This is a genomic window from Thalassobacillus sp. C254, from assembly GCF_001310615.1.
On the sequence record NZ_BAXQ01000013.1, the window covers coordinates 1 to 57,023 of the forward strand.

Genomic DNA, 57,023 nt, shown 5'->3' on the forward strand with positions numbered 1-57,023 from the left:
AATTGCTAGCATTGAGAAGAAAACCACTGAAGATATCTCGATAATACTAATTCCTGACAAAGAAGTATAATCTCTCCTATCTTTGATTCTAATTTTACAGAGAAATGTAAGCGCTAACATTTTATATTTAAATAAGGAGTTAAACATTTATTTCTTTTACCACGAACAGTCTGAGTGAAAGAGGCTACACTTATGGAGTTGAGTTGGGCTGCCGGGATGTAATGCTAATAAACAATAAGGGGTGTTGGTATGAATAAGGTCACTTCTTCTGTAAAACGTTCAAAGCGATTCCAAGTTCTTGAGGATAGGCCGATTAATAAGGATGGATTTGTTCACGAGTGGCCTGAACAAGGGTTTGTAGCCATGTCTAGTCCTAATGATCCTAAGCCTTCTATTACCATAGAACATGGTAGAGTCGTAGAGTTAGATGGCAAGAGCAGAGAAGACTTTGATATGCTTGATCAATTTATTGCGGACTATACGATAGATGCCTTGGCGGCCGAGGAAGTCATGGAAATGGATAGCTTACAAATTGCAAGAAAATTAGTAGATATTAATGTTTCAAGAACTGAGGTTTTAAAAATAACCAAAGGAATGACTCCTTCTAAAGTGGTGGAGGTTCTCAACCATCTGAATGTCGTTGAGTTAATGATGGCTCTTCAAAAATTAAGAGCAAGAAAAATGCCATCTAACCAATGTCATGTCACGAATGTCCGCGATAACCCTGTTCTTATGGCGGCAGATGCAGCAGAAGCTGGAATTCTTGGTTTTGACGAACAAGAAACAACCGTAGGAATCGTTCGTTACGCTCCTTTTAATGCGCTTGCCCTTTTGGTGGGTTCACAAACGGCGAGGAACGGGATCCTGACCCAAGATGCACTTGAAGAAGCAACGGAATTGCGGCTTGCGATGCTTGGATTAACAACGTATGCAGAAACGATTTCGATTTATGGAACTGAGTCTGTGTTTATGGATGGTGATGACACCCCGTGGTCTAAATCATTTTTGGCCTCAGCTTACGCTTCCCGTGGTTCAAAAATGCGTTTTACTTCAGGGACTGGATCAGAAGTGCAAATGGCAGGTTCTGAAGGGAAGTCGATGCTTTACCTGGAGGTTCGCTGCATTATGATGGCGAAAGGAGCGGGGGTACAAGGGCTGCAAAATGGATCCATCAGTTGCATCGGAATACCGGCCTCGGTTCCAAGCGGTATTCGTGCCGTTCTGGCTGAAAATTTAGCTACCACCATGTTTGATCTTGAAGTAGCTTCAGGAAATGACCAAACCTTTTCCCATTCAGAAATTAGACGTAGCGCAAAAATGCTATGTCAGATGCTGCCAGGGACGGATTTTATTTTTTCTGGATATAGTGCAGTTCCCAATAGTGATGATATGTTTGCCGGCTCTAACATGGATTCTTCTGACATTGATGATTACTTAGTCATCCAGCGAGATATGATGGTTGACGGCGGGATAAAACCGGTAAAGGAAAATGAAGTTATTGAAGTCCGTTATAAAGCGGCGAAGGCCATGCAAGCCATTTTTGAGGAGCTGGGATTCCCTGAAATCACGGAAGAAGAAATTGAAGCCGCCACTTATGCTAATGGCAGCAGTGATATGCCAAAAAGAAATGTAGTGGATGATCTAAAAGCAGCCGAGAGGATCTTAAAAGAAGGAATTACAGGCTTTGAAGTAGCTTTAATTCTGGCAAGGCGCGGGTATGAAGTAACGGCTGAACGGATCTTTAACATGTTGAAACAACGGGTGGCAGGGGATTATTTGCACACCTCAGCCATTATTAATAAAGATAACCTTGTCATTAGTGCAGTTAATAATGAAAACGACTACACCGGGCCAGGGACAGGATACCGGCTGAATGAAGAGCGTTGGCAGGAGATCAAAAACATCAGACAAGCCATTAACCCAAGTGATTACTAAAAAGAAGAAAGGAGGAAATGACATGCCCATAGGATCCATCTCCATTGAAATGTCTCTAACTGATCTAGAGCAGTCACAAAAGGGATCAAATCCGAAGGAAGTGGTTATCTGTATTTCCCCGGCCTTTGGCAAAGAAATGAAGAAGACGATTATAAAAGAAGAACACGCCAAGGTATTACGGGAAATCATTTCAGGCATTGAAGAAAGTGGGGGTACCCCTCGGGTGATTCGCAGCTACCATACCGCTGATTTGGCATTCATGGGGCACCAGGCTGCTAAGCAGAGCGGATCAGGGATAGGTGTAGGATTACAATCACGCGGGACAACAGTAATCCATCAGCGGGATTTAGACCCGCTAAGTAACCTTGAGTTATTTCCACAATCACCTTTAATTACACTGGAAACTTACCGTGCAATTGGGAGGAATGCGGCCTTTTACGCCCTGGGTGAAAGTGTGGATCCCGTACCGGTAGTCAACGATCAAATGGCCAGGCCAAGGTATCAGGCCATTGCAGCTATTTTGTATTTGAAAGAAGCCCAGTATGTTGTTAAAAATAAAAAATCCGTAGACGTTGAATACAAATTTGCTATGAAGGAGGAGGGGTAACATGAGGACCTTAACGAGAGAAGACTATCCTTTAGGGGACAAAAGAACGGAATTGATAAAAACTCCTACAGGAAAAACTCTTAATGAATTAACCCTGCAAGAAGCGTTACAGGGAAATATATCCAGTGAAGACTTTCGCATCAGTCCAGAGACCTTATTACATCAAGCCGAAATTGCTGAAAGCTTGAATAGAGACCAATTAGGAAGAAATTTTCGAAGAGCGGCTGAACTCATTAACATTTCAGATCAAAGAATACTTGAAATTTATAACGCCCTCAGGCCGAATCGTTCCACAAAAGATGAACTGCTTACCATAGCAGAGGAGTTGAAAACGGAGTATGAAGCTATTGAAAACTCCAAATTAATCGTGGAAGCAGCTGAAGTGTATGAAAGAAGAGGACTGTTGCGCCAAGATGAGGATTAAATATGGAGAAGTATATTTTTGCTGGTATTGATATTGGAAACTCGTCAACAGAAGTAGCGATTGCTGAATGTAAGGGAAATGACATCACATTTTTATCTCAACATCTTGTTCCCACGACAGGGGTAAAAGGAACAGTGGAAAACATAAAGGGCATAACCAGGTGCTTAAAGCAAGCAGCAGGAAAAGCAGGAATAGAGCTGTCAGATATTGATACAATCCGCATAAATGATGCTGTACCTGTTATTGGAGACCTTGCAATGGATTTAATAAGTGAAACAGTGATTACGGAATCATCGATGATAGGGCATAATCCGGACACTCCAGGCGGCGCAGGGCTTGGAGTAGGTACGACGATTCTTATTGATCAGTTTGTTCAACTCTCGAGTGATGAGACAGAGGTTGATTATATTGTGGTGATTCCTAACACGTTTGATTATGAATGGGTTGCTTATGCCATCAATCAAATGGTCTCAAAGGGATATTCCGTAACGGGAGCCATTGTGCAAAAGGATGACGGCGTGCTTATTCATAATCGTTTGCATCACAAGATCCCTATTGTAGATGAAGTTCGTATGGTTGAAAAAATTCCACTAGGAAAACTAGCCGCCGTGGAAGTGGCACTGCCTGGTTACGTCATTAGAATGCTTAGCAACCCGTATGGTTTATCCACTCTTTTTGAATTAGAACCTGAAGAAACAAAACAAATAGCCCCTGTGGCTAAATCTTTAGTTGGGAATCGTTCGGCTGTGGTGATCCGAACGCCGCAAGGAGAAATTGTTGAACGTAAAATTGAAGCGGGAAAGATGACTCTTATTGGTGAAACATCAAAAGCACAAGTTTCAGTAAACGACGGATCAACTACAATAATGGAAGCTTACAAAAAAATAGGAAAGTTACTTGATGTCACTGGAGAAAAAGGGACTAACGTTGGTGGGATGTTAAACGGACTTAAACAAGATTTAGCTGATTTAACCTCCCAGGACCTCAATGACATTTATATAAGTGATCTATTTGCCGTGGATTCAGTGATACCTTTCTCTATAAGTGGAGCTATGGCTGGCGAATTAGCAATGGAAAGCGGTGTTGCTTTAGCATCCATGGTTAAGACTGAAAAAGTGTCTATCCATAAAGTATCAGAAGAACTAGAAGAAAAAGTTGGAATCCCCGTAGAGGTCGGAGGGTTGAAGCAGTCATGGCTATTAAAGGAGCGCTCACTACTCCCGGTACTGAAAAACCAATTGTCATATTAGATATGGGTGGGGTTCTACAGATGCAGCTTCTATAGACGAAAAAGGTGACATTTCTACAACACACTTGGCTGGAGCAGGTGACATGGTCACCCTCCTCATTAACTCTGAACTTGCTCTTCAGGATCGAGAACTTGCTGAAAAAGTTAAAAAACATCCATTAGGGAAGGTCATTAGTTTATTTCAAATGCAGCTTGAAGATGGAACAATTCTTTTTTCAGAAACTCCCTATCCTTCTTATACGTTTGGAAAGTTGGTCATTCGAGAAGAAGGTGGACTAACTCCAATACCTATTAAAGAATCAATTGAAAAGGTTCGTACCATTCGCCGGGATGCTAAACGAAAAGTTTTTGTAAATAACGCTTTGCGCGCTTTAGAGCAAGTGGTACCTACCAAGAACATTAGACATATCTCCTTTGTTGTTATGTTAGGGGGATCTGCGCTTGACTTTGAAATTCCGCAAATGATTAGTGAAGAGTTGTCTAAATACGGTATTGTCGCAGGGTTTGCAAATGTAAGAGGAACAGAGGGGCCAAGAAACGCGGTTGCTACAGGCCTTATCCTTTCTACGAAAACGGAGAGGGGAAAGGTATATGGATAATGTAAAGGTATACCTTCCGATCTTTTATGATGATAACTTACCTTCCGTCAATCTAAAGGAGCTATGTGCAGGTATCGAAGAAGAGGGAGTACCATATGTAGTCAAACCAATTAAGAATGAAAATAATGTGATATCTCCTTCTCCTTTGGAAGTCAAAATAATAGTAAAGGAAGATAAAATGGACGTTTTCCATGAGAAGCTTCAAAAAGGACCATATCTTACCAAAAGTAAAGGAAATGAGAGATTACTAGGGAAAAATGCAGCAAGACTAGTGAAAGGAGTATCGCTGAGTATAGAGTAACAAAATATCTGTAATGGAGGAGTAGATATGACAAAGGTAACGTTAGCTACAGTGAAAGAGATGTTAGATGCTGCTGAAAATAAAGCAAAAGAGATAGGTGTACCCATGGTCATCACGATTGTTGATGATGGTGGAAACCTATTGGCAAGTCACAGAATGGACGATGCGTTATTAGCAAGCATAGATATATCTTTAAATAAAGCATGGACATCAGTAGCATTAAAAATGCCTACTAACCAGCTAACAAGCTTAGGAAAGCCAGGGGGAGAACTCTTTGGTATTCACACCACGAATGATTCTAGAATTGTTTTATTCGGTGGCGGCATTCCGCTCACAATAGAAGGAACGATTGTAGGAGCAGCAGGAGTTAGTGGTGGATCCGTAGAAAATGACATTGAAGTAGCAGAAGCCGCAGTGGAAGCATTTAAGGTTATACACTCACAGTAAGATCAGTGAATTCTAAGATAAGTACAATAGTCCTTCTTTTATCTAGTAAAAGAAGGACTATTCATTTTTTCGGAATTGTAATAATATTTAATCAATAATTCCTTTCACTAACTTCAAAAATGATTACCCTTTACTTTGAAATTCTAGGGGGGAGACAATGAACTTACTTATTGTTGATGATGAAACGTTAGAGAGAGAAGTGTTGAGGGATATTGTGAAAAAAAGCAACCTCAATATAGGAATTTGTTTAGAAGCTGCAAACGGCCTTACAGCATTAGAAATAACTAAAAAAAATAAAATAGATCTTATTCTTATGGATATTAAAATGCCCATACTCGACGGCCTGTCTGCTGCCAAAATGGTAAAACAAATAGATCCTAATATCAAAATCATTTTTTTGACAGCCTATAATGAATTTGATTTTGCACTGCAGACGATCAAGATTGGAGCAGAAGATTTTTTGTTAAAGCCCGTGCGCCCAAAGGAGGTAGTAGAATCACTGCAAAAAGTGGTAACCAGTGCAGGAAATAATGGCCTGCTAGAAGAACAAAGAAGTTCCGTGATAGAAAAAATTAATAGCTATATTAAATCTAATATCGATGAGAAGCTAACCTTGGAACAGTTAGCAAGAGTTGTTCACCTGCACCCTCAATATATTAGCCGGTTGTTTAAACAAGAAATGGGGATGACATTCACTGATTTTATTACAAAGAAAAGGATAGAAAAATCAAAAGAATTGTTGGTGAAGAGCAAAAAAAATATTACAGAAATCAGTGAACTATGTGGGTTTTCTGATCCTAATTACTTTTCTCGAGTGTTTCGTAAGATGGAAGGTGAACCACCGATGCAATATAGGAAGAATGAAACTTTGTTAAGAAAAGAAAAATTAAATAAACACTATTTTAACAGAATTATGTGATGAAGCACTGGGAAGGCAGTGTTTCATATTATATTGCTAGTTTTTAAAGAAGCAGGGTAAAGGAGGGTGCAGCCTTATCAAAAATCTATGGGAACTTGTTGATACGGAAAAGTTACAGGACATACAAGACCAATTTGCTGAGGCAACAGAAGTAGCTGTCATTATATGTGACGCTGGTGGTAACCCAATTACGAAGCCCAGCAACTTCACAAACTTCTGTAACTATATCCGTTCATGTGAGGAAGGTTTAAAACGATGTATCCTTTCGGATGAAAGAGTGGGCAAGATGGCTGCTGAAAGAAACCAACCGGTTATTCACCGCTGTCACACAGGTTTGATTGATTTTGCGGCACCTATTGTACTGCGAGAAAAATACTTAGGTTCAGTCCTTTGTGGCCAACTTTTAATTGATAAAGAGGAAGTAGAGGATATCCCGGATATGAGTATGGAAACGGGAGAATTAGACTTAGAACAAGAAACCATGCACTCGTTATACAGACAATTGGAGCATAAGAGTCATAGCCGTGTAAAAGCAATTGCTCAACTACTTTTTTTAACTGCAAATTATATTGTAGAAATAGGAGATGCCTATTTAATCAAAAAAGAATTAGCAGTAAAAAATGAAAAACTCTTTACGGAGTTGCAGCTCCGTGCGAATTTAGAAAAAACCTTAAAGGAAACACAACTGAAAGTACTCCAATCCCAAGTAAACCCTCATTTCTTATTTAATACGTTAAATACAATTTCTAGGATTGCTTATTTAGAAGGCTCAAATCAAACTCAGGATGTTACATACTTACTCAGTAAAATACTAAGGTATAGTTTGCGTAATATAGACCAATTAGTACCATTAAAAGAAGAGGTTGAACACGTTCGAAACTATATTCGTATTCAGCAAACTCGATTTCCAGGGAAACTCCATCTGGAAATACAGGAATACGATCATTTAGAAAATTACCATATTCCTATCTTCACATTACAGCCCCTTGTTGAAAATGCTGTTGTTCATGGTTTCGAACCGGTTGGCCTTCCTATGAAAATTTCAGTTACATTTATTAGTAAAGATGACAAGTTCATTATTAATATTATGGATGATGGAAAGGGCGTTACAAAGGAAGAGCATAATATATCAAATGTACCCCTCCCTACAGGAAAAGGACATACAACCGGCTTAGGTATTCAAAATGTTGATAAAAGGTTAAAATATTATTTTGGGGATACTTGGGGGATTCACCTACAAAGAAGAGGAGAAAAAAAGGGCACGATGGTTCACATTCAGCTGCCAAACCACTTACTTGCGGGAATGTAGAAGTGAAGAAAGAATGTGGGTAGCAGGGTAGAGTACGATTTCAAACCTACTCAGCTGCCATTTTCAATCCTTTTTAAGGGAGGCATTGAAAAATTGCAGGGGGACCTTGAGAGAAAAAAAGAAACGAGATGCAGTTACTATAAGGATCTACCATTCTAGTAACCTTTCTCGTTCTCTCTTTTTCGTTCCTATACATAATCTGTCCTTCTTCACTTGTTATGTGGGGTGATAGCTGCTGATAGTGGTGGGGACATACAAGCTGTGCCTGTGGTGTCTTTAATTCTTGAAAGGAGTCAGATAAATGCTAGATCTGACTCTGCTTTTTCTTCCTTTCAATTATTTTGGCAAAAAAGATACTAGCTTCATACAAAAGAAAAAGTGGAACGCAAACAAGTAAAGGGGTGATAAAATCAGGAGGTGTCACTAGCACTGCTAAAACAATTAATACAAAATAAGCATATTTACGGTATGTATGAAGCTGCTGGGAATTGATTATGCCCAGCTGTGCACCAAACATAACTGCGGCAGGTAATTCAAACAAAAAAGCAACAGGGATGACTGTTCGGAACATAAAGCCAAAGTAACGCTCTACCGTAAAAAGGGTTTGAAACTGATCAACGGCAAGCCTAGTAAAAAGTTCATGACTAAAGGAAAAATGATAAAAAAACCAAAAGCTAATCCGGTAATAAACAAGAAAAAGAATAGGGGAATATAGGAAAGGGTAGAGCGCTTCTCTTCTTTGGTTAATCCCGGAGCGACAAAGGACCATACTTGATGTGCGGCAAGAGGGACTGTTGGAATGAAAGCAATGATAGCTGAAAGGCCATATAGACCCAAACTATATCTCCAGGACCTAATATCGCCAATTGATCTTCCAAATCTCTTATTAAAAATGAGTAAACATCACCGACAAACATAAAAGAGAGGGCAAAGAAGACGATAAAGGCCCCGCCTAAAAGAATTAAACGCCTCCTTAATTCCTCTAAATGAGTTAGGATAGGACTTACTTCTGTGTTCTTATATTCTATCGATTCCATATAAACACCTCTTTATTCTCCTGCCTTATGTAGAGAAACAGGGCCACTGGCATGACCCTGTTTGTGTAGTGTCAGCTTACATGATGCTGTTTCTCATTTTGGGAAGGGACTTCCCGTAATTCAGTAGAAGACTCTCTTTTCACCGGTTCTTCTTCCACTAGCTCTCTGGCTGAATGTTTAAATTCTGATAAGGTGCGTCCAAAGGCTCGTCCGATTTCCGGAAGCTTGGATGGTCCAAATATGATCAAGGCAATCACGAGTATGATAATAAGCCCGGGGACTCCTATGCTTTGTAGCATACATTACCTCCTACATAACTTGTTTTTTTGGTTCCTCATCGTTTTGCACATAGTCTTCCTCAGCATAGTCTTTTGGTTTGGAAGGGGAAGGGGTATCTTCTACAAATTCTTTTGCTGAGTGTTTAAATTCAGAAAGCGTCCGTCCAAAGGCTCGTCCGATTTCCGGAAGCTTGGATGGTCCAAAAATTACGAGAGCAATCACAAGCATGATAATAAGCCCGGGAACACCGATATTTTGTAACATTGTCTACCTCCTCGTCTTAATCTTCTGGGTAAGCTGCCACTGCTTCTATTTCAATTAACCAGTCTGAATTCACTAAACCAGCAACGCCTACCGTAGATCGAGCAGGTTTAACAGGGTTACTGTCGTTATCAAAAAATTCGCCGTATGCTTCAAACCAACCAGTGTAGTCCATTTCGCCGTCTAATGCTTCATCAGGAGTGATATATACTCGTAAATAGGTAACGTCCGCTAAGGAAAGGCCTTCTTCTTCAAGGTCTTCTTCAAATTGCTCTAAAATACCAATGGCTTGTTGTTTGGTATCCCCGTATCTTTCATAAACTGTCTCCCCATCAGGATCTAGTTCTGGTGGCACAGATCCGCTGGAATACCAAAGGGTGGTATCAGCTGGAATCGTGACGGCAGATGAAATGGTCGAAGACTCTGATCCATAAAAGGTGACCTCGTCCGGTACGACAGTCGTTTCTTCAACTGTCTCTGCTTCCGTGTCAGGAGCAGGCTCCCCACCGTCAGAGGAAAAGGCATGAAGACTTCCGAATCCAAGAGATAATGCGAGTAATCCTGCTATACCAAGTTTCATAGGTTTTTTCATCAGAGTGTTCCTCCTTTGTTTTATCCTAATAGGGCGGTTTGTTTAATGAGCGATGTCGCCGAGGAGACAGGCTCATGATTAATCACGCGTTTATGAATTTGATCGACCACACTTTCCATAGATTCAAAAGCACCAGCCATCCAACCGGTATAATAACTTAAATGTTCACCGGCTAAATACACGCGGCCATCGGGTTTGTTTAATACACGGTAATGAGTATTGCGATCAGATGGTGAATAATTGGCCCATCCGCCTAAGTTATATTTCATTTTTTGCCAGGCTATAGAGAAAGAACTTTCAAACTCTTTATTGTATTGTGGGTGGATTTTAGCTCCTTGTTCTAGAGCTCGCTTTTCTCTCATTCGAAGAGAGAAATTTCCGTATTTGTCAGCATCATTACCAAAGTTATAGTAACCTACAACAATTCCTTTTTTCGATTGATAATCTGAAGAGGGATACCAAATCTGATTTATATCCATGTTGGTGTTTGTGATCCCGCCATAGATTAAATCATCTTCCTCCCAAAATCTTCGCTTAAATTGAAACCCTATTTTACCTGCCGAGGCATAACCAATAGATTCGATAGCCGTAGACATGTCTGCTGAAAAGTCAGCAGGTATATTTTTCAATACTGGTAGAGGAATTGTACAGATACAAAAGTCTCCTTGAATTTCATTCGTGCTTCCTCCTTTAGTGTAAACAATACGGCAACTCTCTTCCGATTGACGGATCTCCTGGACCTCTGCTCCAAACGTAATCATGTGACCAACTTTCTTCTCAAATGCTTTTGGGATTTGATCCATACCCCCAACTGGCTGAAACATCATCATTTGTTGGTTAATGTTATATTCACTGCTGAAGTTTGCGACACCAGCCTCTAATAGCGCACTAAGGTCAAAAGGATCATCGTATGTTCCGTCTTGAACACCAGGGAGTACCCTATATCCTCTAGCGGAGGATCCTTGGTACCTGAGGTTTCCATCAAGACTTCCTTCTTGTTGCAAATAAGTAAGTAACCTTTCCTTGTCTTCTGTTGTCAGGGGTCGATCCAACGCACTTTGATCAAGTGACTTAGCGAGCAATTCAGAGGTATATCCTCTCATATCCGTCCGTGCTTCTCTTCGTCTAATTCTTTGTCCGGACATGGGGCCCACATCTTCGTTATACAAATAGGTCGACTCATTTACGTTTGCAAAAGTCTCCAATTTTACTCCAAGCTCGCGACAGTAGTTCATGGTGGTCGTGTGGTGTTGGGGAATTCGAGCCGGACCAGCATTGAAATAGAGGCCATCTTCAAATTGAGCGGTTTGAATGTCTTTATCAATTTCAGCGTGTTGATCACCACCCCTAACTGTCCAGCTTCTCCCGCCACTGCGATCTCTAGCTTCCAGAACGTGACATTCATACCCTGATTTCGTCAATTCATAGGCGGCAGACATTCCCGCGAGTCCGGCTCCCAAAATAATGACCTTTTTCCCATTCTTCTCAATGTTGATAAATCACCTTCATCAGGAAAACTACCATCACCACTCGCTTTGGCAGAAGGGGAAGCAAGTAAACCAAGGCTTTCCATAGCTCCAAAAACGGCCACTGCGCTCCTACTTTCCCTAATCCATTGAGAAATTGCCTTCGTGTTACGTCCGTTTTCAATCCTTGTCGACTCAATCCACTTCCTCCTTTCGACTCACTTTACTAAATGATGTAAGAATGAAATCTCCTTACAATGGTAATGCTACCAGTTTTATTTTCTTATGTAATAATTTTGGAACATAATATGACGCAAAATTTTAATTATTCTGATTTTTTTACAAAGTTTTTTTCTCGGTCGAAAGTAGAGAGGTTGTGTGTTGGTAGAAATACTTGGAACTAAACTTGAATGTCTTAATATTCCTTTAGAGCGAAAACAAAGTAAACAAGTAAACAGCCGTTCATATACTGCACTATAGGAGATGAATAGAGAAATTTAGTAGATATGACTTGATATAAATTGTATGGAACCGAAACTTTATTTTTCAATCCTGCCGAACGATTCAGAACGACAAGTAAAAAAAGAGACTGAAAAACTCAGCCTCTTTTAGGTATGCAACAGATAAAGAACTTTTCATATTGCCATTGAATATAGTCCAGGCAGCAGCGGAGGATTCACCAGGCTTTAAGATACATGGTCAAATTGTTGAATCATGGATCTTAAAACTGATGAATGCCTTCTAAGTGTAGTCTTATGCTTTCTGTTAGCTCATTGTATTTCTCTTTTCCTACCTTAGATATCTCATAGTTTCTTTTCGACCTCGTGTCCTCATTTAGCCACCTGCTTGTAATCCAGCCTTCACTATCCATTTCTCGAATAACCTGGTAAAAGTACCCGTGACTGTTAATCCAGGCATACCATCGTCTCATTTCCCGATAGAGTTCTCCGGCATGGCGTTCTTTTTTTCTAGCAATTGATGGAGAATATACCAGCGTATGAATGATTTTACATTAAGTATTTTACTTAAATACCGTTTTTCTTCCTCACTTAACGTCCAGGGGACATCATGAAATTCTTTGGAGGTCACATTTAAGATCATCTGTTTGACGGCTTTTTCAATGCTCGTTAGAAGAGGAATGTACCTTTCTCTGAAGTCGTCGAGAACCATTCTTCCTGTATGACATAGTGAAAATATTTTTTTTCTTCCTTCCTGATGGTGACTAATCCACCCTTGCTCATCCATTTCTTTAATCGTTTTATAAACATATGTTCTTGAGCGGTTAGGACTAAGGTCGTCTTCCTTTATCCCTTCAGAAATAGAGCGGTGAATCTCAGCAAGATGGGCAGGAGACCCCTGGACCTGCTTTAAAACTAAAAATTGAATGATTTTCTTTTTGAGTGACATCGATTTTTTTTAAGGAGAATGCTTTGTCTTTCATTGCCTCACAACCTCTCGCAAGCATTATATTAATTTTACCACAAGTAGTCTAAAAGAATAAAAAGCATTTAATGTACCTTTAGAAAGTATTATGCTATTATGTATATGAGTATAAAGGAAGAGGACATTCCTTTTTTAAGTGTGACTGAAGGTGAAGGAAAGAAAGTACATAAAACGATCTCATACTAATCAAAAAAAGAGTAACCGTATGCTTAAGTATGAACTAAGCTGCGCGCTCTAGATCTTGAATTACTAGGTAATCATGAAGTGCGGATCTTACTCACCAAAATCTTTACCGGTATGGAGGAGGGGGGACCTTCGTGAAAAGCTTAAATGCTGCTACGAGCTTTTATTGTAATGAGTGCTTTAAGAGATTTACAAAAGGAGAGAAAGTATATTTCTTTTGGGCAGAAAAAAATACTTTTGTAACGATTGCTCGGTAACAAAAAGTACCTCTACGTTAGAAACCATGTGTATATGGGGTAATAGCGGACTCTGGGTTAGGCGTAGAACTTCTTTTGATAGAGAACGGGCATAGAAAATACACGCGTGAAAAGTACGATTATCCTAAGAAGAAGGTGATGACATTGCATTCCTTTAGGTTACTCAGGCACATGAAAAACCTTTAAGGAGGGAAAGAGAATGGCTGCCACAACACGTGGGAAAGTGTTGAGGGAACTTCCTAAACAAGGACGAGATACTTGTCCGATTTGTGAGAGAACAGGAATAAAATTACTCTACCCGAGAACTTTACACAATCATGTGACTTTTAACGTGTGTAAAATCTGTCGCCCAAAGAAACGTATGAAAGAGAAGAAACAATAGAATACGAACGAATGATAACTAGTGAGTAAGTGAAAAGTAGGGAGATAAATGGATCGTAACGATTGGTATGAATGGCAAAAAAAAGTAATTATTGAGGAGTATCTTGACAAACTTGATCAAAGGTCACTAGAAGATGCAAAGTACTTTCTTTCAGGAAAAACTGATTCCAGAGAAAATGAAAAAGGAAAGTGAAACTAATTAAAAGGGAGTTGGAGGCGCGTAAGGTGAGTCTTCAAAACATTACTGATCGGTTCCTAAGTGAAGTATATTTATTGGCCCGGGAATTGAATGTGGAGGACGATTTTTTACTTCTTCTTCAAAATGAAATGATTAGAAGGCAACTGGATGACTCATCTGGAGAAAAAACTATGGATCAACAGTAACTGGCAGGATAACGTTAAATGAAAGGGAGTACCGGGGTCAGTAGTTTTCGGTATTTCCTTTATAAGAGTAGGTAATGGGGGAGGAGTTGGGGAATTTCCCTTGAACTCTTTCCCTTGTTACTTGTGGAAACGAACAGTGGCTCTACAAACATCCGGGGTAGTGGCCTTTTTTAGGAAGGAGTACATCAATAGAGGAGTGACCCTCAATGAAACATGGAGAGAGAGGCAATTGGAGAGCCCGTTTTTTTAATTAGTTAGCTTACATAGAAGAAAACCATTTATACACATGTTAGCTAGTTATAAAAAGATTTTTGCTAAACAAACGAGGTGTTTGCTTTGATGAGTACAAGGGAGGAAGTCAAAGAGTACGATTTCTTGACTTCAACCCAAAATATTGTGCAACAAGCATTGTCAGCATTAGGTTACAAAGACGAGACATACGATCTCCTAAAAGAGCCTATTCGGGTGCTGACTGTGCGGTTTCCTGTGAGAATGGATTATGGAAAAATTAAAATATTTACTGGGTACCGGGCTCAGCATAACGATGCAATCGGTCTAACTAAGGGTGGTATTCGCATTCACCCTGATATCTCCGCAGAAGATGTGAAAGCATTGTCAATATGGATGACTTTGAAATGGGGAATTGCGGGCGTCCCTTATGGAGGAGGAAAGGGAGGCATTGTGTGCGACCCGAGGCACATGTCTTCCGGTGAAATGGAGAGATTATGCAGAGGTATGTACGGGCCATTAGTCAAATGACAGGCCCTTCCAAGGATATCCTCGCTTCAGATGGCTGCACCAATTCTCAGATCATGGCATGGATCATGGATGAATACAGTCATTTACGAGAATTTGAGGCTCCTCATTTCATAACCGGAAAGCCGCTGGTCCTTGGCGGATCTCAGAGCAGGGAAAGCGCAGCGGCTTTGAGTACAGTCATTTGTGTAGAAGAAGCAGCCAAGAAAATAGAGCGAAAGATAAAAGACGCAAGGGTGATCGTACAGGGCTTCGGTCATACAGGAAGCTTTCTGGCCAAGATGCTAAAAGATCGAGGAGCAACCATCGTTGGTATTTCAGATGCTATCGGCGGCCTCTATGATAAAGATGGATTGGACATTGAATCTTTACTGGAGAAAAGAGATTCCTTTGGAACAGTTACAAATCTTTTTAGAAATACGATTACGAATAAGGACCTGCTAGAGAGTGATTGTGATGTTTTGGTGCCTGCATCGGTTTCCAACCAAGTTACAAAAGATAATGCCCATCAAGTGAAAGCGAGTCTCGTGGTGGAAGCTGCCAACAATCCGATAACAATGGAGGCTGTTAAAATATTACATGATCGTGGTGTATTAGTCGTCCCTGAAGTCCTGGCAAGTTCGGGAGAAAGCGCTGTCTCTTACTTTGAATCGGTACGAAATAATCTAGGCTATTACTGGACAGAAGAGGAAGCAGCAGAAAAAATCAGGGATAAAGTTGTGACTGGTTTTCAAAGTGTCATACAAACCTCTACCCGTTATAAAGTAGATACACGATTGGCGGCTTGTATAGTGGGAGTAAGAAAAACAGCAGAAGCCTCCATATTCAGAGGCTGGTTTTAAATGGTCCAAAATATGTAAAGTAAGGAGGTGTTGGGGTGGGGAGAGCAAGAAGACGCCAATCGACACTCGAAAAGATTCATAAGTTATGGTCCAGTGAGGATGAAATCGATCGAACTTACGCTGACTTGCTGGCTATAGCAATTGATACACGGATTTCGATGGGCTTAACGCAATCTCAACTTGCGAAGGAAACTGGTATTGCAGTAAGCATGATCTCAAAAATAGAAAACGGGGGAAGCATTCCGTCCGTAAAAATATTTTTAAAGTATCTAAACGGGTTGAACTTACATTGGTCGTTTGCGTACAAAAAAAGTGATAAATAAGCTACAAAGAGGGGAGAATCTCTCTTTTTATAATCTCTTTAAATCATCGTACCAGTATCAACACGAATCTTAATTATTATGCTACATAGTAAGTGTGGGTCTCTTCACTCAAAAAAAGGAAGCGCTCTTACTAAAACCAAGGAGAATTTCATAATATAGAATTTAAGGAAGATCACATAAAATGAACCCAAACCTTCTGAATTCATTCCCTAAATAGGGTGAACAATTTACAGCTGATTAGAGATGCCCAGAAAGATATGAGGATAAGCTGGCGTTGAATTAAGGAAACACTCTTATCTATAGTTTTACTAGACTCTATGAACAGAGAGGAACGATACTCTCTGTTTTTTTGTATTCCTTTTACTCAAAGTGTCACAAAACTTTAAAACCTTCTAAAAATTATTTACAATAAGTTTTATGGGAGAATTTCTTACAAACACCTTGAAATAGTAAAGGATAGGGGTATGAAAAATGCGCTTTGAGAGAGAATCTAGTAAACTCAGTCTCCTTTATGAAATGTTTATTACATATATTTCTAAGATGAAAGGCGAACAAGGAAACGTAACTCGTATCAACCTTTCAGATAATATTATATCAGCCATAGGTGGGTTGATTACGATAAGCATAGTGAGTGTGATTGCTGTGGCGTTAGGGTATCCCATGGTCCTTGGGCCCATTGGGGCAAGCTGTTTGTTAGTGTTTGCAGCTCATCATGGTCCGTTTTCACAACCACGGCACATCTTAGGAGGACACTTCGTCTCAACGCTTGCAGCTTTAGCCATTTGGGATGTATTAGGAAAGAGTCATTTGACAATTGGCCTAACACTTGCGGTTGTCCTCATCCTAATGATCCTTTTGAATGTTATGCACCCACCGGCTGCTGCAAGTGCTATTGTAGCCATTAACTCTCAGTCAGGTTGGGTTTTCCTTCTCACTGTCATTATAAGTTCCCTGGTGGTTATAGCTATTTCGGTTCTTTATAATAACCTATTTAAGGACAGGCACTATCCAAAACAGTGGCTATGAAAGAAACGGAATTTGGAATAGCACCAATAATTGTTTAGAAAACACAGAAACCCTTTCTGTTAGGCAAGGTTTGAACATGCTTTCACCATGTCGGTGAATTGGTTTCACCTTTAACCAAGACGGTAAACCAGGCGCTTCATGGCTTTAAAATGGGAAAAAGAACAACAGGTGGATGGAGGAGGTTATGTACTGAGAACATGACCTCTTAAGACTAAATTTTAAAAGAAATGTTTAACTCACCAATCAGTGCCAGAGAAGTTCTTTTGGTAGATAGTAGCCTCTGACCTAATGGGGGAGGTTATAAAATATTAAAACAGATTGTTATCGCTAAGTGACCAACTTACTAGGAGTTGGTCTATTTTTTCTATAGAAATATATATTAATTGATTGGTAATTAGTAAAGATTGTTTTCCAAAATATCATGTTTCTATTTACTTTACATACAGAACTAGTGAATGGGAGTTGAGTAAATTGAAGGGTAACAGCGATGTATCTTTCCATGCCTTTATAAGGGGTATTATTTTCATTGGCTTTGCTCTCTTGCAACTAGGAATGATTATTTCAGGAAGTATACGTCTCTATATTGCCCCAACTATGCTGCCATTCGTTTATGTGGCTACCGTGGTACTATTCTTACTTGGGATTTTACAGGTTCTACGGAGTACTCAAAAAGATATGGAGGGGTTCTTTTGTGATTGCGGTGAAGACCACAGCATGAATGGGAGTCCTCTGACTAAAATTGTGATTTATAGCATTATTTATTAGTCCCATAATATTTGGGTTTTCATTACCTGATCAAGTTCTAGATAGTTCTGTTGCAGCTAATCGCGGTATACAATATGGTTCTGGGATTTTTACAAGTCCTACAGCTAATCCAGAACGAATCGTGACAGAAAAAAGTATAGGAGAAGTTGCAGAAACTGAGCAAGAAGGTTCTGACGGAGATAAGTATGATGAGTATTATAAAGACCTAGCACAAGCTTATAGTGATATAGATAGAATAATAATCAATGAAGAGAATTTTCTTGAAATGCTTTCTGTGATAGACCTCTATATTGACAACTTTATTGGGAAAGAAGTAGAAGTAACTGGATTTGTGTATACCGAACCAGAAATGAAAGATAATCAACTGGTGGTTGCACGTTTTTCTATGACCTGTTGTATCGCAGACGCCACTGTATATGGAATATTAATAGAGTCTGAAGAACCTGTAGACGTGGAAGAAGATACGTGGGTTACGGTCCATGGAAAAATTAATAAAGGAAGTTATAATGGTTTCGTGATGCCGACCGTTAGTACAACAAATATAGAGCAAGTCAGTGAGCCCGATATGCCCTATGTCTTCCCATCTTTTAAATGAAAATAAGAAATACAAAAAATGGATATTAAAATTTCTATTACCAGTAGTTAGGTTAGAAAAATTTCCTCAGGCAGAGAAGTGGAACCAGACAATAAATCCAATAAACTCTAAAAGATGGAGCGGGGGCCAGTAGCTAGAAGAGATGCTCTTTTTTCAAAGTATTGGTCTAACGTATTTCTGAGCAAAGTTATCAAAGTACAGAAAAGTTATTAGACTATGGATATGAGGCATTCTGATCAAGAAACATACTCAAAGGAAAAGAATAGAAGAAGCAAGGTGAAATTTCAAAATGAGTGAAAAGGCTGCGGGGGAACCCTCAACCTTTTTTTGTCCATGATATCTTCTCAAACTTATTCTTTTCTACGAATCTTAAAGACTTTTTCACCTAGGTAGAGGGCAACATTTCGGGAAGTGTTAACAAAGTTTATATTAAATGATATTATTGAGGATCAAAATGAAGCAGATACCCGTTATTATTTTGAGTGGATTTTTAGGAGCTGGGAAAACAACTTTATTAAAGAATATTTTAAGCGATTTCAAATGCGGTATACTTAGAAAACGGTAAACGGGAGAAATTTAACATTGAGAGTGTTCATTCGTATTCCTATCAATTTGAAGGTCTGGTAAATAGAGAAAGATTTGAAGAATTCTTAGCTACTTTAAAAAGTACTGTTTTACGTGCCAAAGGATTTATCCCATTCGAGGATGGTACGCATCTTTTTCAATACACTCCAACAAACTTTACCTTTAATAAGCTTGATTGGTCAGTTTCTTCATCGAAAATTGTTTTGATAGGGACCTCTATTGACAAAGAAAAAATAGGACAATCCATAAAAGAGTGTGAGGTTATAAAGGTTAACAATTAGCAAGGAGGGCAACCTAGTCAAATTTTCATCTACACCCAAAACGGCACTTGACGAAAACGATTATATGCATTAACATCTGTAAATAATAATCATTACGATTTGTTTCGATATAGTGATGTACTAGGGAAAATGTAGTCCAGACAAACAAGGGAATAGTATACGGTCAATTGTTATTTGGGCAGCAATACACTTTTTTCGATTACCTGATAAAGAAGAGCATAGATGTTTTTTGATAGAAAAGTTTAGACATTTCCCCTAAGTCAAAGAAAAATAAACCAGATGTACAGGAGCAGGTTAATTGACTATGAATGCAAATTCAACTGAAATTTTTATATTAAGTGGTTTCCTAGGGAGCGGTAAAAGTACTCTACTTCGTCGGTTTCTTCATAAGGAACATGAGAATGGAAGACAAATAGCTGTTTTAATGAATGAATTAGGAGAAAAAAGCATAGATTCATCTGTCGTGCCTGCCAGTACCCCGTTAAAGGAAATGCTAAATGGATGTATTTGCTGCACCATAAACGGCCAACTTAGTCAGCAACTGAACAGCTTGTTAACCGAGTACAAATTAGATGCTATCTATATTGAGGCAACGGGGGCGGCTCACCCTATAGAAATTATTGATGCCTGTACCCACCCATTGTTAGCAGGCAAAGTAGAGATAAAATCAGTCTTGACCCTGGTTGATGTAAAACAGTGGAAAGAGGGAAGGGGAGTATAAAGATAAAAAAACTAATGAAAGAACAAGTAAGGTATGCTGATATGGTTCTCATAAACAAGATAGATAAAGTGGAACCTGAAGAGTGGGCATCTGTTAGGCAAGACATACAAGATTTAAATCCAAAAGCTGCGATTGTTCCTTCTTATTATTCAAACGTTGATGTTTCACTAATGTTTTCAAAAGAAAAACATACCGAGAAGAAAAAGGTTTCAAACACGTTAAACAGGGATTCCCACATAGAAAACCTTCACCTACATTCTGTGACCTTGTCCTTGCCTCACCCGATTCGTCGTGAGTGTTTAAGTGACTGTGTAAATTCCATGGAGGGCTGTCTTTTTCGTCTCAAAGGATTTGTGAAATTAATGGAGAGTCCAGAAATTTTTCTTCTAAATTATTCGTATGGAGAATTGCTCTTTGAGCCGTATGTTGACGAAAGAGAAGTGAAACCCGTTCTTGTATTCATTGGAGAAAATCTTAACCCACAGCAAATCAAGGAAAAAATTAACGGTTCTTATGTGTGAGCAACTGGATTGTGAGTCCCCTTAAACATTCTTGCTTTCTCGAGTGTCATAGAGTTGAATACCAGGAACCGCAGTGCCGGGGGCTGGAGCTGATAAAGGAAATACAAGCAAGTTAAATTTAAGGGTAGTAAAGCCTTACAAAAAGAGATATTTTATTTGATTTCCTAATACTTATTTGTTCGTTGATAAGTATATTTTGGTCAGAGGTGTTTTCTCTTTTAAATCGTAATGACAACAATTTTCATTTGTGTTTGATTCTTCTTTTTACAAAAATAACCTAAAGCGGTTGGGAAAGAAAACAAAAAACACCAGGGGGTGGCCTTATCACAACCTGAAATATAAATCGTAATCTGCGATTAAAGATGAACTCATTTGCCCCTGATGCCTGGGAAGTAGGATCAATAGAGGAGGATTCTATGCTTGATCAATTATATCGTCAATTAGTCATGGATCATGCCAAACATCGGAGAAACCATAGAGAGTTAAAAGAAGAAGGAACAAGTTATCTATCCTATAAAAACCCTACGTGTGGAGATGTTATGACACTATATTGGAAAATGTCACCCGACCATATCATTGAGGAGGTCTCCTTTATTGGTGAAGGATGTTCTATAAGCATGGCTTCTTGTTCCATGATGACCGAATTAATAAAAGGGAAAAAACTCGAAGAAGTAAAAAAACAAAAGGAAGGAATGGAAGAGCTTATAAAAAAAGGACGAGACCTGAACGGGTAGATCTAGGTGATGCCTTAGCATTAGAAGGTGTGCATAAATTAAAGGCCCGGCATAATTGTGCATTAATGGGCTGGCAAGCACTAGGCATGGTAATACAAGAATACGAAAAGAAGAATGAAAAATACGAAAAGAAAAAATGAAAAGGTTATCTGAAAAGAACTAATTGTTTTGGAATTCTGTAAGCAGTGATGTGTTAGAAATAATAAATGTAAAACAGAGTCAGAGGGGGCTGAATTATGCTTACCTTTCAACATTTACAAAAGAAAAGCTTTAACTCAAGACGTTCATTTGATCTAGGTATGTCTCTATTTAACACAGAGAATTTAGAGACTGAGATAGATTCAGAACGACAAAGGCTTATTAAAATAGAACAAAGCAACAATGAACTCATTGAGTTAGCGTTACTAATTAGAAATGAAGCTCTGATAAAGGGGCACGATGATTTTGTTAAACAAATAGATAAAGATTTAAGTGAGTTATATTTTTTTCAGGAAGAGTTTAAAAAAGAAAGAAAAAGGCTGGAAAACTGAACATCAAAGAATCTTACTATTGAGAGGGTCAACAACTCGAAGGGAGTAAAGGAACGTGAGTACATGGGATCTTTCTCGTACGCGACATCATTTATTAGTCTGTAACGGGGGCAGTTGTAAGAAGATGGGGGAGAAGAACTTACGTTGGCGTTGCGAGACGAAATTAAACGAAGAGGATTAAATAATCAGATTCACACCACAAGAACCCGCTGTAATGGACGGTGCCAGGATGCCTGTGTGGTGACAGTGTATCCCGAAGGTACATGGTATAAGAACCTTACGAGTTACGATGCCAAACCTTTTATTCAATCTTTGAAAAATAATCAGCGATATAGTAATAAGACAAGTCTTGTCTATGAAAAAGATGGTTTTCGTCGAGTAAATGAATCCGTCGAAGTAGGATATCAAAAACCATAACCCTAGTTTTACAAGTGAAAGGAACCTCTCTTGGTTGGATAGACTACAGCAATAAAATGAAATAGCTACCTACCATTATTCTTGAATGAGCAGGAATAAAAGAACATAGAGCGCCCTGTATCACAACAAATTGTTCAAATTTTAGTAAATACTTTGTGGAAATAAAGTGGAGAGGTCAGTCGTAGTTCACCGATAAGCAAGTGGATTTGAAAACTACATTTACAAGAGGATATTCCTTTACCCAACGACTATAACGACCATTCCCCGTTCAAGACTTGAAACTGTAAGCGTTGTGAATGTGGGGCATACGGAAAATAAAACAGGGCAGGAAAAAGTGCCCTGTTTTATACTATCTATGGCCTAATATTTCAGCTTCTAAGCTATTGAAATCAACTCCATTATTCTTGCAGCAATCCATTAACTTTCCATCAATTGCAACGGCTGGAACCGATTGAACACCGTATTCTTTGGCTTTATCTTCACCTTCGTTGGCTTCCCCCCTCTTGTTTAAGTTATACACAACGACTTCAGATTCGGGACTATATTGTGCAAGATTTTTAACATGGTTTACTGTAGCGTCACAAATAAAACAGTCTGACGTAAACACTTCAACTCTTTTTTTGGCCATTTTCATTCACTCCTTTACACATGCTAATAATTGAACAGTCATCTTTCGAAAGCCCCAAGACCGGGGTATTTTTCTGCTAAATTCTCAAGTAATACTATTATTTGGGCTATATTTCATATCTCTTCGATTTCTTTGATTTTGCTTACTGTAAAATCAAGTACTTCCTATGAAAGAAGATCTGCCTCATTTGAAGCATGTAATAGAATATTTATTTTATACCTAGTATCCATTAGTAAAAATATTATTTTCTCTCTTAGAAAAAGTGAATCCATAATTAATGTAATTTTTTTAGCCAACCTTGGATGCTTACAATATACATTTCCCTCTTAAAGTCAATCAAAACGGTAGTATTTTCGCATATTTCTCTGTTCTTAGGGTAGTAAACATTAGAGGCTTCTCATAAAAGTCTCCATAAAAAGGTTGAAAAAACGATTATAATTTATATCTACCGCTATCCGCTGTAAGGGTAACTCTTCTTCAAGTGGTTCCCCTAGTGCGTAAGCTGGACGAAAATCTGCAATACTTGCTCCTCTAGCTGGTCCTGTGCTTGTTTCGATAAATACTTCCCGCTCTATGAATGAAAACATTTCTGGATTCGTTAAGTACATAAGGGGCAACACATCGTGAATTAAAGCCCCATTTATACCAGGGATAAATTCCTGGTAAACTTGACTATAAAACCTAAACATTAATGTGAGGGGTTCTTTTATATTCTCAACCGGTGTGTGTGTAACAATGTTATTAATCATTTCCGGTGTGACAAGGGTCTTTCCTGTGGCGTCGAGAGGGAATATGTACGTATTCAAGTTTTCAAACAAAAATTTAGTTGAGACCGGATCGGCATAAAAATTTGCTTCCGCAGCAGGCGTTACATTTCCTGGAACCTGAAATGCTCCTCCCATTACGTAATAAGCAACCGCTTTTTCCATTTCCTGTTTACCAAGCATATAGGAAATCATTAACCCTGTATTTCGCCCCATATCAACCACATGAACATCTTCAAATGAGTCAAACACTTCATAAAGATTAGTAAAATTTGTGAGCTGGAAGCCCAGTCCTTCAGGTTCATAATCTCCGAGTCCGTGTACGCCGTGTATTTCAGGGTAAAACTTCACATACACATCAGATGCCGGTTGGTTTGGACCGCCATAAATTGGGATGTCAACTCTCATAATATTCAAGATCGTTTTGATGTTTCTAGTGGTAATCTCTACTTCGACGTTTCCGTATCCTGATACAATACCTACCACATTAATTCCAGGATGTAAAATGGCATACATAAGGGCAATCGCATCATCCACACCGGGGTCAGAAAATATGAGGACGTTTTTCACATATCTCCCTCATTTCTTTTATAAAGTGAAGTCTAGCCTAGATGCTTACAATTGGAAGTAATGATTTACTGTTCTTAGATTATATTCCAGGGTGTAATTAACATTTCCATTTTCTTAAAAGAAGAAATTAAGTGAAAGGAGTGTAGGAGCAGCACACATTCGAGTGCGTTTATAAGGCCTGTTGTATAGGGCCTATCAAATATCAATTTGGAAGGTCATATTTAGTAGGAAATGTGGTAATCCGACCGCTAACCGGTTAGGAAACAGCATGTATAGCTAAGGGATTATGGAATAGTAGGTACCTAGTGGGTTTACTTATGCATTGAAACATAAAAGAACCAGTTCCTCGTTTTAATAGAGTCACTGGTTCTTTTAGTGTAAGAAGGAAAGAATATTCTCTCCTAACCAAACAAAGCTTCCTGCCACAAAAAAAATTGTCCCTTGCAGGAAGAACAACAGGCCCCATAATGGTGCCGGGATGAATGTATACCTGGCCAGAGAACTGGCATCCCCAGCATAACGGGAGGATTTGATACTTATTACAAAGATATGCCACGAGCTTATCAGTGCCTGGGTTAACAGGACCAGCCCGATTCCAGTCACGATATATTCCAGGATCGTTGTATATCCTTGCTGCCATATAAAATAGGTCAACACCAGTGGATAGAACCCATAGCCAGCCGTAGAGGTTTCTTACCCAAAAGAGTAGATTAAATAAGAGAAGGAGGAGCAGGGATATTCCTATTTCAAGGTGCCATTCTTGTCTTACTGCCCATATATAGAGGACGGATACGCTGGAGGCAAAAGGATAACCTGCCAAAGCAGTGATGACTCTGCCTCCCCAGTGGTGGTGATAAGTAATGAGTCCTTCTGTGCTGTGGAATAAAGAGATGGTTCCTACCTTCCCCCCAGTCAGCTTTGCTGCCAGAGCATGGCCGTTTCATGAATAAGCGTGTGAAACAAGGAAAAGTAGGAACCGATAATAGGGAGATAAGTAAGAAAACTTATCAAAAGAATTAACAATACGAATTGGATAATTTCTGTCATGGTATGACCTCGTTTGATGTGTAATACCAAGAAGTATAACGGATTTGTTCATAAGTAGAAAGCATGGCAAGCATATGTTGATTGAATGTGAAAGGCCAGGAATGGTAACAAAACACGGGGGAGAGGGGATGACATAGGTGGCAGCTGTGGAAAACGGTGACAAGAACATATGAGTATATACTGTTGGTCCTGGTGCTATTGATACGCCGATGCTTCGAGGGGCGTTAGAACAGTTGGGCTTCTCAACGGAAGAGTATGAGCCAAAGCTCAGTTTGTTAAACCTTTTTGGCCAGGCGGAAGAAATAGCTCAGGCAAGTCTGTGGCTCGTTTCCGATCTATCTTCATATGGAACAGGCACTACCATCCATGCAGATGCTGGTTATACAAGCCGGTAATTTATGCACCGAACAGGAAAGAGGGGAGATTCTTTAAAAGTTAGGGGACTTCCTGCATGAAAATACCTATACCTTCTCGAACAGGCTACATACGTTAATATAGTGGTTTTGCTTTTGATGGAGCGAATGCTGTCATGTATCTGGTAAACCATGAATCTGTTATTTTTCATAGAAAGGAAGGATAGAATGTCTGAAGAAAGAAATATGGAACAATTTGAGACTCAGGTTGAGAAGAGCGAGCAGCCATCAGCTGAGGAAGAGGTACAGCCGGTTAGGAGAAGCCCGTGGGACGATTTAATGTTTGGAAGGCCAGCTGCCCATGAACCTGAAGAGGAAAAGTCTCCCGAGGCAAAAGAAGAAGAGAAAGAGGTTGACGACAGACTGGGTTTTCCTGGTTTTAATTTTATAAGAAGGTAATAAGTTTGGATGAGAGCATATCAGCATGCTCTCTTTTTTGTGAAGTGTACACATACATGGTATATGAGGGAAAAACTCTTTTTACTTATACGTCTAATGAGGGGGAGTTAGAGCATACGTTTAGTTAGTAAGGATTTTTTTAGGAGGGATAAAGAAATGAAATACCCTTATGAAGAGTCACACCAACCTGAGGAAAACGGCCAGGAGTATTATGAAGAGAGAATGCAGGAGGATTACACTCTTGATGAAAGGCACCAGCATTACATGCACGATATGTGCAGGCAGTATCACCTCCATTTTGTTCAGCTGCAAACGACAGACGGGCAAATGTATGACGGGATCATAGAGGATTACGATAATGAAGGGGTCACCATGCTTATGCCTTACGGGGATGATGACTACTCACATCACCATCAGGATGGGTACCGTCAATTCGGCTTTGGGTTTGGCGGAGGATTTGGCTATCCATATGGGTACGGGGCTCCATATGGGTACGGGTTTCCAAGAAGATTCAGGCGTTTTAGAAGACATCGTTTCCCGTTTCCTTTTCTAAGAGGGTTTTTCTTCCCATTCTTCTTTTAAAACACAATCAATTGACAAATAAGCTCTTCCTGTATGCCAGAGGAAGAGCTTTTTACTATTTTTAAGATAAAGTTTGTAATAATAAAACGAATTATTGTAAGAATTTTCTGTATATGTAACAATAAATGATAGATAGGGGATAACCCTGTCAAAATGTCTAGGAGGGATAGCTGGTGGAAACAAAAGTGGAAGAAATCTTAAGGGCCAAAGGAATCAATGTCACAGCTGACGAGGCTTCCGTATTGCAGAGTCAATGGGAAGGTGTGCAAAGCTTAAAAGGTGTTGATGATGAATTTGGCCCCGATGACATTGCACTTACCCACGATCCACGAAGGGGTGAAAAAAATGAGTAAAGAGCCTGCTCAAATGACGATATCTGAATTAGCTCCCATGATCCGCAAAGGTGATATTTCCCCGGTTGAAATTACAGAATCCCTGTTTTCTCGCATCGATGCATTTGAAGGGCAAATTAATGCGTTTATCGAACATGACAAAGAAAGAATCCTTTATGCAGCTAAGGAAGCAGAAAAGGAAATCCAAAGTGGAAATTACAAAGGGAACCTTCACGGCATTCCACTGGCTTTAAAGGATATTCTTTATTTTAAAGACGAGACTGTGACAATGGGTTCCAACATTCATCGTGATTTTAAGCCTGATTTCGATGCCACTGTCGTATCTATGTTAAAAGAGTCTGGCGCCCTGTTTAGCGGGAAGCTGAATATGCATGAATACGCATGGGGAGCGACTACCACGAATCCTCATTTTGGCCCGTGTAAAAATCCGTGGAACACGGAAAAGATACCAGGAGGATCAAGCGGCGGATCAGGAGCTGCGGTGGCTGCTGATATGACGATTGCCTCTCTTGGCACAGATACTGGGGGTTCCATTCGAATACCATCCTCCTCTTGCGGAATTGTAGGGTTAAAGCCTACTCATGGACGTGTGAGTAAATATGGGTGCTTTCCCCTTGCCTGGTCGTTGGATCATATTGGACCAATGACGAAAAATGTGGAGGATGCAGCGATTCTTCTTGACCATATTGCAGGCTATGACCCTAAGGATCCTACAAGCGTCAATGCACCGACAGGTGTTTATTATGATTCACTGACGGCTGATATTAAAGGCAAGGTGATTGGAATCAATGAGGAATATTTCTTTAAGGATGTGGACAGGCCTGTAGAAGAGCAGGTTCGAAAAGCAATTAAGGAATTGGAAAGCATGGGGGCAAGGGTAGAGGAAGTTAAGATTCCGGCATTAAGACAGTCTGAGTACGCTGAAATGATTACGATTATTACAGAAGCAAGTGCTGTGCATCATCAAAACCTTATATCAAGAGAAGAGGATTTTGGAGAGGATGTCCGCTTTCTGCTGAAACTCGGTGAGCTTCCTTCTGCCGTTGATTACTTGCAGGCACAGCAAATAAGAAGAAAGCTGTCGAATGATTTTGCAGAGATTTTCAATAAGGTGGACGTGCTTATTTCCCCGACACTTCCGTTTGCCCCGCCAAACATAGGTGATAACAAAGTGATGATCAATCAAATGGAAGGGATGTTCCTTGATCATGTAATCCGATTTACTGGTCCAGGAAATCTCACTGGTCTGCCGGCACTGTCTATCCCTTGCGGATTTGTGGAGGGGATGCCTGTGGGGATGCAGATTATGGGGCCTGCCTTTAAGGAGGAAAGTGTTCTCTCTTTTGCTTATGCATATGAGCAAACGAACCCTCTTGGAGGAAAGAAACCGAATTTGGAAATCTCCTCTGTCTAATAAGAATAGGGTCTGCACCAGGAGATACTTACGAGAAGACAAAGAGCAGCCTTTTTTAAGGGCTGCTCTTATTTAGTGTTTATATGTATGGGGAATACTAGGCACTCCCTACAGAAAAAATGCTTGAATCCTTATGAAGGACTCAAGCAGTCGGAGTTTTAGTCTAATGTATATAGGTTGTTTTTGATAATAGCCTGTGCCTTTTTTTCCTGGCCATCGCAAAATCTCTGGAATAATCGGCTTAACAAATTTTTCATAGGTAAGACCTCCATTACGTAAGGTGTACCTTTATAGTAAGGGGAAAATTGGAGTTCCTCAAATTGGCAGAGGATTCATGAAAACGAAAACAAATGAATTGTAAGCGTCATTCATATTCATTTTTCTTCTCCATTCTTAGAATATCTCTTTAATTCACTAGGAAATGAAAAATGCAGCCTTTCTGGATGAAGGCTGCGGGTTTGTGCTTAGCGCTTAATGAACAAAGTGGGTTTTCATTTTTATAAAGTGAATTATCAAGCAGATGCTGGGCTTGTACTATTAGAACCGCTTGTTTTTGGCGGCTTACATCCTGGTGTCTACGTACTTATGTAGGGATACAGCGCATTTGTTCACGATCCCAATGGTTTCAATTTCGCTGATGGAAAAATACTGAGAGGTCAGTTGAGTAGGATTTTTCGTAGATTCTACTTCTAAAAAGAAACTGAATATCCTTCTCTCGTTCACCTCTAATTGCTGCAAGCCTTCCTCTAACAGCATCATTTGCTGTTGCTGTTCACCTCTTTGCGGGGCTTCGATCATCAACATCACAGCCACTCCTTTCGATCATTTTTTCCTCTTCTCATCTTACGTTATATGTTTGTACAAAGGTGTGATGAAAATCACTACTACTATGAATCTATTAATGTTTTTAAGTGAGGTCATTTTTATTTGTTGATTCTTAGCTGTTATATCATTCTGCTATTGGGGAAGAGCAGACAAAGAGATCATTTACAAGAAAAAGGAGAGGAGCTGGATGGGAAGATCATCTCCATCATCTGAAGATAAGTTGAGAAAGCCGCAGAAAGCATTCACCGCTTTAGGACTGATCATTGCTTTCATTCTTACTTACTTTGCTCATGATTATAATGGAGTTCAGTTTGTATTGATTCTCTGGACAGGTATATTGATTGGCTTTACTTTATTCCATGCAAGGTTTGGATTTGCGGCTGTGTATCGGCAAATTGTAGAAAGTGGAAATACGGAAATGCTGCGAGCGCATATGGTTATGCTCGGGACGGCCAGTACATTGTTTGCGATCATTCTAATTTTTGACATTGGATTCTTTGGCTCTCATCCCCTTCCGTCCGTTTCTGAAATCAGCATTGGTTTACTTGTTGGTTCTTTTTTATTCGGCTTTGGTTTGGAAATGGGAAGCGGCCTTGCTCCGGCCTCGTTGCACAAAGCGAAGGGGGGCGAGTAGCCATGCTTTTTACTTTATTTGGCTTTATGACAGGTTCAGTCATAGGAGTCTCTCATTTTGAATACTGGAACGAAGAGCTTCCATATGCTTCCTCATTTTCTCTGGCATTGGATACAGGACTAGGCTACCTGGGGGCATGGGGACTTCAGCTTGGAATATTTATACTCATCATCATTTGCTCTTATATGTATAAAAAGCAAAAAAGGCCTCCGGCTCTTCCATCATTACCATCAGCTTCGAGCTGGAAAAGGATCATTTTTGGATCCTGGCCTATTGGGGTAGGGGCTGTTTTGATTGCTGTCTTTAATGCCGTAGTATTTGTCCTTCATGGTGATCCCTGGGAGCTGACAGCTGCTTTTGCTATCTGGGGGTCAAAACTTGCAATGTTTTTTGGGTTGGATGTAACCCAGTGGGGATATTGGAGTTCCCAAGGACATCTTGATGCTCTGCACCAGCCGGTTTTGATGAATTCAACGAGTGTCCTCAATATTGGTGTCATCCTGGGCACCTTTATTACAATGGCACTCACGGGCTCATCCGGTTTGCCAAAGCGCCTCTATTTATTCTTGGTATCGCCTTGCTTGGCGGATTGCTAATGGGTTATGGTGCGGCTATTTCTTACGGCGCAAATATTGGTGCATATTTTAGCGGAATTGCTTCCTTCAGTCTTCACGCCTGGATATGGACGGTAATGGCAATTACCGGAGTCTATACGGCTTTCCATATTGAAAAGCGTTTAAAGCTGACCAGGGCTGGATCAAAAGGCCAGGGGTAAAGGATATGATGGGAGTTAATTCAACTTCACGTTTGATCTTTTACCGTCTGGGTAAACAATAGCAACACTGACTATTACTAATGAGAAGGCGGGTTTGTTATGGAAAAGATTCTCAGAGCTTTCTTTTTATCACTTTCAAAAAATAATATGGCGACACAGTTTGCCAGGAAATACGGCATGCCTCTTGGAGGTTTTCGCTTTGTAGGCGGTGAATCGTTTGATCAGCTTCATAAGGTTGTAACTCATTTAAATAATGATGGGCTTGATGTCACCATTGATTGTCTAGGGGAATTTATCAAAACAGAAGAAGACGCAAAAAAATCAACAGATGATGCGATAGATGTGATCCGAACCATTAAAGAAAAACAGCTACATGGCCAGATTTCACTGAAACCTTCTTCCATCGGTCTGGAAGTTTCAAATCAAAGCATTATTTATAATCTTCAAAGGCTTCTTGAAGAGGCAAAAAAGCATGATGTATTTGTGACGTTGGATATGGAAGAGTATGAGACCTGTCCGCGGATTCTGGAACTCTTTAAGCACTACAGGAAACAATATGATAATCTAGGCATTACCCTTCAAGCCAACCTGAAAAGAACAAATCAGGACCTTGAAGACTTGCAGGATCTTACTCCTGCCATCCGTATTGTGAAGGGAGCGTATAATGAACACCCTGATATTGATATTGATGACAAAGATAAAGTAGATGAAAACTATAAGAAGCTTGTGAAAACGAACCTTTTACAAGGGAGTTACACAGCAGTCGCAACCCATGATGATGAGATGATTACGTATACGAAAAAAGTTGTGAATGAGAACAATATTTCAACGGACCAGTTCGAGTTTCAAATGCTTCAGGGAATGAGGGAGAAATTGCAAAGGCAGTTACGTGAGGAAGGATACAAGGTACGAATCTTTGTCCCTTTCGGCAAGGACTGGTTTGGGTATTTCATGAAACGGATGGCCGAACGCCCGGCTAACGTAGGGTTTGCCGTGAAAACGATGCTTGAAAAGATAGATTGGAGAAGAAGAAGGGGCCTGGCTCCTTCTTTTTTATTGCTCTTTTAAAGACGAATGTTGGTTTTTTATAAAGGCTCTGGTAAAGTTCAATGTTGATATGTATAGAAAAAACGGAACTTCCATTTTAATGGGGGTTCCGTTTGGTTTTATTGTCTTATTCAACTAATACAGCACCCGTTAGTTGAATATCACGTTATTCTTTAAAGGCACTTCCTGAGACATTGACTCTCTTTGATACAAAGAAATATACAAATAGATAAACAAATAAACTTCCAATTACAAGATAGTATATTTCAGCAGTAGAAATATGAATGAACTGAGCGAAATATAGAATAAAAAATTGTGCATATAATATAACCAAGACAAACTTTAAGAAAGAATCATTCATCTGGGCTTTAGAAATAGGATGAAGTAGTACACTTTCTTTAATTTCATGTTGTAAAGGAATTACTTGAAATCCAGTCGCAAATAAAATGAGGAGAGTAAAAATCCATTCACTTGTTGGCATAGCATAATTAACAAATATGCCAATTATAGTTAGTCTTAGATAAAGGTAAAAGTAATCATTATATCTTACAAACAAGTGTGAGTATAAATATACAAATGTACTACTCTGACTATATGGGATACACCTTTTCACAATCATAGTAAGCAAACGTCTATTCCGAAAAGAACGTTTAAGATTGGTGACATCCATGAAAATATTAATAAATTTAAAGTTTCTTAATAAGGCACTTTCTTCTTCAATTATTAGCCACTCCCAATTCAGGTTCTTTTTTTCCTAGAAAATAGAATAAATAGGCGAAATTTACACTCATTAAAACAAGCTCAAAAACCCAGTCATTTTTAAAAAGAAAATAACACATTAAATATATTGAGAAAACCCTAATTAACCTATGTAAAACAAATTGTGAATGGTTCTCTAACCATTGTTCAGTCCACTTCATTAAAATATTATAAAAAACAATCCCCACTATTAAAATAAAGATGGAAGATTTATATTAGTTGTTTGTAAAAATAGGGATAATAAAACGGTAATTAAACTAAGCATTTTAATAACATCTATAACAAAGCTATATACAAGTGATTTAATAAAATACGACTTTAATTTCACTTCTAATGCCAACAAAAATAATATATCTGCCCTTTTAACAAATGTACGAATGTTCGTTCTCATTAAAAAGAAAGTTATAAATAGGGATAAAATAACTTCAACAGATATCTGAGAAGGTATCCACTGAAGAAATAAATTGAAATAATAAATAAAGATACTACCAATGACCAGAAAAAAATAAACAACATTCGCACCAATTATTGAATAGTACCTGAGCATTTTTCTATAAAATTCCTGAGCCCTTAAATTCCATAATGTATTTATATCCATAAATATACCCATTCTTTCATGAACTTTTCTAAAAACATAGAAGCATCAACTATTTCATCTATCCTTACTCAGTGCAATGTATAAATTGCTTTACTCTATATTCATCCTAATGTGAATCATATATCTTAAAGTTCTTCCAGAAATCTGCTTACATTAGCTGAAGTACATTGTTTTCAATCTACATTAACATTAACATAATTTACCAAACTTGTTTAAGAGTGTTATTACAAAAAGAAGTAATTAATTAGAAGAATATTTACTTTTCTTGTTTAATTAAACTTCCTTTTTATTATCATATCCTTCATTGTGACTTCATTTTGCTGATGATGGATGCTATCTAACATTTGCAACCACGCAAGGTGCAAATATTAACAACAACCTTTAACAGCTTTAACAGAGCCTATATAAAAATACAAGTGTAGATAAAAGCGTGAGAGGCCTTCGAGAAACGCATGCTGATAATTCTGGTAGAGGTTTTCCAAAGTGGCAACGGTAACAAAGCCAAATTGAAAAAAAGCTTCTCACCTTTTAGTAGGCTGTTTCATAGTGTGTTAGGAGGTAAGTTATGGAAGAGGAGGGAGATTGGATGGAAGACTTCAATGCAAGCAGACAGCTGTTAACCTTATATGGACTGCCTATGTATCAAGAAGACATTCCTTCGATTCAGCGTGTTCTTATGGCTGCTTTTCACGCTCAGGCAGCAGTAAAAGAGTTTCCGGAATTGCGGGAGACGGTACCAATCACTATTGTTGATAAGGATCTATTGGTATGAGCGGTCTCCTTTCGTTAACCGCTACAGAACTGGGACCGTTACTCAAGAACAAGGAGCTTTCCCCTGTGGAAGTGACGGAAGAAATTATAAGAATGATTGAAAGGGTTGATCCTGTAATCAACTCTTATATCACGCCACTATATGAAGAGTCATTGACACAGGCGCATCATGCGGAAAGAGAAATTATGCAAGGGAGGTATAAGGGACCTCTCCACGGCATTCCATTAGGGATAAAGGATAATTTTTACACAAAAGGCATTAGGACAACAGCCGGATCCTTGTTGTTAGCTGATTTTATTCCTGAAAAGAATGCAACGGTAGTTGATAAACTATTAGATGCGGGCAGCATCATGCTTGGCAAGTTAAACATGCATGAGTTTGGAGGAGGCTTAACCAATACGAACCCTTTTTATGGGCATGCAAGAAATCCGTGGAACACTGAATATATGACGGGAGGGTCCAGCGGAGGAAGCGGTGCTGCTCTGGCAGCAGGCCTGGCCGTGCTGGCCACTGGCACAGATACATTCGGTTCTATTCGTGTTCCGGCAGCTATGTGTGGCATATATGGCATAAAGCCACGTATGGACTGATCAGCACCCATGGTGTAGTGCCTCTAGCATGGTCTTTGGATCATCCTGGACCTATGGCGAGGTCAATCTCTGACCTGGCACTTATGCTGAATGAAATGGCAGGGTATGACCCCGAGGATCCTGCAAGCCTGAAGGTCCCGCTTCCTGACTATAGAGCAGACCTTCATAAAGGAATAAAGGGAGTGAAAATAGGTATTCCTACCTACTACATGATGGATCTTGATTCAGATATTGAAAAGCTGTTTCATAAAGCTATAGACTTACTTAAGGAAATGGGAGCGGAAGTAAGGGAAATGAGCCTTCCTGAATTAAAGCTCTCTTCCTTTGCCGGGTATATGATTACACCAGGAGAAGCCTCCTCTTTTCATTATGAGTGGCTTAAGGAAAGTCATGAATCCTATGCTCCAGATGTCCGTGCCTTTTTTCAGGCAGGTACTGCTATGAGCGCTCCCCAATACGTCAGAGCCCAGCAGTCTCGCAGAGAGATGATAAAAGCATTTGATGAGGCGTTTGAAACGGTTGACATTCTTCTCGGTCCAACCGTGCCAATTACGACCCCAAGATTTCAGGAAAGCTGGGTAGAACAGAACCTGGAAATTATCCGCCAGTGTATGCCGTTTACATCGCCTCCTAATGTTACCGGTACACCAAGTCTGGCCCTGCCAATGGGAGTGTGTTCAGACGGTCTTCCAGCAGGAATGCAAATGATCGGAAAGCATCTTACCGAAGACTTATTATTACGAGCCGGAAAAGCATGGGAAGACACCGGTGCCTGGCACCCATGAGCGTTGTAATAAAGATTTCCTTTTAATAAGGTCTTCCCATTGATTTTTATTACAATCTCCCTCTGGTGCCTGGCACCGATCGAACTTGTAATAAAAGTTCCTTTTTTTTACAAAGTGAAATATATTTATAGGTTGCAGGTGTAAAAACCCGGGTCAAAAGGCATGTTCAAAGTGCTGTGTCCTGGGTTATATTTATGTTATTAATGGCCTGTAATATAGCATATACCTTTACAACAATATTTTTAAGAGACATTATATAGATAGTAACATGACCCAATTTTATGTTCACTAAGTTTATTGGATAACATGGATATAGAGACAGGGTCAGTTCGAAAGGAGCGGGATTATTATCGAATTTATAATCATGTCCGCTGTAGTTGTTTTTGCAATTTACGGAGGCGTTCTTTTTGTGAAAGGAAAATCAAAAAAGAATGACAAGGAAAAGGAAGAGGACGATGACACTCTTTTGTAGCACATGAAAGCACCTTCTCATAGCAGAGAAGGTGCTTTTTTGTGGTGCCTGGCACCATTTGCGGCTGTAATATATCTTTCCTATTAAATCAGGACTTTTTCCTGTGAATTATTACAAACTCTAAGAGGTGCCTGGCACCATTTATCAATGTAATATAAATTCCTTTTTTTACCTTTTTTTATAAACTACAAATAATGTCTATATAAAACTTTTTTCCTAAATCTATAGAAAATGCTAACATTTAATGGTAATATATGTAACTGTTGATTGTAAATTTTGACATAGAGGTGTGTATATGAAAGCAAGTCGAGCGGGTCTATTCATGGTGCCTTTTTTATTAATTGGCTGCTCTGAAGAGACCATTGGTAATGAGGAAGCAAGTGTGGAAGCAAATAATGAAGAAGAATCAGCAAGCGAAGAAGAAGAGAATAATGAGCAGGATGAAAAGAACAAAGAAAGTAAAAGTGAGGTCATAACACCAGAGAGCCAAAGCCTTGATAACCTTTCTTATACCCTATTACTTAATGATGAAGAAACAAGCACCGTCCTTGATGAGGAGGCCGTTTTTCCAGCCCAATACACGGAGATAGACGGTGTATTGACGTTTCGTGGAGACCATAAAAGAACCTCTCCTTCCTTCGGTTCAGTTTCTTTTGAAGAATTCACTCTTCAGGAAAACTGGCATTTTACCACTGACAGCGATCCTGAATGGGGAGGGGGCGCTGGGTGGACAGGACAGCCTGTGATTGTGAAGTGGGAAGACGATATCAAGCAAATGATGAATCTTAAAGAGGAATATAAAGAAAAGGATGACTTTATTGAGGTCATTCAAGGGTCCCTTGATGGAAATATATATTTTTAGATAAAGAAACGGGAAAACAGACGAGAGAACCGATTTACGGAAGTAACCCTATTAAAGGGAGCGTGAGTGTTGACAGTCGAGGGTATCCACTCCTTTATGCAGGGGACGGGGTTCCTCATAAGAAAAGCGAACCCTTTGGTTTTAATATATACGATCTCACAAATGGTGAATTACTTCATCATATAGATGGAAGAGACTCTTCAGCATACCGGGACTGGGGTGCTTTTGACAGCTCAGCATTAGTAAACAGAAAAACAGACATGATGGTTGTTGGCGGGGAGAACGGGTACTTCTACAGTGCGAAATTAAATACAGAGTTTGACCGAAAGGAAGGCACCATCGATATAGACCCGGATGTTGCCAAGATAAGATATGAGGTTGATGGTAATGAATATCAAGGAATTGAAAACTCTGTAGCCATCTATAATAACCTCGCTTATTTTGCGGATAATGGAGGAAGTATCATAGGAATGGATCTCACTACAAAGAATCCAGTATGGGCCCTGCCGCCGCTTGATGATACAGATGCTACGATAGTGATTGAAGAGATTGAAGGTGTTCCTTATTTATACACCGGAAGTGAAGTGGATAATGTAGGAGAAGATGGGGAGGCTTTCATTCGAAAGATCAATGGCTTGTCGGGGGAAGAGGTCTGGAAGCAATCCTATTCTGCATTCTATTATCCTGGGGTGGTAGGAGGAGTCTTAGCTACTCCTATTCTTGGAAAAGAAAATATTGATGATTTGGTCATTTTTACAGTTGCACGTCATAAGGAGAGATACTCTGGTATTATGGCTGCCCTGGACAGGGAAACAGGTGAGGAGGTATGGAGCTGGGAAATGCCAGACTATGCTTGGAGCTCCCCGGTAGATATATATGACGAGGAAGGGAACAGCTACCTTATCCAGGCAGATTTCGGTGGCAACCTTACGTTACTAAACGCTGAGACTGGTGAAGTCCTGGACCAGCTTACCCTTGGCTCTAACATCGAAGCATCGCCGGCAGTCTATGAAAATACCATTATTGTTGCAAGCAGAGACGGAAATATTTACAGCATTGAATTGAAGTAGTCAGTGAAGAGCATAGTTTTCTATGCTCTTTCGTATGAAAAGGAATTTCTTACATATATATAAGTAAACGAATTTAATGAAAAAGGAAAAGAACGTAAAATCAGTAGGCAAACAACAAGAAAGTAAAGGAAGAAAGAAGCATACTGCCTTTGACATTATTTTAGTTATGTAGTAACATAGTATGATTTACCATAATTACCTTGATTTGCAATTTTTCTAAATGATATAATGCCAATATAGTAGTATGTAATAATTTACCAATTACGTTGGTAGTATTTCAGTATGATTACAAAGTGGTGTGGTGCCAGGCACCGGCAAAGGAGTACTGGCTTTCAGCAATAGAGAAAGCAAGATCCAATAGGGTGCAGCGAGGGAATAGATGTTACAGGGATATGACAATTTACTGTGGTGCCAGGCACCCTACAGGAAGGTTTTCTGCTTTCTGGTTATATATATCAGCGGACCAACTTTCATTTCTCGTGCATAATTGAGCATCGTGTGCTTTCTTTCATAGTTGGCTTTATGAGATTTCCGGAAGGAGGAAATATTCCATGCAAAACCAGCATTACGGGATCGTCACTTTTTTCCTGTTAAGTATGGGCCTGGTTATTGGGGAACTTTATTTCGGACAATTAATCTCAGTCTTAGACAGCCACTCATTGTTATCAGAACCTCTGCGTGAGTCGTTAATCATTATCTTCTTAAATCCAGCCTTCTCGTTATTCTTCTTGTTTCTCCTCATTCTTTCATTCATATATATAACCAATCTAATCAAAGAGAAAAAGTTTAAAGAAAAAGAAACAACTTAAAAAAGAAATAATGGAAGAATTAAACCCCAAAGAGCTGGGGAGAGATTAGTTAAAAAGGTGTCGTTCAATATAGAGAATAGTGCAGGCGCCGAGTCCGCAGCTGCTGTCTCCATTTTGCAGTGATTTTCACATACCCCAATTTCCTTTGTAAAAAGGGTTGGGGTATGTTTTTGTAAATACAAAAAAGCCCATCCGCAGATGAACTTCTTTGTGTCGAACGCTTCTCTTAAGAGAACAATTTTATAGAAAAGGGGGCAGCAACGAAAATGTTCGGTTGCTTATTTATATTTTAACGAATTATATCTTAAATAGGAATAGTTACTATCTAATAGTGCGATCCTCCTTTCACTGGTGGTGACCCTTCAGCAAAAAAAGAAAATGGGTTCTCTAGGTTACCTATGTTCATACAAGAAACGCTCCATATGATACATAAATATTTGGTTATAATACCCGCTGAAATACATGTCGTTCGCATGGCCTGCAAAGGGCATGCGAATAAGAGCTGCCTGCTCATTGCTTTGTTCCAGATATGCTTCTTTAAAATCCTGAGCAACCTCTTCTGGAACAATGCTATCATGAGTGCCTTGAAACAAAAGAAGAGGCGGACTTTCACCAGTAACCATGTGAGCAGGATTTATCAATTCAGCCGTGCCCCCTATTCCCGCATCAGGAGAAAGGCCGTTACCAGGATACATTGGTATGAGACCTTGTATTTGCAGCTCTGACCCGAACTCGGCAGAGTAGTCTCCATTGGCGAGAACAAGGCCTAAGGCGCTTGCGAGCTGACCGCCGGCTGAAGGTCCTGAGATAAATGCGGAATCAAGCCGGGCGCCGTATTGCTCGTGGTTATCTGTTAAATAGTCTGTAAAGATTCCAAGATGCCTAACCATGTCATCAATCGAAAAGTTTCCAACTTTGTGCGCAGGAACATCGGCAAAATCAATAAATTGATCCTCGTTACTCAGTCCATACTGTACATCGAAAACAACGTACCCTTGGCTGGCCAGGTATTTGTTGACCTGCGCATTGTTTGAGGTCCCTTTATCCCCGATTGTCCATCCCCCGCCGTGAATTCTAATGACGGTAGAAAGATTTCCCGGCGTGTTTTCGGTACTTTTTGGTTTATACACATCATAGTAAAGCTCAAGTCCTTCATCTACACCTTCTGTCCCCTTATAATAAAGGATATCCTCCTCAACTACAAAGTTATCGGTAGACCTTCCAAAAAAGTACTCTGGAATTGAAAAAGGAATATCGGCAAAGAAAGAAGCTTCGTCTTCTGCAACCTGCGTTTCCACTGTTGTTCCAAAGGCACTTTCATAAGAGGAATAGGTTTGGGGGATAGCCCATAATGCACCTCCTAAAGGTGCTAGAAAGGTAAGGGCAAGTGCTGTGCCCGCTGCGCCAAAAATCATTTGCAGTACCATTCGCTGATGGTGGATGATAATAAGCAGGGCTGTGATAGCAAGTACAATAAATAATAAAAACAAGGAGTATTGAGGAAGAAGCATTTCGATAACCCCGCCGCTTTCTCCTCTGAGGATGAGATAGGACCAGTAGCATCCTATGGAAAGTAATACAGCCAGCATGATCGTAATACTCTTATTCAAAGCTGTTACAGGTTGGCTTTCTTCTTCTCGGGAAAATAGCGTAAAGGGATTATGATAGCTTTGTTTTTTTATCCAGGCCATTCCACCGCCTGCAAAGAAAAGGGATAGCATTAACATGTTTGCAGTAATGCTTCTTGAATCGGGATGGGTGACAGTAAAGGATGCAGCCGTGTTAAGTATTGGCACAAGAAGCATGACGAAACAAGTAAACAAAAGGTAAACATAATCCAGTAATCTTCTTTTATTATATAAAAGAGAGATAGCTAGATTAGCCAGTAAGGTAACAAGGAAAAAGAGGCCGTATATATTCCAGATACTTTGTGTTTGAGCCACTACTAAATAAAAAACACCTAAAATGATAGAAACTATGTTTGCGTAACAAACGGAGGCTAGAATTGTTCTCACTTTTCTATAGTCTTTAACAACAGAAGTAGCTTCAGGATGAATGATTTTTTCCATCGTGACCTCTCCTAGAAGAATATAAGGGCAGCATGATGTTATGAGATAGAATCAAGCACATATCTAACGTTAGCATAATTGTCCATGATTTTTTATTCATATGCACGCAAAAGTTTCAGAAAAAACGTAACCGTTAACCCAAAGTGGGTAAGGGCTATACAGGTAAGAAAAAAGAAGTTACGGTTCTGAGAGAAGGTCACCCATTTCTTCTTCTATTATAGAAAGTAGGTATTCCTTCTCTTGAACCTCGAATATTTTTTTGATTTTTATTACATACTCTTTGGCTCTCTCTTTGTTTTCAAGTCCTAAGTAGTTTTCACCGACTCGGTAAAACAGTTCACCTAACAAATACATGGTTTCTCTGCTAAGACAAAGGGAAATCGCTCTTTCACAATGTTTGTTAGATTCATCATAACGCTGAGTTTCTGTATAAGCCCTCGATAGGTTATAGCGTAAGCGAACCTCAATAAAATCGTTTTCAGGCAGATTCAGTTTAGATAAATGATGGAGCCTTCATTAAAGATTGGGATAGAAGCTGCATAGTTTTCTTTCTCTAAAAAAATAACCCCAATACTGTTGAAGATCTCGACCTCTGTTTTTGAATATAATGTTTTTGAATGCTCATCCCGCAAGTGAAGCGCTTCGTACAATAATTCCAGAGATTCTTCATATTTATTTTTTAAATGATAGAGAGCAATCCCTTTGTGCCAAAGAAGAAACTGTCTATCCTCCAGTTCATGAAACAGAGGGTTCTTTTCTTCACTGGAAACGACTTCATACACTGTTTGGTAGTCAATGTTATCAATCGCTTCTCTGATTATCGTTTTTGTTTCATTTATATAGTCGCTACGAGGGCTTGTTGACACTTCAAAAAAATAATTAATATCCACCCCGAGCTTTTTGGCGATTTCATATAAAGTTATGGATAGAGGAATGACTTCCCCGTTTTCAATCTTACTAATTTGCGCTTGTGTACAGATTCCCTGTGCAAGTGCTTTTTGAGTAATTTTTTTTCTTTGTCTGATTTGCTTGATCGTCTGTCCAATTAACTTATATTCCATGATGTCCTCCGTGAAACGGTATACAAGACTGATTATCAATAGTCGCGCGAATTTACGTGCCTGTAGATCGGATATCAATCACATCACATAATCCCCTACTAATATACCATTTTCAGTAAGGGAAAAGGGAAAAGTGGAAATTTTGTAACAAAAAATCATTCTCCTTGTTTGGCCGGTACGCTTGGTCTACAGTAAGGATGAATGTATTGGTCTTCTTTTGGAAAGGAGTATTTTCCCAGGAAGAGTAGGAGGATAAAAGTGACAGCAAAAGAGCATTTACTTCAGGAAGCCATTTTATTTATAGAAAAGGCTTATATGGATTTAAACAAAGCAGAAAAAATAGCTGGAAGAATAAAGGGAATTAAGGTAGAAATAGATGAGAAGGGGACCTACACACACAGTTTTGAAGAATTGGAGCATGGAGCGAAAATGGCGTGGAGAAACAGCAATCGTTGTATCGGCAGGCTATTTTGGGATTCCCTGCATGTTTTGGACAAGCGAAGCCTGCAGACAGAGGAAGAAGTAGCTGAAGCACTACTGGAGCATATCGATTACGCGACTAACAACGGAAGAATTATACCAACCATTTCAGTTTTCAGGCCGAAGGTGACCGAAAAGAGTCATCTTCGTCTGTGGAATTACCAGCTGATTCGCTATGCAGGTTATGAAACAGACGAAGGAGTCATTGGCGATCCTCATTCGGTTTCATTTACGAAGGAGTGTATGAAGCTTGGCTGGAAGGGGGAAGGAACTCACTTTGACGTGCTGCCCCTGGTGATACAAAAAGGAAAGGAGAAGCCGAAGTGGTTTCCTGTTCCACAGGACAAAGTGCTGGAAGTGCCCATTACTCATCCGGAGATTCGTTCCTTTTCAGACCTTCAACTCAAATGGTACGCCGTTCCGATTGTTTCTGACATGAAACTGGACATTGGCGGCATTGAGTACACAGCTGCTCCATTTAACGGCTGGTATATGGGAACAGAAATAGGTGCCAGAAACCTGGCTGATGAAAAGCGGTACCATATGCTGCAAGAGTGGCTTCGATCATGGGGCTGGACACCTCATGGGAGTCAACGTTGTGGAGAGACAGAGCACTCGTTGAATTAAATATAGCCGTGCTTCATTCTTTTAAAAAAGCGAAAGTAAGCATCGTCGATCATCACACGGCAGCTGCTCAATTTCGTCGTTTTGAAGAAAGAGAGACAGAGGAGGGGCGCAAGGTAACCGGTGACTGGGCCTGGCTGATTCCTCCGGTTTCCCCGGCAACGACCCATGTGTTTCATAAAGAGTATGATAATGAAGTTGTGAAGCCTAATTATTTCTATCAAGAGAGGCCGTATGAATAGCATATCGCCCTGATAGATTTATTTATCCCTTGGTTACAAAATGAAGCACCCCCATACTAGGAAGGGGGTGCAGGTATATTACTTTCTTCCTCTCACGTTAGATCCATTAGCTTGACCAGACGGAGACATCGAAATAAAAACCCGCTTACTAATCGTAAGCGGGTTTCGTTATCCTGTATGAGTACTTTCCTTCATTCCTGGTTTAGGGACAAGGAACCTTCCGTAAAGCAGTTTATAAATAAATATGCCGCCAAGAAGTAAAAAGGAGCTGTAAAAATAAATGGAAGTCAGAGTAAATTCAACGACAGCAAGGCCTATTACAAATGATCCAATCGCAATGCCAAGATCAAAAGTGGATAAAAATGTGGCCATCGCTAGCCTCTTCGTTCTGGCTGAGCGTTTTGCACAGCAATGGTTTGAAAGGTTGGAAAAAGTGTCCCCCAGCCAAGGCCGATCAAAGCAGCAGATAATAGAAACAGGGCAGTTGTGTCTGACATGCTGAGTAAAAACATGCCGACAGCAAAAGTGATAATCGATGGGTAAACAATAATATTAGCTCCGTGCTCATCAAGCCATCTTCCTGTAAAAGGCCTGGAAAGGAGCATGACAGCTGCATACACAACAAAGAAATAACTTGAAGCCTGCAGCAGACCAATTTCTTCAGAGTAGACAGGGACAAAGGATAAAACAGACGAATAAATAATAGCAAACAACGCAGCGACAATAGAAATGTTCATCGCTGTTTTTTCAAAAAGCTGAGTTCGTTTTCGCTCTGGATTCACGTCCTTTACTGGGCGAGAGCTGGTTTCAGGTAAGGTCAGGATCATGGCCATGACAACCGCCATCACGCTGCATAACACGACAATCCCAAAAAATACAACCGAGCTCCATTGATATATCGCCGTTAGTCCTAAGAAGGGGCCTGAGACAACAGCCAGGTTAAAGGAAAGCGAATAATAGCCCATTCCTTCTCCTCGACGTGAATCAGGGATGACAGAAGTAACAATTCCTCCCGTGGCAGTCGTTGCCATCCCAAATGCCGCTCCGTGAATGAGCCTGACAGCCATTAACCCTGTGATTGAGTCAATAAAAAGATAGAGTAGGGAGGAAATAAGAAATATAGCCAATCCTGCAAAGAGTAAGCGGTGGTTTCCTGCGGTGAGAGCCCATTTACCGGCAAAAGGACGGACAATAATGGCAGCAATTAAGAACACAGTCACTAACAAGCCTGCTTGCGTTGAGGTCCCATGGAGCTCCTGCAATGTATAAATTGGCAGAGTCACAATTAAGTAATAAAATGCCAGAAAAATAAATAAATTACACAGTGAAATACATATGAAGTTTTTTGACCAGAGAGGTTCCCTTGACATGTGCTGATCACTCCTTAGGTAAAGAAATGGAAGCGATCCATTCTTTTAATGTATGTTCTAAGCTGTCTCTGGAGCGTTTTGGAATATGGGCAAGCATTTGTTCATTTGCCTGGACGACAGCCTTTTCCCACTCTGGGTATTCTCTTTTTGCGTAGGCGGTTAATTCGATTGTTTTGCTGCGTTTATCATTACCGGGCACTTGTTTAACGATTTCTTTTTTTACAAGTCTTTGTACATTTCTTGTTAAAGGAGGTGCTTCTACAGCCAAATAGTCTCGAAGTTCCGTTTGGGTCATTGCTCCTTTGGTATGTAAGGTGTAAATGACGGCCCACTGGGCACTGTACAGATCAAAGGCTGAAGTGCCTGGTTCGTTTCCTTTGTAAGCAGACGTGATAGCTGGTGAAGAGTATGGAAAAGTTCATGATTCGCTGAAATGATCATATCCCTCCCTGTAAAATCATTACCTGGTAAGTAAATGGTTACCCTGGTAATTATATCAGTCGAGTGGAAAAATACAATGAAAAAGGAGAAAGCTATGGGATCAATTCCCATAGCTCTCTGCGGTGATCTATGATTTTTTTATATAAGAGAAAGGGAGGAGGAGAATCCCTTTCCCCTTATGTCGAGGGTAAAAAGGCAAGTGGTTGGTAAGAAACGATGCTTTATCATCCTACGTTTCTTTAAGGAAGTTTATGCACATTTTTAAAAATTTTTGAAGATATTAATGTTTTTGCTCTGCAATCATTTTCTCAAATTCATTTTTATATTGTTCGAACTCTGACCTTACCAGCTCGACAGCATCCTGATTATCAAACCCGGCCGTTTGGCTGATTGCATGTTCGGCTCTTTGGATGGAGTGACGGGCTTGTTCAATTAGTTTCTCATCTGGATGGGTTTTTGCCTGATCGATTGCATTATGTGCATGTTCCACGGACTGCTGGGCTTGAAAAAGCTGATTTTGTGTTTGCAGACTGCTGATATTATTTTTCATATAGTATCTCCTTTTGCTCTTTACTGTTAATGTGCATGATTGGTTGAAGGAATATACATAAAAGAGTCTAGTGAAATGTTCTATATATAGAATGAAAAGAATAAAAAACACTTGCTGTAATGTAAGAACCAGCAAGTGCAGTCACATTTTATTTGTTTCTTTGGCAGCTAAGTATGAAAGCACGAACCTCGTCTGCTCTGATGCCATCTTTTTTCGCTTGTATCATAAGAGACACCCACTCAGGATCAACCTTAGACAAGTTTTCCTTGAACTCTTCTGTTGTTTCCACTCTTCTCATCCTTTCATCAAAGTTTTTGTTTTTTGAAGGGGATTAAGGGCATGTCTTTTCTCATGGATGTCTTTATTTTGCTGTTACTTTGGTTGGATATAATGTTATTTTATGCTATAAAACGAACAAAATCTAGTTAAAATTTACAATTAAATGAAAAGTATAGTAATTTTTTTAACAGAAATTGGGTAATGGTGCAGTTTTATCGGTTTCTTTGGACAAAAAAGAAAAATGTACGGTTTCTCTGGAGAAGCTGATGATTAGGAGCAAGGATTAGGGGTAATGGTAAAGAGAGGGAAGATTTTACCGGAACTTTGAGGGCGAAAAAAGGATCATTGTATATGAGGAGGTTATTCTATGGAAAAAACACCAATTACCGTAGCATATGGAGATGGCATAGGACCTGAAATTATGGAAGCCACTCTTAAAATTCTTGAAAAAGCAGAGGCAAAAATTGAACCAGAAGTCATAGATATTGGAAAGGATGCTTATTTAGAAGGGTATACAAGTGGAATACCTGACGAAGCGTGGGACTCCTTGAGAAGAACTAAAGTCTTTTTAAAAGCGCCGATTACAACGCCCCAGGGTGGAGGGTATAAAAGTCTTAATGTTACCATTCGTACAACCCTGGGACTATATGCCAATGTACGTCCGACGATGTCCTACTCTCCTTTTGTAAAAACCAATCACCCGGATATGGATCTTGTCATAGTAAGGGAGAACGAGGAAGATTTATATACTGGAATTGAACATCAACAGACTCCTGAAGTGGTGCAGAGCTTAAAGTTAATCACAAGACCCGGTTCTGAGAGAATAATCCGCCATGCATTTGAATACGCAAGGCAAAATGATCGAAAGAAAGTAACGTGTGTGACCAAGGACAATATTATGAAGCTGTCAGATGGTTTGTTTCACAAGGTATTTGATGAAGTGGCAAAAGAGTATGAAGACATCGAAACAGACCATTGGATTGTTGATATCGGACTTGCAAAAATAGCAGATTCTCCTGAAGCATTTGATGTGATGGTCATGCCTAACCTATACGGCGACATAGCTTCAGATATCGCTTCACAAATTTCAGGAAGTGTAGGACTGGGCGGCTCGGCTAATATTGGAGATGAAAGTGCCATGTTTGAGGCGATCCACGGAAGTGCCCCGGATATTGCAGGAAAAGGAATTGCCAACCGTCAGGACTTCTGCATGGGGCGATTCAAATGCTTGTGCATATAGGACAGCCTGAAACAGCCTCTAAAATTCATAATGCTTGGTTTAAGACCCTGGAGGACGGAATATATACAGGTGACATCGCCAAGGGCGGTCCATTCGTTGGAACTAGTGAATTCGCTGATGCGGTCATCAAACGCCTTGGCGAGAAACCCGAAACGATTAAGCCAATGACGTATGTAAAGAATGAAGATAAAAAAGAAAACAAATACAAAGTATCTCCCAAAGCGAAAGACAGAGCTGATACCTCAATTACACGCGAACTAGAGGGAGTGGATGTGTTTTTATTTAATAATACCCATCTACCTGATGAGATTGGCACCACTTTGGAAGAGGCTGCTGGTTCGGATTTTGAGCTTGCGATTATTACGAATCGTGGGGTGAAAGCGTATCCTGGCGGCTTTACGGAGACATTTACCACGGATCACTGGCGGTGCCGCTTTTTACCGACTGCTGCGAATGGTAAGACAGATAAAGAAAGTATCATGGCTCTGCTAAACAGAATTACTGAAGCTGGCCTGGATTGGATTAAGGTTGAGAATTTGTACAGCTTTGATGGAAATATTGGATATTCAGAAGCCAAAAAATAAGATAGCAGAAGGAAAGCCGGGGAGCGAAATGATTCCCCGGCTTATTTGTAATGTTACAACTTGCGATGGTGCCAGGCACCGACGGCTGGCTGTAACAAAACCAGGAGAGAATCCCTGGTGTAAAGGGAAAGTAATATTACAACGCACGAGGGTGCCAGGCACCTAAATAGGGGAGAGGGGATTGGTTTTTTCTACATGGATAAAGGCATCGTAACGGTCTGACAGTCGGGATGGGACGTAGTTTCCTAAATGCTCGACTAAAGGATTATAGGTCACGCCAATGGCCCGGTGGCCAATAGACTTTTGAAAGAATGTACGATTTTCATTAGTGAACATAATATATTTATCGTAACCTCCCGCCTGGTGCAGAAGATCTTCCCAGCTTCCAGCCACTGCTTCTGGAACTGTCATTTCTTCCGCAGGTTCTCCCCATTTTCTTGCAGCAGTTACCGATCCTCTGTGGGTTCCTAAACCGATGGCATAGATTTTTTCATTTCCGTATTCCTCACGAAGAAGCTGTCCTACATTCACCATTCCTTCATCAGCCATGTCGGTAGCCCGGGCATCCCCAATATGAGTATTATGCTCCCAAATTACACCCTTGGCTTCTTTCCCGTAAAAACGGGAAATGCTGCGCAGGGCCTCTGTCATATGTCTGTCACGAATATTCCAGGATTCATTGTCGCTTGTGATCATCGTATGGTAGTAATTCTCGGCGTTGCTTGCTGCCATCGCATTGATTTCCATATTCAAGGAAGCTTCTGGCTCATTATCGTATGTTTCCTTTTTCTCGTGAATGGTTTGCAGCAGCTCAAGCATTTCTTCCATGCAATCCTGACCGTATAAAGCAGCGGAAATTCCGTATCTTTCAGCTTTTCTGTCAAATGGCTCAAAGCATTCAAAAGTTCTTTTGGCCTGATCCACATCCTCTGATCTATTTTTGGAGAGGTAGTTCAAAATGGCTTCCATGGATTCCCACAAGCTGTATAAATCCAGCCCGTAATATCCCGCCTTTTCTTCATTTCTTTTATGATTCACATTAAAGTTCTTTAGCCATTCAGCAAGTTCTGCCGCTTCCTCATTTGCCCACATCCAGGAAGGCCATCGTTGAAAGGAAGATAAGGCTTGTTTGGCATTCTTGTATTCTGCAGCGTATCCCTTTACATAACGGTTTACTTCAAAGGAAGAAGGCCAGTCACCTTCCACAGCGACAAAGGAAAAACCGTGTTCTTTGATCAGCCTTTTGGTGATTTCACTGCGAAGAGTATAAAATTCAGACGTACCGTGAGAGGCTTCCCCTAAAAGCACATATTTTGCTTTAGCAGCTTGTTCAATCAGCGGCTGAAGGTCTTCTGCTTTTTCAAAGGCTTTCGAATACTTTTTAATATGATCAACAACCTGGTTGGTTTTTTGCATCTTTTTCGCCTCACTTTCCTCATAGTATGACGGGTAGCGAAAGATTCATATGAGTTATTTATTTCCCTTATCATTACAAATATAATCAAGTCCAGACGTAATAGGTAAGAATGGTACACTAATGAAAAAAGTGGAGGAATAGTATGAACCTTATACTCAGTCGCAAAGGGATGGACTCAGGGAGCGGAGGTACTTTTTCACCTTATGATCCAAAACCGGGAGATATATATGGTACCCGATTCCAGAAAGAAACAATAAATACGCCCATACCATTCGTTACCAGGATGTTTCTGTCAAACAAGATTACCTTCCAGGCTTGTCTGGAACAACATTAAGCGATATCTATGAATCTTGGAAAAAGAAATCAAAGCTGAAATTAAAAAATAAAGAGTTTGGAAATGTGTATGATTCTTATACCCATTTTGACCCCATGCTTGGGCCTGCACCGTGGATCGTTGACACTAACAGCAAGACAATTGGAAGGGCATTTGGACAGACTAATGCTGCTCCGCACCTGCAAAAGAAACGAGTAGGCGAAGGAGATGTTTTTCTTTTCTTTGGAGGCTTTGAAGCTGTAGGCAGCAAAGAAAAAGGACATTTTATTTACGGGTGGATGAAGGTGAAGCATAGAATTGAAACATTTGAAGAAGCACTTCCCAAATTGGAGGAATTCGGAATACAGCATCATCCTCATATGTATGAAAAGACGTTTCAGAAACTAAATTATATCTTTCTGCCTGATGAATGGCTGTTTGAGGATCTTGGTATCCCAGGGTGCGGCTATTTTTCTGAGTTGTCTTCAAGTCTTTGCTTATCTGCAGCTTTGAATAAAAAGCCAGGTACATGGGAGCTTCCCTCTTTTCTTTATAAAAATGTAAGCCAGGTTCATCAGAAAACGTGGGAACTTGGGAAAGAAAAATGTACGGTTTCAACAGGCATTGGGCAGGAATTTGTAGCCTCCTTCCCGAACGAGGGAGAGCAGTGGCTGCGAAACCTTTTTACTGAAAACCCAATATATATACCGTCTCATTAAAAATAAAGAGCAGCCAAGCTAAATGGCTGCTCTATTGCTGTAGGCTTGTCTTCTCGCTTTCTTGGTGAGAAATATCCTGAGTTTTTCTTCTGTGAAGCACTGCATTGATTTCTGCACCAATAACGAGAATAATCCCTGTGAGGAAAAACCAGAACATGAGAATCACAACGCCGCCAAGACTTCCATAGGTTGCAGAGTAATTGCCGAAGTTGCTTACATAAAATGAAAAACCGAGTGAAGTTAACTGCCAGGCGATCGTTGCAAACAACGCCCCTGGGATCGCATGCGTAAATGGTATCTTTTTATTAGGGGCAAAATGATACAAGGCTGCCAGAATTGCAGCAATCACGGTAATGCTGAATGCCCAGCGAAGCACTCGAAAGAGAATTTCAGTTTCGCTTGGCAGGTTGACTAATGAATTGATAAAGTTAATGATGACATCACCAAAAATGGGTAGAAGAAGAGCGATGACAAACGCAAAAATCATACCAAATGTTAAGGCTATGGATACGAGCCTTGCTTTAATGAAAGAACGGCTTTCTTCCACGTTATAAGCTTCATTTTGAGCTTTGATAAAGGCGTTGATTCCATTGGACGCCGACCAAATGGTCCCAATGATTCCTACAGTGAGAAGGCCGCCTCGAGGCTCTGTAACTACACTGACAATTTGATCATGAAAGATCTCTGCCGTTTCCTCAGGCATCATATTTTCTATAACTCCTATTGCCCACTCGGATCAATGTTTAAATACGGCAATATGGAGATGATCAGAATAAGCATAGGAACCACTGACAGTAAATAATAAAAGGCTTGAGCAGCCCCAAGCAGCGGGACATTATCGTTAGAAAATTCCCGGAAAAGCTCTTTCCCAAAAGAAATAACCTTCTTCATGTTTTCCTCCCTTCCATTCCTCTGCTTGTTGTTCTATCCCCGGTTATGTATGGGATTAACCTTGTCTGTCACAAAAAGGGGAAAGAAAAAGTGGAGGGGAGGGCTCGCTCTTCTTTTATGTTTTCTTGACTACTGATGCGTGGATAAAATTTATCAGCGTAAGATAGTCAAAGACAGGAAGCTTCGTTTTTTCGTGAACAGCTTTCGCATAAGGAGACAACAAGCTGCATTCTAATAGAATGATAGAGAGATCAGGGGATGTTGTCTGCTGTTCCTCTACAACTTCTAATAGCTCCCTTTTGACTTCTTCTGAATCAAGAAACCCACTTTCTTTAATGGCCGTTTCCCTGAAATGCCGCTTGTTTTCCATTCCTATAATCCTTGCCTGACTGAACGGGAAATCAAGACTTCGTAAAAAGTTTTCATTCATCCTTGAGGATTCAGCGGTGATAATACCTACCGGGCCTGATGTTAGCTTTTTAAGAAGGGGAAGCTGAAGCAGACTCGATAAAAAAACAGGCACGGATACGTCCCTGGCAAGCTCTTCTTGAAAAAGCTGAAAGTATCCGCAGTTTCCTGTAATAGCTTTCACACCGCTTTCTTGAATAAGGTCCTGGCTTGTCTTGAGAATTTTTGTATAAGCCCAATGATTGTTATCAAACATGGATTGTACGGTGACTCCAGCTGCTTTTTTATAAGCAACAGGGAAAGAAAAGGTCTCAGCATTACCTATATCACCTGGAAGATATGGGACGTTTGTATCGAGCAAAAGAATCCCAAGAGGATCCTCAGAAGGAAGTGGTTCTTTTTGTGCGTCAATAATCATCGTTATCCTCCATACATTAATTTTGGAATGGTGAAGGGGGGTTTTTAATAGGTTGCAACAAGCCACCTTGTTAACTTCTTTAAAAAGTCTTCAGGGTTTTCAAGCATGCCCATATGTGAAGACTCTGTCTTCGCTTTTTCTACCCAGCGAGAGGAAACAGGAAAGGGCTGTTCCACCAGGTCTTTATTTCCTTCAATAAACAGCAGGGGAAGAGGGGCCTCGTTCACTACTGTTACTTGTTCCTTTCTGTTCTTCATGGCTTGGATTGCTGCAATAACCCCTTCTTTTGTCGCTTGTTTGGCGTGATGAAAAGCTTCTTTCATGGCTTGTGGATCGGCATCAAAACTGAAATAATCCGGGATCTTTTGATTAATAAAAACCTGAAGACCCTGGTTTTGGATAAGCTGAATATTTTGATCCCTCTGTTCTTTGTCTTTCTCTGTGTCAGCTGCTGGTGAGCTGTATAGAAAAGCCGCCCTTTTCACGAAGGAAGGAGCCTTCTCCACAGCAGCCATGGTTATGTATCCCCCCATTGAATGACCTGCCCATGTGGCTTTTTTTATGTTTAAAGAGTGGAGGAGCTCAATGATTGCATCCTTGTATTCATCTATTGTTTCCTCACCGTTATATAAAGATTTTCCATGCCCTGGAAGATCGGGTGCAATAATATCGTATTTTTTTTCCAATTCGGGAATAATTTTATCAAATACCCGGTTCGTACTTAAAAAACCATGGAGTAAGAGAAGGGGGTCTCCAGTTCCCCGTCTGTAATAGTGAAGCATTCCTTTTCTCTCCTTTACCAAAAATGTAAATTTAGTATGCACTTTATTCTGTGCAGCAATGCAGATTGCTCGACAAGAGAGGTTTTCAAAGAAATCAGGCACAAGGGAATACTTCTTAGATTGCACATGATATGATAGGGCTAGCATTTCTTTTATCATGAAGACTATTAACGAACTGTGTAAAAGGAAGGTACATATGACGGAAGAAAACATTACTCGAATTAATCTTGACGGTAAGGAGCTGATCCTAATAGGAACAGCTCATGTCTCGAAAAAAAGTGCGGAACAGGTAAAAGAAGTGATTGAGGAGGAAAAGCCTGATTCAGTGTGTGTAGAGCTTGATGAAGGCAGGTATCAATCAATTAAGGATCCTAATAAGTGGAAAGATATGGACATTTTTAAGGTTATAAAAGAAAAGAAGGCTACTCTGCTTCTTATGAACCTTGTCATATCTTCTTCTCAAAAAAGGGTGGCTAAACAGTTTGGGATTAAGCCCGGTCAGGAAATGATTCAAGGGATCGACTCGGCTAAGGAAATAGACGCTGAATTAGTGCTGGCAGACAGAAATATCCAGACGACCTTCGCGAGAATCTGGCATGGTATTGGACTTGGAGGAAAAGCAAAACTCATGGTGCTGATTACTTCAAGTATATTTAATAAAGATACCATCTCGGAAGAAGAGCTTGAAAAGATGAAAACCCAGGATACGTTAAATGCGATTCTCGATGAATTTACGAAATCCTTTCCTAAATTAAAAAACCATTGATTGATGAGAGGGATCAGTATTTAGCACAGAAAATCAAAGAAGCTCCAGGGGATAAGGTCGTAGCCGTTCTAGGGGCAGCTCATGTTCCTGGAATTAAAAAGGAGCTTTACAACGAGCAGGATGTAAAGAAACTGGATGAGGTGCCTCCAAAATCAAAAGTGCCTAAAATGATTGCCTGGGCGATTCCACTTTTGATCTTAGGGATCATTGCTTATACCTTTTATACAAACCCATCAGCGGGCCTTTATCAAACGCTAAGCTGGATTCTCTGGAATGGAAGCTTTTCAGCCATTGGAGCAGCGATTGCTTTAGGTCATCCATTAGCTGTTTTAACTGCATTTCTCATTGCTCCGTTGAGCTCGCTCAATCCTTTAATGGCAGCAGGCTGGTTTGCAGGAATTGTTCAGGCTACATTACGCCGGCCAAAGGTGGATGACTTTGAAAATCTGGCAGATGATGTATCAACCGCAAAGGGCTTTTGGAATAACAAAGTAACCAGGATCTTGCTGATTGTCATTTTAACAAACATAGGAAGCACCCTTGGAACGATCATCGGAGGGGCAGATGTCATCCGGGTATTTCTTGAAAACATTTAATTAAAAAAAGCTTGCGCCTATGGGGCGCAAGCTTTTTCGTGGTTCTTAAGCGATCTTTTCTTCTTGTTGTTTTTGAGCTCTTTCTTTCATAATATCTCTGCGAAGCAGTATAGAAATCAGGAAAGCCAATATGATTAGGGCTGTAAATACATAGAAGACTGGAATGTAGCTTTGCGTAGTTTCTCTAATCTGGGAAACTACCATCGGTCCTAATACCCCTCCAAGAGACCAGGTTGTTAAGAGGTATCCATGAATAGCCCCTAATTGTTTGGTTCCAAACATATCTCCGATAAAGGCCGGCAGGTTTGAAAAGCCGCCTCCATAACAGGAAACAACAAGGAAAATAAGAACCTGGAACAAGATTACATTTGTCGTGTTTGGTAGAACAAGGAAAGCAACAAGCTGAATGGTAAAGAAAATTAAGAAAACATTATGGCGGCTATATAGTCAGATGCAGCTGCCCAGGCAAGGCGTCCGCCACCGTTAAGAAGTCCCATAATACCAACCATAGTTGCTGCTGCCGCTGCAGAAAGACCAACCATTTCCGTAGCCATCGGTGAAGCAACTGAGATGATCATAAGCCCTGCACTTACGTTAATAAGCATCATGGACCAAAGCATCCAGAATCTCTTTGTTTTAACAGCTTGTTTCGCTGTCATCTGTGCCAAATCTTTCTTCACTACTTTCTCACCGGAAGCCATGCTCTTTTTCATTCCCTCTGGCATCCAGCCTGGTTTAGGAGGCTCAATATAAGAAGCACCCAGCATCATGAGAAGAAGTATGCTGCGCCCAGGATAAAGAATGCAGATGAAATACCAACGCTTTCCATTAGGGAGGCAGCGATAGGAGCAGTGGCAAGAGACCCGGCACCAAATCCAAATACACCCATCCCTGTTGCAAGTCCTCTTCGGTCCGGGAACCATTTTACTAGAGTGGAGACAGGAGAAATGTATCCAATCCCGAGACCTACACCGCTTAATACCCCGTATGTCAGCCAGAAAAGAGGAAGGGAGTCAATGACAACCGCAAGCCCTGAACCTGCTTGTCCTAACCCAAATAAGACGGCAGCAAGAGTAGCAGATTTCTTTGGTCCATGTTTTTCTACAAAGGTACCAAATAATGCAGCAGAGGAACCCGCAAGACCCATCATAATGGTAAAGGCAATCGTGATATTAGAAGCAGACCAGCCATCGTATTTGCCAGGGGAGTAATGTAGACACTATAAGCGTATGCCGCACCTATTGAAAGTTGAATAGCGATTGCCGATAACGCCATTAACCATCTGTTTTTAATTTTTCCTTCCATATTTTTTTCCCTCATTTCATTGTTGTTTTAAAGGTTATGAAAACGCTTAACTATTACACTATATTACAATACATTCATTTGAAAGAAAAATCAAACAAATTAAATAATTTTTATAATTATGAACCAGAAATTTTTTTGCATAGAAGCGGGTTGTATAGTGAACGAGTGCTCAATCTACTGTTGTAGAGGGGAATTTAACTTTTTGAAACATTATAGGAAAAAAGGAATAGAAATTGCAAAACTTTAGTACTGTTATATGAAAACGCTGTAATTGGAAAAAGAATCAAAAAGGTTTCTTAGAAAAATACTTACATAGATAGAAGAAAACTAGACTAAATTTTCTAAATAATCTGCATTAAAGTGTTGATAATATTAAAGCGTTGTATTATACTTTATGTAAGCGTTGTCATAAAAAGAGGATCATTCATATTATTTCGTCTTTCATATTATTCTTTTTTATTTCTTTTTATTTTTGATGAATAGGAAAAGGAAGGATTTTAAGAAATAGCCATAATGGGCTGATTTTAGGGAAAAAGTACTAAAATAGGTTTGGCGGATAAGTTGAGTTGTTCCCAAAGTAACGAGAGTAAAAGAAGGTCGCAAACCATTAGAGGGTTTGCGACCTTCTTTTTGTTTTCAGTTTCAATACAGGAAAACCTGCTTTATCTTTTCACCCCGAAATGAGCTGAAGTTCAATATCCTACCTCCACACTTGCAACGACGATGTACATTAAGTCGTTTCTGTCCCCTTTATCTTCAAGAACAATCCCGCTTGTTGTAAGCATCCCCCCATCCATAACTTCAACCGAAACAGCCCCATATGGCAAGGTGGCTTTGATCTTGTCATAATCTAGTTTCTCTTTATCACAAGGTATCGCAAGCTTAACGTTTACTTTCATATTGTTAATGTCCTTATCCGGAAGGACTGACCTCATGCCAGGCATGGAATTAAAATGGATGGCATTTTGAACCGCTCTGATCGATGCAGTTGTAATATCCTGACCGTGAACATCGATCCCCATACCGGTTTCTATAAACATGATTTGTTCCATTTGCTGCATCTCCTTCTTTATAAAGTACTTTTCCTATTTTATCATTTTTTCATGCCGGACATTCTTTTTTTAAAGGTTCCAAAAAAACGGGTGTTTCGTCCACTCCTGCTTTTTAGATACTCATATATTAATAAAAAACGGCGGGAGGTTGACATGATAAGAGTGAAGTGGGTTTGTTCAGAAACGAGGAGGGGCATATATCTGCCAGTACGTTTTCAGAATAACATAAATGCAAACCCTGCTAAAATTGATTTTCATTTTGGCAGCTGGCAGAAAAACTTACGTTACGTTTTGATCATACGCTTCCAAATGACATCATTGGATTGACAGATGATTTAAAAAATGAAGTTTTCATTCCTGAGGATGTACCATTTGAATATAAAATTTCCGAGAGGGAGTTTCATGTGGGTCCTATGGTGCTATGGATTGCAGCTAACACAAATGAGAGGTTGAATAAACGTCTGTCTAATTTGCAAAGACGGATTGAAAATTACATCCCTGTAAGAGGATTGATATGTATATGTGCAGAAGAAGGAGTCAATCTTGAAACAAAAAAAATAGAGGGGTATTATTTTCATCCTTTATTAAATAAATGGGAACAAGCCACGTTTTCTTATCCTGGTGCTATTTTTAAAAGGTCCATTTGACACCACCAGTGAACAGGCATCTTTACAAATGGTCAAAAGGACGCATATTTAATTCGTATTTCTTTAATAAATGGGAAATGTGGGATTGGCTGTCTGTTGACGCGAGAATAAGAAAGCACCTTCCTTATACAGAAAAAGCAGAATCATTAGAGCAAGTAAAGAAAATGGTTAAACGCTTTCCTTCTGTTTACATGAAACCGGTGAAAGGGTCCGAAGGAAGAAGAATTCTTCAACTTGAACAACATCAAGACGGGATTCGAATAACAGACGATAGGAAGGAGAAAACTATTGTCTCAAATTTGGAGGACTATGAACGATTGCTGAAGCGGCTCAAGAGTACCAGGCCTTACCTTATTCAGCAAGGGGTGCCTACCAAATACGGCTCAAGAAACATAGACTTTCGAATTTACATGCAAAAGAATGAGAAAAAGC

The 57,023-nt window shown here is 39.9% G+C and carries 58 protein-coding genes and 13 pseudogenes (1 of these 71 running past the window's edge); 42 read left to right on the forward strand and 29 right to left on the reverse strand.

The features are described 5' to 3' along the window. Window positions 1-249 precede the first annotated feature (249 nt). From JCM19033_RS12785 to JCM19033_RS12820, 8 genes and pseudogenes are all read left to right on the forward strand, one after another. Window positions 250-1,935: a propanediol/glycerol family dehydratase large subunit gene (locus JCM19033_RS12785; RefSeq protein ID WP_054636581.1), complete on the forward strand. Its 1,686-nt coding sequence runs from the start codon at window positions 250-252 to the stop codon at window positions 1,933-1,935. Between the two features lie 22 nt (window positions 1,936-1,957). Continuing rightward, window positions 1,958-2,542 (forward strand): propanediol/glycerol family dehydratase medium subunit, encoded by a 585-nt coding sequence (locus JCM19033_RS12790; RefSeq protein ID WP_054636663.1) that lies wholly within the window; start codon window positions 1,958-1,960, stop codon window positions 2,540-2,542. Window position 2,543: 1 nt separating this feature from the next. Continuing rightward, window positions 2,544-2,966, forward strand: a complete 423-nt coding sequence (locus tag JCM19033_RS12795; RefSeq protein ID WP_054636582.1) for a diol dehydratase small subunit — start codon at window positions 2,544-2,546, stop codon at window positions 2,964-2,966. 2 nt (window positions 2,967-2,968) lie between these two features. Next, window positions 2,969-4,814: pseudogene (locus JCM19033_RS12800) on the forward strand (diol dehydratase reactivase subunit alpha). After that, on the forward strand, window positions 4,807-5,115 hold the full coding sequence (locus JCM19033_RS12805) for a glycerol dehydratase reactivase beta/small subunit family protein (protein ID WP_054636583.1): 309 nt from the start codon (window positions 4,807-4,809) through the stop codon (window positions 5,113-5,115). The pseudogene JCM19033_RS12800 and the gene JCM19033_RS12805 overlap by 8 nt, the downstream one beginning before the upstream one ends. 27 nt (window positions 5,116-5,142) lie before the next feature. Continuing rightward, a complete protein-coding gene (locus tag JCM19033_RS12810) occupies window positions 5,143-5,562 on the forward strand; it encodes a heme-binding protein (protein ID WP_054636584.1) in 420 nt (139 codons plus the stop codon). Between the two features lie 157 nt (window positions 5,563-5,719). Further along, complete coding sequence (locus tag JCM19033_RS12815) at window positions 5,720-6,481, forward strand: response regulator (RefSeq protein WP_054636585.1); 762 nt, start codon at window positions 5,720-5,722, stop codon at window positions 6,479-6,481. Window positions 6,482-6,557: 76 nt separating this feature from the next. Continuing rightward, complete coding sequence (locus tag JCM19033_RS12820; RefSeq protein ID WP_269758198.1) at window positions 6,558-7,790, forward strand: PocR ligand-binding domain-containing protein; 1,233 nt, start codon at window positions 6,558-6,560, stop codon at window positions 7,788-7,790. A 304-nt stretch (window positions 7,791-8,094) separates the two neighbouring features. Here JCM19033_RS12820 and tatC read toward each other — a convergent pair. From tatC to JCM19033_RS12855, 8 genes and pseudogenes are all read right to left on the reverse strand, one after another. Further along, window positions 8,095-8,827, reverse strand: a pseudogene (gene tatC, locus JCM19033_RS28225) (twin-arginine translocase subunit TatC). A 71-nt stretch (window positions 8,828-8,898) separates the two neighbouring features. Then, window positions 8,899-9,126 carry a twin-arginine translocase TatA/TatE family subunit gene (tatA, locus tag JCM19033_RS12830; protein WP_054636587.1) on the reverse strand — a complete coding sequence of 76 codons (228 nt, stop codon included), beginning with the start codon at window positions 9,124-9,126 and terminating at the stop codon, window positions 8,899-8,901. Window positions 9,127-9,136: 10 nt separating this feature from the next. Then, window positions 9,137-9,370, reverse strand: coding sequence for a twin-arginine translocase TatA/TatE family subunit (locus tag JCM19033_RS12835; protein ID WP_054636588.1), 234 nt, complete (start codon window positions 9,368-9,370; stop codon window positions 9,137-9,139). A 16-nt stretch (window positions 9,371-9,386) separates the two neighbouring features. After that, a complete protein-coding gene (locus tag JCM19033_RS12840) occupies window positions 9,387-9,959 on the reverse strand; it encodes a RidA family protein (RefSeq protein WP_232725439.1) in 573 nt (190 codons plus the stop codon). 20 nt (window positions 9,960-9,979) lie between these two features. Beyond that, entirely contained in the window at window positions 9,980-11,419 is a 1,440-nt protein-coding gene (locus JCM19033_RS12845; protein ID WP_269758188.1) for a flavin monoamine oxidase family protein, read from the reverse strand. 25 nt (window positions 11,420-11,444) lie between these two features. Further along, entirely contained in the window at window positions 11,445-11,624 is a 180-nt protein-coding gene (locus tag JCM19033_RS23510; RefSeq protein WP_157049864.1) for a hypothetical protein, read from the reverse strand. 522 nt (window positions 11,625-12,146) lie between these two features. Next, window positions 12,147-12,356 carry a helix-turn-helix transcriptional regulator gene (locus JCM19033_RS12850; protein WP_054636589.1) on the reverse strand — a complete coding sequence of 70 codons (210 nt, stop codon included), beginning with the start codon at window positions 12,354-12,356 and terminating at the stop codon, window positions 12,147-12,149. After that, window positions 12,353-12,832 carry a hypothetical protein gene (locus JCM19033_RS12855; RefSeq protein ID WP_054636590.1) on the reverse strand — a complete coding sequence of 160 codons (480 nt, stop codon included), beginning with the start codon at window positions 12,830-12,832 and terminating at the stop codon, window positions 12,353-12,355. Before JCM19033_RS12855 ends, JCM19033_RS12850 begins: the two co-directional genes overlap by 4 nt. A gap of 906 nt (window positions 12,833-13,738) precedes the next feature. Here JCM19033_RS12855 and JCM19033_RS23515 point away from each other — a divergent pair. From JCM19033_RS23515 to JCM19033_RS12910, 14 genes and pseudogenes are all read left to right on the forward strand, one after another. Continuing rightward, complete coding sequence (locus JCM19033_RS23515; protein ID WP_157049865.1) at window positions 13,739-13,882, forward strand: hypothetical protein; 144 nt, start codon at window positions 13,739-13,741, stop codon at window positions 13,880-13,882. A 32-nt stretch (window positions 13,883-13,914) separates the two neighbouring features. Then, the gene (sda, locus tag JCM19033_RS22320) at window positions 13,915-14,073 is read left to right on the forward strand and encodes a sporulation histidine kinase inhibitor Sda (RefSeq protein WP_198153499.1); all 159 of its coding nucleotides are present in this window, start codon (window positions 13,915-13,917) and stop codon (window positions 14,071-14,073) included. A 339-nt stretch (window positions 14,074-14,412) separates the two neighbouring features. Continuing rightward, window positions 14,413-15,671, forward strand: a pseudogene (locus JCM19033_RS12865) (Glu/Leu/Phe/Val dehydrogenase). 35 nt (window positions 15,672-15,706) lie between these two features. Beyond that, entirely contained in the window at window positions 15,707-15,994 is a 288-nt protein-coding gene (locus JCM19033_RS12870; protein WP_054636592.1) for a helix-turn-helix transcriptional regulator, read from the forward strand. Between the two features lie 471 nt (window positions 15,995-16,465). Then, the gene (locus JCM19033_RS12875) at window positions 16,466-17,020 is read left to right on the forward strand and encodes an HPP family protein (RefSeq protein ID WP_054636593.1); all 555 of its coding nucleotides are present in this window, start codon (window positions 16,466-16,468) and stop codon (window positions 17,018-17,020) included. A 552-nt stretch (window positions 17,021-17,572) separates the two neighbouring features. Next, the gene (locus JCM19033_RS25850; RefSeq protein ID WP_269758200.1) at window positions 17,573-17,785 is read left to right on the forward strand and encodes a DUF1980 domain-containing protein; all 213 of its coding nucleotides are present in this window, start codon (window positions 17,573-17,575) and stop codon (window positions 17,783-17,785) included. Between the two features lie 7 nt (window positions 17,786-17,792). After that, complete coding sequence (locus JCM19033_RS22325; protein ID WP_269758201.1) at window positions 17,793-18,380, forward strand: TIGR03943 family protein; 588 nt, start codon at window positions 17,793-17,795, stop codon at window positions 18,378-18,380. Window positions 18,381-18,834: 454 nt separating this feature from the next. Next, window positions 18,835-18,945: a GTP-binding protein gene (locus JCM19033_RS22330; protein WP_157049866.1), complete on the forward strand. Its 111-nt coding sequence runs from the start codon at window positions 18,835-18,837 to the stop codon at window positions 18,943-18,945. A 16-nt stretch (window positions 18,946-18,961) separates the two neighbouring features. Continuing rightward, on the forward strand, window positions 18,962-19,246 hold the full coding sequence (locus JCM19033_RS28230; protein WP_374701242.1) for a GTP-binding protein: 285 nt from the start codon (window positions 18,962-18,964) through the stop codon (window positions 19,244-19,246). 304 nt (window positions 19,247-19,550) lie between these two features. Then, window positions 19,551-19,967, forward strand: coding sequence for a GTP-binding protein (locus tag JCM19033_RS12890; RefSeq protein ID WP_054636596.1), 417 nt, complete (start codon window positions 19,551-19,553; stop codon window positions 19,965-19,967). 14 nt (window positions 19,968-19,981) lie between these two features. After that, window positions 19,982-20,488 (forward strand): GTP-binding protein, encoded by a 507-nt coding sequence (locus JCM19033_RS12895; RefSeq protein ID WP_054636597.1) that lies wholly within the window; start codon window positions 19,982-19,984, stop codon window positions 20,486-20,488. A 416-nt stretch (window positions 20,489-20,904) separates the two neighbouring features. Further along, entirely contained in the window at window positions 20,905-21,222 is a 318-nt protein-coding gene (gene sufU / locus JCM19033_RS12900; RefSeq protein ID WP_306301341.1) for a Fe-S cluster assembly sulfur transfer protein SufU, read from the forward strand. A 236-nt stretch (window positions 21,223-21,458) separates the two neighbouring features. Next, window positions 21,459-21,752 carry a hypothetical protein gene (locus JCM19033_RS12905; RefSeq protein ID WP_054636598.1) on the forward strand — a complete coding sequence of 98 codons (294 nt, stop codon included), beginning with the start codon at window positions 21,459-21,461 and terminating at the stop codon, window positions 21,750-21,752. Window positions 21,753-21,807: 55 nt separating this feature from the next. Continuing rightward, window positions 21,808-22,169, forward strand: a pseudogene (locus JCM19033_RS12910) (ferredoxin). 349 nt (window positions 22,170-22,518) lie between these two features. Here the strand turns inward: JCM19033_RS12910 and JCM19033_RS12915 are convergent. From JCM19033_RS12915 to JCM19033_RS25860, 4 genes and pseudogenes are all read right to left on the reverse strand, one after another. After that, the gene (locus JCM19033_RS12915) at window positions 22,519-22,797 is read right to left on the reverse strand and encodes a thioredoxin family protein (protein WP_054636599.1); all 279 of its coding nucleotides are present in this window, start codon (window positions 22,795-22,797) and stop codon (window positions 22,519-22,521) included. A gap of 386 nt (window positions 22,798-23,183) precedes the next feature. Further along, complete coding sequence (locus tag JCM19033_RS12920) at window positions 23,184-24,131, reverse strand: nucleoside hydrolase (RefSeq protein ID WP_054636600.1); 948 nt, start codon at window positions 24,129-24,131, stop codon at window positions 23,184-23,186. Between the two features lie 372 nt (window positions 24,132-24,503). After that, a pseudogene (locus tag JCM19033_RS25855) lies at window positions 24,504-25,059 on the reverse strand (M50 family metallopeptidase). Next, window positions 25,044-25,178, reverse strand: coding sequence for a hypothetical protein (locus JCM19033_RS25860; RefSeq protein WP_269758189.1), 135 nt, complete (start codon window positions 25,176-25,178; stop codon window positions 25,044-25,046). The pseudogene JCM19033_RS25855 and the gene JCM19033_RS25860 overlap by 16 nt, the downstream one beginning before the upstream one ends. A gap of 185 nt (window positions 25,179-25,363) precedes the next feature. Here JCM19033_RS25860 and JCM19033_RS25865 point away from each other — a divergent pair. The 5 genes and pseudogenes from JCM19033_RS25865 to JCM19033_RS12950 all read left to right on the forward strand — a co-directional run. Beyond that, window positions 25,364-25,573: pseudogene (locus JCM19033_RS25865) on the forward strand (SDR family oxidoreductase); the annotation flags it as partial. 204 nt (window positions 25,574-25,777) lie between these two features. Next, on the forward strand, window positions 25,778-25,990 hold the full coding sequence (locus JCM19033_RS12935; protein WP_198153501.1) for a hypothetical protein: 213 nt from the start codon (window positions 25,778-25,780) through the stop codon (window positions 25,988-25,990). A 156-nt stretch (window positions 25,991-26,146) separates the two neighbouring features. Then, window positions 26,147-26,572 (forward strand): hypothetical protein, encoded by a 426-nt coding sequence (locus JCM19033_RS25870; protein WP_054636603.1) that lies wholly within the window; start codon window positions 26,147-26,149, stop codon window positions 26,570-26,572. Window positions 26,573-26,745: 173 nt separating this feature from the next. Continuing rightward, window positions 26,746-26,925: a hypothetical protein gene (locus JCM19033_RS12945; RefSeq protein ID WP_054636604.1), complete on the forward strand. Its 180-nt coding sequence runs from the start codon at window positions 26,746-26,748 to the stop codon at window positions 26,923-26,925. Next, on the forward strand, window positions 26,918-28,339 hold the full coding sequence (locus tag JCM19033_RS12950) for an amidase (RefSeq protein WP_054636605.1): 1,422 nt from the start codon (window positions 26,918-26,920) through the stop codon (window positions 28,337-28,339). The genes JCM19033_RS12945 and JCM19033_RS12950 overlap by 8 nt, the downstream gene beginning before the upstream one ends. A gap of 561 nt (window positions 28,340-28,900) precedes the next feature. Here JCM19033_RS12950 and JCM19033_RS12955 read toward each other — a convergent pair. Further along, window positions 28,901-29,152 carry a hypothetical protein gene (locus JCM19033_RS12955; protein WP_269758190.1) on the reverse strand — a complete coding sequence of 84 codons (252 nt, stop codon included), beginning with the start codon at window positions 29,150-29,152 and terminating at the stop codon, window positions 28,901-28,903. Between the two features lie 430 nt (window positions 29,153-29,582). Here JCM19033_RS12955 and JCM19033_RS12965 point away from each other — a divergent pair. From JCM19033_RS12965 to JCM19033_RS12975, 3 genes and pseudogenes are all read left to right on the forward strand, one after another. After that, window positions 29,583-30,394 (forward strand): annotated as a pseudogene (locus JCM19033_RS12965) (YeeE/YedE thiosulfate transporter family protein). After that, window positions 30,394-30,573, forward strand: a complete 180-nt coding sequence (locus JCM19033_RS12970; RefSeq protein WP_054636609.1) for a YeeE/YedE thiosulfate transporter family protein — start codon at window positions 30,394-30,396, stop codon at window positions 30,571-30,573. Before JCM19033_RS12965 ends, JCM19033_RS12970 begins: the two are co-directional and overlap by 1 nt. A 99-nt stretch (window positions 30,574-30,672) precedes the next feature. Next, window positions 30,673-31,641 (forward strand): proline dehydrogenase family protein, encoded by a 969-nt coding sequence (locus tag JCM19033_RS12975; RefSeq protein ID WP_054636610.1) that lies wholly within the window; start codon window positions 30,673-30,675, stop codon window positions 31,639-31,641. A gap of 145 nt (window positions 31,642-31,786) precedes the next feature. Here the strand turns inward: JCM19033_RS12975 and JCM19033_RS28235 are convergent, their stop codons facing one another. Together JCM19033_RS28235 and JCM19033_RS28240 are read right to left on the reverse strand one after the other, a co-directional pair. Further along, window positions 31,787-32,362 carry an ABC transporter permease gene (locus tag JCM19033_RS28235; RefSeq protein ID WP_083465436.1) on the reverse strand — a complete coding sequence of 192 codons (576 nt, stop codon included), beginning with the start codon at window positions 32,360-32,362 and terminating at the stop codon, window positions 31,787-31,789. A 207-nt stretch (window positions 32,363-32,569) separates the two neighbouring features. Beyond that, the gene (locus tag JCM19033_RS28240; protein ID WP_083465437.1) at window positions 32,570-32,989 is read right to left on the reverse strand and encodes an ABC transporter permease; all 420 of its coding nucleotides are present in this window, start codon (window positions 32,987-32,989) and stop codon (window positions 32,570-32,572) included. Between the two features lie 553 nt (window positions 32,990-33,542). Between JCM19033_RS28240 and JCM19033_RS12995 the strand changes: the two genes are divergently transcribed. The 5 genes and pseudogenes from JCM19033_RS12995 to JCM19033_RS13015 all read left to right on the forward strand — a co-directional run bounded on the left by JCM19033_RS12995 (window position 33,543) and on the right by JCM19033_RS13015 (window position 38,337). Then, on the forward strand, window positions 33,543-33,749 hold the full coding sequence (locus tag JCM19033_RS12995) for a hypothetical protein (protein ID WP_054636614.1): 207 nt from the start codon (window positions 33,543-33,545) through the stop codon (window positions 33,747-33,749). Window positions 33,750-33,841: 92 nt separating this feature from the next. Further along, window positions 33,842-35,124: pseudogene (locus JCM19033_RS13000) on the forward strand (amidase). Between the two features lie 767 nt (window positions 35,125-35,891). Beyond that, a complete protein-coding gene (locus JCM19033_RS13005; RefSeq protein WP_157049868.1) occupies window positions 35,892-36,458 on the forward strand; it encodes a hypothetical protein in 567 nt (188 codons plus the stop codon). A 62-nt stretch (window positions 36,459-36,520) separates the two neighbouring features. Then, window positions 36,521-37,528, forward strand: coding sequence for a PQQ-binding-like beta-propeller repeat protein (locus tag JCM19033_RS13010; RefSeq protein WP_054636616.1), 1,008 nt, complete (start codon window positions 36,521-36,523; stop codon window positions 37,526-37,528). 551 nt (window positions 37,529-38,079) lie between these two features. Further along, on the forward strand, window positions 38,080-38,337 hold the full coding sequence (locus tag JCM19033_RS13015; protein ID WP_054636617.1) for a hypothetical protein: 258 nt from the start codon (window positions 38,080-38,082) through the stop codon (window positions 38,335-38,337). Between the two features lie 392 nt (window positions 38,338-38,729). Here the strand turns inward: JCM19033_RS13015 and JCM19033_RS13020 are convergent, their stop codons facing one another. The 3 genes from JCM19033_RS13020 to JCM19033_RS13025 form a co-directional block, all read right to left on the reverse strand. Beyond that, window positions 38,730-40,406 (reverse strand): alpha/beta hydrolase, encoded by a 1,677-nt coding sequence (locus JCM19033_RS13020; protein ID WP_054636618.1) that lies wholly within the window; start codon window positions 40,404-40,406, stop codon window positions 38,730-38,732. 177 nt (window positions 40,407-40,583) lie between these two features. Further along, window positions 40,584-40,898 (reverse strand): hypothetical protein, encoded by a 315-nt coding sequence (locus JCM19033_RS23525; protein WP_157049880.1) that lies wholly within the window; start codon window positions 40,896-40,898, stop codon window positions 40,584-40,586. Beyond that, window positions 40,895-41,467 carry a helix-turn-helix domain-containing protein gene (locus JCM19033_RS13025; protein WP_054636619.1) on the reverse strand — a complete coding sequence of 191 codons (573 nt, stop codon included), beginning with the start codon at window positions 41,465-41,467 and terminating at the stop codon, window positions 40,895-40,897. The genes JCM19033_RS23525 and JCM19033_RS13025 overlap by 4 nt, the downstream gene beginning before the upstream one ends. Window positions 41,468-41,725: 258 nt before the next feature. Between JCM19033_RS13025 and JCM19033_RS13030 the strand changes: the two are divergent. Further along, a pseudogene (locus JCM19033_RS13030) lies at window positions 41,726-42,813 on the forward strand (nitric oxide synthase oxygenase). Between the two features lie 168 nt (window positions 42,814-42,981). Here the strand turns inward: JCM19033_RS13030 and JCM19033_RS27530 are convergent. The 5 genes from JCM19033_RS27530 to JCM19033_RS23530 all read right to left on the reverse strand — a co-directional run bounded on the left by JCM19033_RS27530 (window position 42,982) and on the right by JCM19033_RS23530 (window position 45,463). Then, window positions 42,982-43,185 (reverse strand): hypothetical protein, encoded by a 204-nt coding sequence (locus JCM19033_RS27530; RefSeq protein ID WP_306301342.1) that lies wholly within the window; start codon window positions 43,183-43,185, stop codon window positions 42,982-42,984. 2 nt (window positions 43,186-43,187) lie between these two features. Beyond that, window positions 43,188-44,183: an MFS transporter gene (locus JCM19033_RS13035; protein WP_306301343.1), complete on the reverse strand. Its 996-nt coding sequence runs from the start codon at window positions 44,181-44,183 to the stop codon at window positions 43,188-43,190. 7 nt (window positions 44,184-44,190) lie between these two features. Then, entirely contained in the window at window positions 44,191-44,478 is a 288-nt protein-coding gene (locus JCM19033_RS13040) for a MarR family winged helix-turn-helix transcriptional regulator (RefSeq protein WP_269758191.1), read from the reverse strand. Between the two features lie 426 nt (window positions 44,479-44,904). After that, window positions 44,905-45,174, reverse strand: a complete 270-nt coding sequence (locus JCM19033_RS13045; protein ID WP_054636620.1) for a hypothetical protein — start codon at window positions 45,172-45,174, stop codon at window positions 44,905-44,907. Between the two features lie 148 nt (window positions 45,175-45,322). Further along, a complete protein-coding gene (locus JCM19033_RS23530; protein ID WP_157049869.1) occupies window positions 45,323-45,463 on the reverse strand; it encodes a hypothetical protein in 141 nt (46 codons plus the stop codon). Between the two features lie 411 nt (window positions 45,464-45,874). On the opposite strand from JCM19033_RS23530, the pseudogene JCM19033_RS25875 reads away from it, so the two are divergent. Together JCM19033_RS25875 and JCM19033_RS25880 are read left to right on the forward strand one after the other, a co-directional pair. Then, a pseudogene (locus tag JCM19033_RS25875) lies at window positions 45,875-46,758 on the forward strand (NADP-dependent isocitrate dehydrogenase); the annotation flags it as partial. Between the two features lie 99 nt (window positions 46,759-46,857). Beyond that, a complete protein-coding gene (locus tag JCM19033_RS25880) occupies window positions 46,858-47,277 on the forward strand; it encodes a hypothetical protein (protein ID WP_269758204.1) in 420 nt (139 codons plus the stop codon). Window positions 47,278-47,439: 162 nt separating this feature from the next. Here JCM19033_RS25880 and JCM19033_RS13055 read toward each other — a convergent pair whose 3' ends face one another. Further along, window positions 47,440-48,693: an erythromycin esterase family protein gene (locus tag JCM19033_RS13055; RefSeq protein ID WP_054636621.1), complete on the reverse strand. Its 1,254-nt coding sequence runs from the start codon at window positions 48,691-48,693 to the stop codon at window positions 47,440-47,442. A 226-nt stretch (window positions 48,694-48,919) separates the two neighbouring features. Here JCM19033_RS13055 and JCM19033_RS13065 point away from each other — a divergent pair, with 226 nt between their 5' ends. Further along, window positions 48,920-49,726 (forward strand): hypothetical protein, encoded by an 807-nt coding sequence (locus tag JCM19033_RS13065; protein WP_198153512.1) that lies wholly within the window; start codon window positions 48,920-48,922, stop codon window positions 49,724-49,726. A 31-nt stretch (window positions 49,727-49,757) separates the two neighbouring features. Here the strand turns inward: JCM19033_RS13065 and JCM19033_RS13070 are convergent. The 3 genes and pseudogenes from JCM19033_RS13070 to JCM19033_RS13080 all read right to left on the reverse strand — a co-directional run bounded on the left by JCM19033_RS13070 (window position 49,758) and on the right by JCM19033_RS13080 (window position 52,225). Next, window positions 49,758-50,617, reverse strand: a pseudogene (locus tag JCM19033_RS13070) (YihY/virulence factor BrkB family protein). 115 nt (window positions 50,618-50,732) lie between these two features. Further along, a complete protein-coding gene (locus JCM19033_RS13075; protein WP_054636624.1) occupies window positions 50,733-51,443 on the reverse strand; it encodes a hypothetical protein in 711 nt (236 codons plus the stop codon). 44 nt (window positions 51,444-51,487) lie between these two features. Then, window positions 51,488-52,225 (reverse strand): alpha/beta fold hydrolase, encoded by a 738-nt coding sequence (locus JCM19033_RS13080; protein ID WP_198153503.1) that lies wholly within the window; start codon window positions 52,223-52,225, stop codon window positions 51,488-51,490. Window positions 52,226-52,421: 196 nt separating this feature from the next. Between JCM19033_RS13080 and JCM19033_RS13085 the strand changes: the two are divergent. Next, window positions 52,422-53,587: pseudogene (locus JCM19033_RS13085) on the forward strand (TraB/GumN family protein). A 45-nt stretch (window positions 53,588-53,632) separates the two neighbouring features. On the opposite strand, the pseudogene JCM19033_RS13090 reads toward JCM19033_RS13085, so the two are convergent. Continuing rightward, window positions 53,633-54,892: pseudogene (locus tag JCM19033_RS13090) on the reverse strand (OFA family MFS transporter). Window positions 54,893-55,584: 692 nt separating this feature from the next. Then, window positions 55,585-55,944, reverse strand: a complete 360-nt coding sequence (locus tag JCM19033_RS13095) for a Lin0512 family protein (protein ID WP_054636626.1) — start codon at window positions 55,942-55,944, stop codon at window positions 55,585-55,587. Between the two features lie 323 nt (window positions 55,945-56,267). Here JCM19033_RS13095 and JCM19033_RS13100 point away from each other — a divergent pair, with 323 nt between their 5' ends. Continuing rightward, the gene (locus JCM19033_RS13100; RefSeq protein WP_054636627.1) at window positions 56,268-56,591 is read left to right on the forward strand and encodes a hypothetical protein; all 324 of its coding nucleotides are present in this window, start codon (window positions 56,268-56,270) and stop codon (window positions 56,589-56,591) included. Window positions 56,592-56,599: 8 nt separating this feature from the next. Beyond that, on the forward strand, window positions 56,600-57,023 hold the 5' portion of the coding sequence (locus tag JCM19033_RS13105; RefSeq protein ID WP_198153504.1) for a YheC/YheD family protein. 194 nt of this gene lie beyond the right edge of the window; 424 of the gene's 618 nt are visible here — the first part of the coding sequence; it begins with the start codon at window positions 56,600-56,602; its stop codon lies beyond the right edge, outside the window.

Coding starts and splice junctions, on each gene's coding strand:
- JCM19033_RS12785 (WP_054636581.1), top strand. CDS start 250: ATGAATAAGGTCACTTCTTCTGTAAAACGTTCAAAGCGATTCCAAGTT.
- JCM19033_RS12790 (WP_054636663.1), top strand. CDS start 1,958: ATGCCCATAGGATCCATCTCCATTGAAATGTCTCTAACTGATCTAGAG.
- JCM19033_RS12795 (WP_054636582.1), top strand. CDS start 2,544: ATGAGGACCTTAACGAGAGAAGACTATCCTTTAGGGGACAAAAGAACG.
- JCM19033_RS12805 (WP_054636583.1), top strand. CDS start 4,807: ATGGATAATGTAAAGGTATACCTTCCGATCTTTTATGATGATAACTTA.
- JCM19033_RS12810 (WP_054636584.1), top strand. CDS start 5,143: ATGACAAAGGTAACGTTAGCTACAGTGAAAGAGATGTTAGATGCTGCT.
- JCM19033_RS12815 (WP_054636585.1), top strand. CDS start 5,720: ATGAACTTACTTATTGTTGATGATGAAACGTTAGAGAGAGAAGTGTTG.
- tatA (WP_054636587.1), bottom strand. CDS start 9,126: ATGCTACAAAGCATAGGAGTCCCCGGGCTTATTATCATACTCGTGATT.
- JCM19033_RS12835 (WP_054636588.1), bottom strand. CDS start 9,370: ATGTTACAAAATATCGGTGTTCCCGGGCTTATTATCATGCTTGTGATT.
- JCM19033_RS12840 (WP_232725439.1), bottom strand. CDS start 9,959: ATGAAAAAACCTATGAAACTTGGTATAGCAGGATTACTCGCATTATCT.
- JCM19033_RS12850 (WP_054636589.1), bottom strand. CDS start 12,356: ATGAGACGATGGTATGCCTGGATTAACAGTCACGGGTACTTTTACCAG.
- JCM19033_RS12855 (WP_054636590.1), bottom strand. CDS start 12,832: ATGTCACTCAAAAAGAAAATCATTCAATTTTTAGTTTTAAAGCAGGTC.
- JCM19033_RS23515 (WP_157049865.1), top strand. CDS start 13,739: ATGGATCGTAACGATTGGTATGAATGGCAAAAAAAAGTAATTATTGAG.
- JCM19033_RS12875 (WP_054636593.1), top strand. CDS start 16,466: ATGCGCTTTGAGAGAGAATCTAGTAAACTCAGTCTCCTTTATGAAATG.
- JCM19033_RS25850 (WP_269758200.1), top strand. CDS start 17,573: ATGATTATTTCAGGAAGTATACGTCTCTATATTGCCCCAACTATGCTG.
- JCM19033_RS22330 (WP_157049866.1), top strand. CDS start 18,835: ATGAAGCAGATACCCGTTATTATTTTGAGTGGATTTTTAGGAGCTGGG.
- JCM19033_RS12890 (WP_054636596.1), top strand. CDS start 19,551: ATGAATGCAAATTCAACTGAAATTTTTATATTAAGTGGTTTCCTAGGG.
- JCM19033_RS12895 (WP_054636597.1), top strand. CDS start 19,982: ATGAAAGAACAAGTAAGGTATGCTGATATGGTTCTCATAAACAAGATA.
- sufU (WP_306301341.1), top strand. CDS start 20,905: ATGCTTGATCAATTATATCGTCAATTAGTCATGGATCATGCCAAACAT.
- JCM19033_RS12905 (WP_054636598.1), top strand. CDS start 21,459: ATGCTTACCTTTCAACATTTACAAAAGAAAAGCTTTAACTCAAGACGT.
- JCM19033_RS12915 (WP_054636599.1), bottom strand. CDS start 22,797: ATGGCCAAAAAAAGAGTTGAAGTGTTTACGTCAGACTGTTTTATTTGT.
- JCM19033_RS25860 (WP_269758189.1), bottom strand. CDS start 25,178: ATGACAGAAATTATCCAATTCGTATTGTTAATTCTTTTGATAAGTTTT.
- JCM19033_RS12935 (WP_198153501.1), top strand. CDS start 25,778: ATGGAACAATTTGAGACTCAGGTTGAGAAGAGCGAGCAGCCATCAGCT.
- JCM19033_RS25870 (WP_054636603.1), top strand. CDS start 26,147: ATGAAATACCCTTATGAAGAGTCACACCAACCTGAGGAAAACGGCCAG.
- JCM19033_RS12950 (WP_054636605.1), top strand. CDS start 26,918: ATGAGTAAAGAGCCTGCTCAAATGACGATATCTGAATTAGCTCCCATG.
- JCM19033_RS12970 (WP_054636609.1), top strand. CDS start 30,394: ATGGGTTATGGTGCGGCTATTTCTTACGGCGCAAATATTGGTGCATAT.
- JCM19033_RS12975 (WP_054636610.1), top strand. CDS start 30,673: ATGGAAAAGATTCTCAGAGCTTTCTTTTTATCACTTTCAAAAAATAAT.
- JCM19033_RS28240 (WP_083465437.1), bottom strand. CDS start 32,989: ATGGGTATATTTATGGATATAAATACATTATGGAATTTAAGGGCTCAG.
- JCM19033_RS12995 (WP_054636614.1), top strand. CDS start 33,543: ATGGAAGAGGAGGGAGATTGGATGGAAGACTTCAATGCAAGCAGACAG.
- JCM19033_RS13005 (WP_157049868.1), top strand. CDS start 35,892: ATGAAAGCAAGTCGAGCGGGTCTATTCATGGTGCCTTTTTTATTAATT.
- JCM19033_RS13015 (WP_054636617.1), top strand. CDS start 38,080: ATGCAAAACCAGCATTACGGGATCGTCACTTTTTTCCTGTTAAGTATG.
- JCM19033_RS13020 (WP_054636618.1), bottom strand. CDS start 40,406: ATGGAAAAAATCATTCATCCTGAAGCTACTTCTGTTGTTAAAGACTAT.
- JCM19033_RS13025 (WP_054636619.1), bottom strand. CDS start 41,467: ATGGAATATAAGTTAATTGGACAGACGATCAAGCAAATCAGACAAAGA.
- JCM19033_RS27530 (WP_306301342.1), bottom strand. CDS start 43,185: ATGGCCACATTTTTATCCACTTTTGATCTTGGCATTGCGATTGGATCA.
- JCM19033_RS13035 (WP_306301343.1), bottom strand. CDS start 44,183: ATGTCAAGGGAACCTCTCTGGTCAAAAAACTTCATATGTATTTCACTG.
- JCM19033_RS13040 (WP_269758191.1), bottom strand. CDS start 44,478: ATGACCCAAACGGAACTTCGAGACTATTTGGCTGTAGAAGCACCTCCT.
- JCM19033_RS13045 (WP_054636620.1), bottom strand. CDS start 45,174: ATGAAAAATAATATCAGCAGTCTGCAAACACAAAATCAGCTTTTTCAA.
- JCM19033_RS25880 (WP_269758204.1), top strand. CDS start 46,858: ATGACGTATGTAAAGAATGAAGATAAAAAAGAAAACAAATACAAAGTA.
- JCM19033_RS13055 (WP_054636621.1), bottom strand. CDS start 48,693: ATGCAAAAAACCAACCAGGTTGTTGATCATATTAAAAAGTATTCGAAA.
- JCM19033_RS13075 (WP_054636624.1), bottom strand. CDS start 51,443: ATGATTATTGACGCACAAAAAGAACCACTTCCTTCTGAGGATCCTCTT.
- JCM19033_RS13080 (WP_198153503.1), bottom strand. CDS start 52,225: ATGCTTCACTATTACAGACGGGGAACTGGAGACCCCCTTCTCTTACTC.
- JCM19033_RS13095 (WP_054636626.1), bottom strand. CDS start 55,944: ATGGAACAAATCATGTTTATAGAAACCGGTATGGGGATCGATGTTCAC.